The organism is Sphingomonas sp. ABOLG (assembly GCF_003950435.1).
Classification (GTDB): Bacteria; Pseudomonadota; Alphaproteobacteria; order Sphingomonadales; family Sphingomonadaceae; genus Sphingomonas; species Sphingomonas panaciterrae.
Genome location: NZ_QQWW01000005.1, coordinates 225,316 through 282,986, shown reverse-complemented (window position 1 = coordinate 282,986; position 57,671 = coordinate 225,316). Strand labels below are relative to the sequence as shown.

Sequence of the window (57,671 nt, the reverse complement as noted above, 5' to 3'; positions counted from 1 at the left end):
CAACGAGACGGGCGAATCGCCGCTCATCGACCTGACCGGCAACCGCCTGCCGCTGGCATCCAAGTACAATGTCAGCGTGAAGCTGGCGCAGTGGTTCGAAATGGGCCGCGGCCGGTTCGACTGGCAGGCGCTGCTGAGTTATCGTTCGTCCTACTTCCTGTCGCAGTTCAACGAGAAGGACATCGTCTTCCTCGACGGCGAGCGGCAGAATGCACTGCAGGCCGGCTTCCCCGATCGCCAGGTGGGCTTCACCACGCTGAACCTCGGCGTCGGCTACACGATCGGCAATTACCGGCTGGAGGCGTGGGCGACCAACTTCACCGATCAGCAGGCGTCGACCAAGGCGCTGGTCGGATCGGCGCTCAACATCCGCTTCCTGAACGACGCCCAGAGCTATGGCGTCCGGGCACGCGTGAACTTCTGATCCGTCACGGGTCCGCAGGCGCCGTCGCAGTAGCGGCGGTGTCTGCGGACACCGACGATCCTCAGGCGCCCCCGGTGCAGACCTCGGCGTTCAGGCGCCGCACCCGCCACAGGAAGCCGGCGGTATAGCAGGCGGCGAGCCCCGCCATGACGCAGAACGGCCCCCATGCCTCCGCCAGCGTTGCCCCCATCTGGTTGAAGCGAATGAACAGGTGCGTCGCAGGCGTCGCTGGCGACAGCCATGCGCCCGTCGCCAACCATTGCGGCATGGCATAGAGCGGCCAGGCGAAGCCGCCCAGGAACAACAGCGGCAAGGACGTGGGCAGGAGCACCTTCAGCGCGTCGTCGCCGGCGCGAAACAGGCTGCCCAGCACCATGCCGAGTCCCGCCACCGCCACCGCGAACGGCGGGATCGCCAGCAGCAGCCCCGGCATGTTGCCGCCGCGCGGCACCCCTTGCGCCCAATAGACGAAGCCGAAGTAGAAACCCGTCGTCAGGACACCGACGAGCACGGCGGCGGCCAGCATGCCAAGCGCCTCCGCCCGGCGCATGACCGTCCAGCCGCGCTGGCGGCGATCCGCCACCAGCCGCGCGGACGCGGCGAGCAACGTCTGTTGCAGGATGATGTTGGCGACCGCCGGGAAGACGTAATCGCGATAGCCGCCGGTGGTGAAGATCGGCTGCACCAGCACCTCAGGCGCGCGCTGCCGCGCGATCGCCGGCACCGTTTGCGCCAGTTCGTCCAGCGCATCGAGCGCCACCTGGCCCAGCGTCTCCCCGATCGCCTCGGCGCGGACGAAGTACGCACCGTTCAGCCATAAGGCGATGCCCGTCCCCCCGCCGCGCGACAGGACGCGCTGTTGCAGGTGCGGCGCGAGGTACACGACGCCATCGGCCTTGCGCGCGCGCACCAGTTCGCGCGCTTCGCCCAGATTGCCCGTTTCCACCACGACGAAGACCGCGCGTGTATCCGAAAGGTGCCGCACCAGCGCGCGCGACATGGGCGAACGATCGGCGTCCACCACCACCAGCGCGATGTCGGTCGCCGTCTGCTGTTGATAAGGCGCGGGATAATAAACGGCGTAGAACAGCACGGAGACGACCGCGAGCATCAGCAACTCGCGCGTGCGGATGATCGTCAGCAGCGTCTGCTCGAGCGCCCGGAGGAAGCTCATACCGGGCGCTTCGATCGCACGATCAGCACCATGCCGACGACGCCGCCGATCAGCGGATAGAGCAGCAGCGCGATCATTGGCGTCAGGTCGGCGCGCGCGGTGACGCCGATCAGCTGGTCCATCTGCAACAAGATGTAGTGGGTGAGCGGCAGCACCTTGCTCCAGTCCTGCGCATACCACAGCCCGCCGCTGAGCGGCAGCGTCGCGCCGGAATAGGCGAGCGCCGATCCGGCGACGATGACCGCACCGGAAAAGGACGTGCCCACCTCGCGCGTGACCGCGATGAACAACAGGCCGATCGCCGCCGTGGCGATGAACAGCAGAACCAGCCCGATCACGACCAGCGCCACGCTGCCCTCGACGCGATAGCCACGCGCCAGCGTCATCCACAGCAGCCACGCCACGCCCCACGTTATGCCGGCCAGGACGTGCACCGCCAGCCGTCCCGACAGCGCCGTCACGGGCGCCGGCGTGTCACGGACATAGGCGCCGAATGACTTGTCGCGCAGCAACAGCCCGAGCGAGCCGATGCAGGAAATGGCGATCACCAGATGGAGGATGCTGGGCCCGATCAGCATCCCGAGGAACCATTCGAGGCTGAGCGTCGGGTTGCCGAGCAGCGTGATCTGGATCGTCGGCAGCGTGCGCCCGGCAACAGACGCCCCTGCCACGCCCAGGTCGCGTGGCGCCTGGGCCAACAGCGTCGCCGTGGTGACGAGCCGCAGATAGGTGGAGGCGACCGATCCTGTCGACAGGAACACCGCCTCGTAGAACACCGTCACCGGCGGATCGGTGGCCCCACGGGTGCCGACGCCTTTTGGAATGACCATGAAGGCGACAGCCTGTTCGCGGCGAACCATGGCCAGCGCTTCGGCGCGCTGCGGCGTCTGCGCCACCACCTCCAGATACGGTGTCGCATCAATGTTGCGCGTGATCGCGCGGGCGAGCGGGCCGCCGTCCTGATCGACGATGACGACGGGCAGGTTGCTCAGCGTGCCGCCCCACATCATGGCCGCCATCGCCGCCAGCATCACCAGCGGAAACAGCGTGAGCAGGAAAAGGTCGAGCGGGGTACGGAGGATTCGCGCGGCTTCCTGCCGAAAGGATGCCGCGAACGCGCTCATTGCGGCCAGTCGAACAGGACGCTCATCCCCGGCCGCAGCCCCGTGGCGCGCTGCGTCGGCTCCAGCTTCACGGCAAAGGCGTGAACGTCATAGCCGCTCGACTGCCGCGTCGCACGGAACGTGGCGTAGCTGCCCTGTGGCGCGATGTTGGTGACGCGAAAATCGATGGTCTTGCCCAGCGCGGGCACGGTGCCGCGCAGCACGCGGCCCTGCTTCATGCCCCTGAAATCATCCTCCTGGACGTTGACCGTCACCCACGGGCGATCGATCGCGATCAGCTGGATCGCGGGCAGGATCGGGCTGACGATCTCGCCCGGCTGCACCAGCCGCCGCGATACCTCGCCATCAATTGGCGAAATCAGCCGCGTCTCACGCTCAGCCGCATCGGCTGCGAACACCAGCGCCTCGGCGGACCGCACCTGCGCGGCGGCGACCTGCTTGTTCTCCTCCCGCGTGCCGGCGGCGACCTTTTCATATTGCAGCCGCGCCGCCTCCGCGATGCGCGCGCTCGACACCATCGCGGCGCGTGCCTCGTCACGCCGCTGCGCCGCGACCACCCCCTGTTCATAGAGGCTGTCGACCCGCCGGCTGGTCGTCGCGGCGAGGTTCGCGGTGGCGCGCGCCGCTTCCCAATTCGCGCGCATGGCGGCGATGTCCTGCTCGCGCGCGCCCTTGTCGGCGATTTCCTGCAGCGCGCGTGCGCTTTCCAGCGCGGCGGCGGCCTGTTGCGATCCCGTTTCCACTTCCGGCGCATTGAGGATCGCGAGTACCTCGCCGCGGCGCACTCGATCGCCCTCCGACACCATGATCCGCGTGAGCCGCGACAGCGCCTTGGTCGCGACGTTCACCTCCTCCGCCTCCACCTCGCCCTGCAGCGGCGGCAGGGCCGGACGGCTCGCGAGCCACAGGCCGATTGCGACGGCGATGGCGACGATCACCACGCCGCCCCACAGCAGCCAGCGCGTGCGATGTGACGGCGGCGGCGCGTCCTCCGCGGTCGCGGGAGCAGCAACCGTCTGCGCGCTCATCGCCGCGCCACGATCGGGATGCGCACGTTCGCGCCCGCCAGATACTGCGGAAAGGCGTCGAGCTTGCCGGACGCGGTCAGCAGCGCCGCGAGCGCCAGTTCATATTCATATGCGGTCGCCACGCGCTGCGTTCGTGCCGCCGCCAGCGCGGCTTCCGCCCCGGTCACTGCCGTCACTGTCCCCTCGCCCTCGCGGAAGCTGATCTGCTGAACGCGCAGATTCTCCGCTGCTGCCGCCAGGCTGCTGTCCAGCGAGACGAAGGAACGCCGCGCGCTTTCGACCAGGTTCCACGCCCGCAGCGTGGCGACACGGCTCGTCTGTCGCGCGCCCCGCGCGGTTTCCGCCGCCGCCGCCTCCTGCTCCCGCGCCGCCGCGACCGACTGCGATCGCCCGATATTGGACAACAGGGTGTACCGCACGCCGACGCCGACGATCCAGTCCGGCTCGACCGGCAAGGCATTGGAACGGTTGAGGTTATATTCGCCAAAGGCAAAGGCCTGCGGCCGCTGGCGCGCCTTCGCCAGATCCACCCCGGCCCGCGCCACCGCGGTCGCCGCATCGGCCTCGCGCGTCTGCGGCAGATCGTCCTCGCCGCCCAGGAACGTACTTGGCGGCGGCAGCGGCGCGGTCTGCACGAACAGCGGTGTCGTGGGGGTCACGCCCTCCTCCTCGAGCAGGCTGGCAAGGTCGCTGCGGGCGCTGTCATGCGCCAGCACCGCGCGCTCATATTGCCGCTCCGCCGCGTCACGCGCGACCTGCGCCTCCAGACGGCGGGCGCGGGGAACGAAGCCCGCCAGCTCCAGCTTGATCGCGTCGGACAGCAGATCATCGAGCGCCGCGAGCGACTCGCGCGTCGAATCCTCCAGCGAGGCGGCGGCAAGCTGGCCGAAATAGGCGCGGATCAGATTGACCCGCACCAGATCGCGCGCCGATCGGGTGCGCGCCTCGCCCAGCGCGGTTCCCGCCGCCGCCCCGCGCTTGATCGCGGCGATCGCGCCACCGGTGTAGATCGGCAGGATGCCCTGGACCGTGGGGCGGAACACGCTCTGGCGAAAGCGATACGACACGTCGCTCGGCAGTGCGGCGAACAGCCCCGGCAGCGCCTGGGAGATTCGCCCCACGATATCGGAGGCGATGGCCTGGAATTCAGGTGCGACGGAGCCGGGGATCGAATCAAGGAAGCTGTTGGAGCTGTCCAGCGCGTCGCGGCGCGGGCCGGTGAGGTCGAGCGACAGCGTCTTTTGATATTCGACATATTGCGCCGACACGGTGACGATCGGGCGGTTCAGCGTCGACAGCGATTCTTCGGTGAGGCGCGCCGCGCTCTGGGCGTGCTTCGCGGCTGAGAGCGCCGGATCCACGCGGTCAGTCCGCTCCAGCGCGGCGGTGAAGCTCATCGCCACCGGATCAGCCGTCGCTGCACTCGCACTCCCCAGCGCGGAAACGGCCAACAGCGCAATCCGCCAGCCGCTGCAGCGCACACCAAGGGCTGCCTGCCTGCCGTGCGCAGGCGAAACCGGATCCCAGCGACGGGGGCCCCCTCTCCACATGGCGTGAGCGTACGCCCCTTGCCTGGCCAACGCCAGTTGGTCCGCGCGTCATCGGCATGAGGGGAAGTACGAAGGAGAAGGTGGCGGAGAGGGTGGGATTCGAACCCACGGTACCCGTAAAGGCACAACGGTTTTCGAGACCGTCCCAATCGACCACTCTGGCACCTCTCCGCGAGGCAACCGGGCGTGCCAGATGGCGGGCCCGGTGGATCGAGGGCGCGCCTCTAACGCGCTTGTTTGCATTGCGCAAGCGGCTGCTTGTGCAGCGCGCAACAACCACTAGATTGGCATCATGCCTTCTGCCCCCAGTTCCCTGTCGATCCCATCGCGATCGGCCAGTTCCGCAGCGGCGAGCGATGCGCCCGCGCTGCCCGCGGTGGCCCATGCGCGATTCTCCATCGGTGACATCGTGCGGCATCGCATGCTCGATTTCCGCGGCGTCGTGTTCGATGTCGATCCGGTCTTCGCCAATACCGAGGAATGGTATCAGTCGATCCCCGAGGGGATCCGGCCGCGCAAGGACCAGCCGTTCTACCATCTGCTCGCGGAAAACGCCGAATCGACCTATGTCGCTTACGTCAGCCAGCAGAACCTGGTGCACGACGAAAGCGACGAGCCGGTCGACCATCCGGCGATCGCTGGCCTCTTCACGGGGCTGAGCGACGGGCGCTATCTGCTGCGGCGCGAGCATCGTCACTGATCGCGACGCAACGGTAATCGACGTCAGCGGCCGCGCGCGGCGTTGACAAACGGGCGCGACTCTCCTAGCTGCGCCCTTCCTCCTGGCCCGGCAATCCGGACCGGGCACAAGCATTTGGATAGAGTCAGGCCATGTTCGCAGTCGTGCGCACGGGCGGCAAGCAGTATCGCGTTGCCGCCGGAGACAAGATCGTCGTCGAGAAGCTGGAGGGCGATGCCGGCGCCTCCGTCACGCTGAGCGACGTGCTGCTGGCCGGCGAAGGTTCGGAGCTGAAGCCGACCGACGGGCTCACCGTCGCTGCCGAGATCATCGCGCAGGCGAAGGGTGAGAAGGTCATCGTTTTCAAGAAGCGCCGCCGTCACAACTACCGCCGTCGCAACGGCCACCGCCAGAACCACACGATCCTGAAGATCGTGTCGATCGGCGCGTCGGCCTGATCGCGAAGCGTAAGGAGCAAGCACCATGGCACATAAGAAAGCAGGCGGCTCGTCGCGTAACGGTCGTGATTCGGCCGGTCGTCGTCTTGGCGTGAAGAAGTTCGGCGGTCAGGAAGCGATCGCAGGCAACATCCTCGTGCGTCAGCGCGGGACGAAGTTCTACCCGGGCCGCAACGTCGGCATCGGCAAGGACCACACCCTTTTCGCGCTCGTCGATGGCCGCGTGGTATTCCACGACGGCAAGCTCGGCCGTAAATTCTGTTCGGTCGACATGATTGCCGAGGCGGCAGAGTAACATCGGGCGACCATCCGGGTTGCCCACCAGGGCGATCCGGAGCCTCCATCAGGGAGGCCAGCCACCAGACAAGGGAGCCGGGTCCGCCCAGGCTCCCTTTTTTATTGCTCCCTCAATCCACCGCGTCTGTCGCCGGCCCGTCATCGGTCCCGGCTAACGGCGCGTCAGGCGAGGAGGGCGCAGATGTTCGCGCGGACGAAGAGATTGACGTTACGGCCGGGATGGCCGGAAGAAGCCGAGAGGCTGCAGCAGACGATCGCCCATGAAGAGGTGGCGATGAAGCTGGCGCGGCTGCCCTGGCCCTATACCCACGCCGATGCAGAGGCATTTTTGTCGATGCCGCGCGGGGAGGCCGAGGCGCGATTACTGATCCTGAGCCACGACCATGATTATCCCCGCATGATCGGCGGCATCGGCCTGACCGACCAGGGCGTCGGCGTGGCCGAGCTTGGCTATTGGCTGACGCCGTCGGCCTGGGGCCGCGGCTATGCGACGGAGGCGGCGCGCGCCGTTGTCGACATGGCGCGCCATGCCCTGCCCGTCCGCCGGATCGAGGCGCGCCACCATCTCGACAATCTGCCCTCGCGCCGGGTGCTCGAGAAGCTGGGTTTCCGCGAGATCCGGCGCGAGGCCAGCTTCTCGCTGGCGCAGGGCCGGGCCGTGGACAGCGCCGTGCTGGCGCTCGACATGGGCGAGGAAGAAGAGGTCCCGGCGCGAATGGCAATCGCCGCCTGATCGCCCCTCGCCGCCCTCCTTTCTCCTGCTTGCCTGCAATGCACGGCCGGACGACGTACGCCCTCCAGCACGCCGTCCGGCTGCGTAAAGCAAGCCATTGCAAAACATTGCTGATGCGCCGACAGCCGGCTTGATGTCCGTGACCCCGCTTCGCCGCCGCATGACCCCCGAGGAATCGCGCAGCGCCGCGCTGTCGGCCGCGCGCGAGCTTCTGGTCGAGGTCGGGCCGCAGGCCGTCACGCTGAAGGCGGTGGGCGCGCGGATCGGCCGCACCCACGCCAATCTCCTCCACCATTTCGGATCGGCCGAAGGGCTGCAGAAGGCGTTGATCGAGGATCTGGCGGCGCGGATCGCCGGCACGATCAAGGCCGCAGTGCTCCGCTCACGCGAGGCGGAGGATCCCGCGGAGGTCGTCGACCTCACCTTTGACGCCTTTGGACGCAACGGCGCCGGCGCGCTCGCAAGCTGGATGATCCTCACCGGCAATGAAAACGCGCTCGACCCGATTCTCACCGCGATCCACGATCTGGTCGAGGATCTGGCGCAGGACCATCACGGCGGGGCGCCGATCCGCGAGGAAACGCTTCAGCTCGTGCTGATGGCGCTGGGCGACGCGTTGCTCGGGGCGCCGATGGCCAAGGCGCTCGGCCTGTCGCGCGATACCGCGCGCAAGCTGGCGCGAGGCATGTTGCTGGCGGACCGGGGCCGATAAGCCGGGAGCCCGGGGAATCGGGTTCGGGGCTACAGGATCAGCAGCCCGATTCCCGCGCCCGCCTGAATCGCGACGATCAGCAGCAGCCGGGTGGAAAACGGCTCCTTGCGCGTCTTGTGGCGAAACAGGTGGCGCGCGGCGAGCGCGCCCGGCGACCCGCCGATCAACGCCAGCTGCAGCAGGCTCGCCTCCGATATCCGCCGCTCGCCCGCAATGGCGCGGCGCTTGTCCGACCAGAAAGCGGCAAAGGTCGCGGCGTTAATCAGCAGCGCGGCGAACAGCAGAGTCGTGACCATCTGCCCTCCCTGCCCCATCGTCGGTTAAGCAATCACCCGGTGATGCCACGGCCGACAGCGGTCCTTGTCGCTTTGCGCCGGCGAATTCGCTAAGCGGCTCGCCATGCATTTCCTCGATCAAGCAAAGATCTTCGTCCGCTCGGGCGCCGGTGGCCCCGGCGCGGTCAGCTTTCGCCGTGAAAAGTTCATCGAATATGGCGGCCCTGACGGGGGCAATGGCGGCAAGGGCGGCGACATCGTGTTCGAAGCCGTCGCCGGCCTCAATACGCTGATCGACTTTCGCTATACCCAGCATTTCCGGGCCGAGCGCGGCCATGGCGGCTCGGGATCGAATCGCACCGGCGCGGGCGGCGAGGATCTGGTCATCAAGGTGCCGGTCGGCACGCAGGTGCTGGCGGACGATGAGGAGCGCACCCTGCTCCTCGACCTGACCGAGGTCGGCCAGCGCGAGGTATTCCTGCGCGGCGGCGACGGCGGGCGCGGCAACGCCAGCTACAAGACCTCGACCAATCGCGCGCCGCGCCAGCATGGCACCGGCTGGCCCAATGAAGAGGCCTGGGTGTGGCTGCGGCTGAAGCTGCTCGCCGACGCGGGGCTCGTCGGCCTGCCCAATGCCGGCAAGTCGACCTTCATCAATGCGGTGACCAATGCACAGGCCAAGGTCGGCGCCTATGCCTTTACCACCACCCGCCCGCAGCTGGGCGTGGTGCGGCACAAGGGTCAGGAATTCGTCATCGCCGATATTCCCGGCCTCATCGCCGGGGCGGCGGAAGGCGCCGGCATCGGCGACCGCTTCCTCGGCCATATCGAGCGGTGCCGCGTGCTGCTGCACCTGATCGACGCCAATGATGTCGACGTGGGCGAAAGCTACCGCATCGTGCGCGAAGAGCTGGAGGCCTATGGCGCCGGGCTCGACGAGAAGCCGGTGGTGATCGCGCTGAACAAGATCGACACGCTCGACGAGGAACTGATCGCGGCGCTGTCGGCCGAGCTGGAGGAAGCGAGCGGGGCCGAGGTGATCCCGCTGTCGGGCGCCAGCGGCACCGGCGTCGACTGGGTGCTGGACAAGTTGCTCGAGAAGATCGGCCCCGATCACGCCCGCGTGTCCGAGGACGACGAGGGCGAGGAACCGGTGGAGTGGTCTCCGGTCTGATCCCAGGCCGCCGCGCCCGCCGGTTCGCCCCGGCGATCGCGGCCTTGGCGGTGGCGGCGCTCGCCCCGGTGGCGCCGCGGATCGCTCTGCTCGGCGCACTACTTCTGTCGATCTGGTGGGTCGCCCGCCGCGACAACCACGTCGGCACCTGGGGGGTCCTCTACGTCCTGTTGCTGATGATCGTGGCGGTGCTGACCCTACTCGTCACCGCGCTCACGCTGCTTCACCGCCTGCACGGCGGCTGATCGCGCGCCTTGGCAATCCTGCGACGCGGGCTTACCTCGCCGCGATGCCCGTCCGCTCCCTGTTCCCGACCCTCTTCTACGAAGAGACGATCGACGATGCCGCGCTGCTCGAGGAGCTGGAGGCATCGGTCCGCGCCTTTGCCATGGACGATACCGCCGGCAAGCGCTGGTCGAAGGAGCATGGCTATCGCGGCTATACCTCCTACGCCTCGCTCGACGATCTGCCGCAGCGCGACCCTGCCTTCGCCGATCTGAAGCGTCACCTCGATCGTCACGTCGCGCGCTTCGCGGCCGAGTGCGGCTTCCAGCTTGGCGGGCGCAAGCTGAAGCTCGACAGCCTGTGGGTGAACCTGCTGAAGCCCGGCGGCGCGCATTCGGGGCACATCCACCCGCACAGCGTCGTCTCCGGCACCTTCTACGTCAGCGTGCCGCCCGGCGCCGGGGTGCTCCGGCTGGAGGATCCCCGCCTGGGCCTGATGATGGCAGCGCCGCCGCGCGAGGGCAGTTTCGTCCATGCCGAGCCGCGCCCCGGCACGATTTTCCTGTGGGAAAGCTGGCTCAGGCATGAAGTGATGCCCAGCAGCGCCAAGCAGGATCGCATCAGCGTCAGCTTCAACTATCGCTGGTAGGCCTGCGGTGAGGGTGGCTTCCGCCGCGCCGCCGCATTAAGGCCGCCGCAACACCTAATCTCAAGGATCTATCATGGGTTTCCGCTGCGGCATCGTGGGCCTGCCCAACGTGGGCAAGTCCACCCTCTTCAACGCGCTGACCGAGACGGCCGCGGCGCAGGCGGCCAATTACCCGTTCTGCACGATCGAGCCGAACGTCGGCAATGTCGGCGTTCCCGACCCGCGCCTCCAGAAGCTGGCCGAGATCGCCAAGTCCGCCAAGGTGATCGAGACTCAGCTCGCGTTCGTCGACATCGCCGGCCTGGTGCGTGGCGCGTCCAAGGGTGAGGGGCTGGGCAACCAGTTCCTCGGCAACATCCGCGAGGTCGACGCAATCGTCCATGTCCTGCGCTGCTTCGAGGATGGCGACGTCACCCACGTCGAGGGGAAGGTCGATCCGATCGCCGACGCCGAGACGGTCGAGACCGAGCTGATGCTGTCGGACCTCGAAAGTCTCGAAAAACGCGTGCCCAACCTTATCAAGAAGGGCCAGCAGGGCGACAAGGAGGCCAAGATCGGCGCCAGCGTGCTGGGCCAGGCGCTCGAGCTGCTGCGCGACGGCAAGCCTGCCCGCCTCACCCAGCCCAAGGATGCGGAAGAAGAGCGAGTCTTCTCGCAGGCGCAGCTGATCACCGCCAAGCCGGTGCTCTACGTCTGCAACGTCGATGAGGCGCATGCCGCCGACGGCAACGAGCTGTCCGCGCGCGTCTTTGCCAAGGCCGCGGCCGAGGGCGCCGAGGCTGTCGTCGTGTCCGCCGCGATCGAGGCAGAGATCGCCACCATGCCGGTCGAGGACCGCGGGGAGTTCCTGTCCGAGCTGGGGCTGGAGGAAACCGGCCTCGCCCGCGTGATCCGCGCCGGGTACAAGCTGCTCCACCTCCTCACCTTCTTCACCGTCGGCCCGAAGGAAGCGCGCGCCTGGACGATCCCGGCGGGATCAAAGGCGCCGCAGGCCGCCGGCGCGATCCACAGCGATTTCGAACGCGGTTTCATCCGCGCCGAAACGATCGCCTTTGACGATTATGTCGCCTGTGGCGGCGAGGCCGGCGCGCGCGAGGCGGGCAAGCTGCGACAAGAGGGCAAGGAATATGTCGTCCAGGACGGCGACGTGATGCTCTTCCGCTTCAACGTCTGACGCCCACCCGAACAAGAAACCGCCGGCAGCCCTGAGGCTCCCGGCGGTTTTTTCATGCCTGCTGGTGCGCCGCTGCGCCGGGTGGAAGGCTCAGGCCTCCAGATCGCGCATCAGCGCGCGCACTGCGCCGTCGACGTCGGCATCGGTGTCGCGCAGTTCCTCGATCCGCCGCACCGCGTGGATCACGGTGGAATGGTCGCGGCCACCGAACTTGCGGCCGATCTCGGGCAGCGAGCGCGTGGTGAGCCGCTTGGCGAGGTACATGGCGATCTGTCGCGGCCGCGCCACGGCACGCGCGCGGCGGGCCGAGATGAGGTCCAGCGGCTTCAGGTCGAAATGCTGCGACACGCGCTTCTGGATTTCGTCGATCGTCACGCGCCGCATGCTGCCGCGCAGCACGTCGCCCAGCGTCGCGATCGCAAAGTCGAGGTCCAGCGTCTCGCCGGTCAGCTGCGCATAAGCGATGACCCGGTTCAGCGCGCCTTCCAGCTCGCGGATGTTGTTGGTGATGCGACCCGCCAGCATGTCGAGCACGTCGGCGGGCACGCGCACATCGGCCATGTCGGCGACCTTGCGGTCGAGCAGGGTGCGGCGCAGTTCCAGCGACGGCGGCTTGATGTCGGCGACCAGGCCCATCGCCATGCGGCCGATGATCCGCTGCTCGATCCCTTCCAGCGCCTGCGGCGAGCGATCCGCCGAGATGACGAGCCGCTTGCCCGCGCCCATGATCTCGTTGACGGTGTGGAAGAATTCCTCCTGCGTCGCGTCCTTGCCAGCGATGAACTGCAGGTCGTCGATCAGCAGCAGGTCGGCCGAGCGCAGCCGCATCTTGAACGCAAAGGTGTCGCGGGCGCGAAGGGCGGCGACGAAGTCGAACATGAAGCGTTCGGCCGACATCGCGATCACCCGCGCGCCGGGGACCGCCGCCATGAAGGCGTGGCCGATGGCATGCATCAGGTGGGTCTTGCCCTGCCCCGTGCCGGCATGAAGGAACAACGGGCTGAAGCGGACCGCGCCGGGCTTTGCCAGCTGCTTGGCGGCGTTGAACGCCACCTTGTTCGACGCGTCCACGACGAAGCGGTCAAAGGTGTAGCGCGGCTCCAGCGCGGGGCGCTCGACATCGCTGGCCGGCGCGGCGGGCGCAGCCACGACGACGGGCGCTGCGACGGGCACCGCGGTCAGCGACACCACGGCGGCGCCGGCGCGCGCAGGCGCCGTCTCGATCTCGACCGAGCGGATGTCGGGCAGGATTGCGCGAAACTCGCGGAACAGCCGCTCCGCATAATGGCTACGCACCCAGTTGGTGGCAAAGGCCGACGGCAGGGTCAGGCGAACGCGATCGGGATCGCCCGCCTCGTCGAGCTGCATCGGCTTCAGCCACTGGTCGAACAGGCGGACGCCGGCGGACTCGCGCAGGTTGGCGCGCACCCGCGCCCATGCCCTTGCCAGGTCACTGCCTTCGTCAGTTGTTCGATGTTGTGACAACGGCACGCGCACCCTTCCTCGGGCCGCGACACGGGTCGCAGCCACAGATCGACAAAGCAAAAATGTCCCCCGATGTGGCCCCCGCCACGGTCGGCTACGACGATGGTCAAATGAGCGCCGCAGGCAGACAGCCGCGGCGACTGACAATGGTTTAGGAACAGCCGCGTGAGTCGATCAAGTCCGGCTCGTGCCGCATTTTTGAAATATACCTCCTTGACTCGATCCGGCCCGCCCAAATCCGTCGAAAAACGCACAAGTTGCTGTTTTTGCGATGAAAAACCGAAACGACGCAAAATCCGCGACGCGCGAATCGCGAGATTTCCTAGCCTTTCGAAACGGACCCGTTTCGTTCCAGCAGCGGGGTCGCCGCGTACAAAATGGGTCCGCCGACGAAGGCCCGATCCTTGCTTGTGGCCGGGCGGTCATCCAGGCCTACGTAGTCACCCCAGGGTCACCAGCGCCTTCACGAATCCGCCCGGCTTGTCGCGAGTCGCGGCCAGCGCCTCATCGAGCTGATCGAGCGTGTACCGCCCGGTGTAGAGCGGCGTCGGATCAAGGCGCCCGCTTGCCACCAGATCGATCGCCTCGCGCAATCCGCGCAGCTGGACCGCCGGGTCACGCTCATGCGCGTTGACGACGTCGATCCCCTTCCAGTTCCAGTTCTGGACGTTCACTTGCCGCGGTCCGTCCTGGTGATAGCCGGCGATCACCAGCCGCCCGCCGAATCCGACGAGCTCGCCCGCCAGGTCGAGCGGCCATTGCTTGCCCACCGCCTCGATGACGCGCGGGCAGAAGGTGCCGCCGGTCAGTTGCCCGATCTGGCCGATGATCTTGTAGTGATCGATCATCGGCACGGTCACCTCGGCGCCGAAGCGGCGCGCAAGCTCCAGCGATTCGTCGCGGCGCGAGATCGCGATCACCCGCGCCCCTGCTTCGCTCGCCAGCCGGGTCAGGACCGCACCAAGGAACCCGATGCCGATGATCGCCACCCACTGCCCCGCCTCGATCTGCGACCGGCGGAAGATGTTGACCGCGCAGGCGATCGGCTCGCCGGGGAAAGGCTGCCCGTCGAGCGCCGACGGCAGTGGCACCACCTTCTCGACCGGCGCCACGTCATAAGCGGCAAAGGCGCGTTCGGAGAGCATCGCGACCCGCGTGCCGATCGCAATGTCGGCGCCGCTGCCCACCGCATCGACGACGCCCCACGCCTCATGGCCAAGGCCACCCGGCGCGCCCGGCCAGCTCGACCATTCCTGCCCCTCCCACGGCTCGACATTGGACGCGCACACGCCGCACCCCTCGATCCGCACGCGCACCTCGCCCGCGCCCGGCTGCGGCACGGGCACCTGCTCGACGCTGATCTTGCCGGGCGCCTGGAGCACCGCTGCCTGCATCATTTCCGTCACGATCCATTCCGCCTTTCGTTCGACCCTACGTGATCGATGTTGGTGTTCTTCGCCAGCCGACGCGCACATGACCCGCACGCTGCGCGAGAATATCGAGCGGCTGAACGCGCGGGCCGAGCAACAGGCGAGGAACGCGCCCCTGGGCGACCGGCTGGCCGACGCGATCACGCGCTTTGCCGGGTCGATGCGCTTCGTCGTGCTCCACGCCATCTTCTTTGGCAGCTGGATCGTCTGGAACCTCGGCTGGATCCCTGGCCTTGCGCCGTTCGACCCGACCTTTGTCGTGCTGGCGGTGGAGGCATCGGTCGAAGCGATCTTCCTGTCCACCTTCGTGCTCATCTCGCAGAACCGGATGGCGGCGGTGGCCGATCGGCGCCGTGACCTCGACCTCCACGTCTCCTTGCTCGCGGAACATGAACTGACCCGGCTGGCCGGAATGGTGGAGCGGATCGCGGTCAAGGTGGGCGCGGAAAGCGATCCCGAGATCGAGGAGATCAAGCGCGACATCTCGCCCGAGCAGGTGCTCGACTTCCTCGACAAGAAGGACAGCGACTAACGCCCGTCATCCGGCGTGGACGTTGAGCGCAAGCAGATGCCCGCCCCAGTCGCCCACCACCAGGCTGGTGATCGACCCCGGATCGACATCGAACGCCAGCATCCGGTCGAGCGATAGTCCCAGATAATGCGCGACGACGCCGCGGATGATGTCGGCATGCGAGACGCAGACGATCGCCCCCAGCCAGTCGGCCTGCGCCAATCCTGCGAGGTGCGTCACCGCGCGCGCCACGGCATCGGCCATCCGCTCGCCGCCCGGTGTCTGCCCCACGGCGCGCTGTTCATTCCAGCGCGCCCACTGCGGATCATCGGCCAGATCGGCAATCGCCTGCCCTGTCCAATCGCCGAAATCGAGCTCGTCCAGGGCATCCGCGACGAACGGCTGTCCCAGGCCGAAATGCTCCGCGATGACCGCCGCCGTCTCCATCGTGCGCCGCTGGGGGCTGGTCTCCACCCGCACCACGTCGGTCAGCCGCCGCGCCGCCCAGGCGGCCTGCTCGCGTCCGACCGGCGCAAGGCCGAGCGGACTGCCACGCCCGGTGAGCACGCGCCCTGCTTCGACATGGGCGCCGTGCCGCACCAGATGGATCGTCGCTGCCACCGCCCCCGTTTCAACCTTTGTTGAAGATGCGACCTGAACGGGCCGCGCCGGCCCCTGTTCCGCGCAAACCGATTAACCTGCGTCAACAAGTAGTTGAGGAAGCGAAATTAACGGGAACCAAGGGTAGATGAAGATGTTCAAGCTCCGGTGGGACCGCTCCTAAGCGGGCGAAAACTCAAAACAAAAATACAAAGCGGGGACCAATGAGCGAACATGTTCTCATCACGGGCGGCGCCGGTTTCATCGGCCGCTTCGTCACCGAAGAATTGCTCCGCCGCGGTCACCGTGTTCGTATCCTCGACAATCTGCTGCCGCAAGTCCACGGCGATGGCGGCCGCCCCGCAAACCTGTCGCCCGAAGCGGAACTGATCGTCGCGGATGTGCGCGATGGCGATGCGGTGGCGAAGGCGCTCGACGGGATCGACAGTGTCGTCCACCTCGCGGCCGAAGTCGGCGTTGGCCAGTCGATGTACGAGGTGGAACGCTACACCTCGGTCAATGACGTCGGCACGGCTGTGCTCTTCGAGCGGCTGATCGACAATCCCGTCCGCCGCGTCGTCACCGCCTCCTCGATGAGCATCTATGGCGAGGGGCTGTATCGCGACGCGGACGGCCATCTGGTGGAGGATGCCGCGCGCGGCATGATCCGCGATGGCCAGCGGCAATGGGATCCGACCGACGCGCACGGGCGCCCGCTCACCCCCGTCGCGACGCCCGAGACGAAGCGCCCGGCGCTCTCCTCGATCTACGCGCTCAACAAATATGTGCAGGAGCGCACCACCCACATCATGGGCGCGCCCTACGGCATCGAAAGCGTCTGCCTGCGGCTGTTCAACGTCTATGGCCCCGGCCAAGCGCTCTCCAACCCCTATACGGGCGTGCTCGCGATCTTCGCCTCGCGCCTGCTCAACAAGCAGCGCCCGATGGTGTTCGAGGATGGCGAGCAGCGCCGCGACTTCGTCCATGTCGGCGATGTGGCGCGCGCCTTTGCCGAGGCGCTGTTCCTGCCAGAGGCGGTAGGCGGCACGTTCAACGTCGGGTCAGGCAAGGACCGCTCCGTCACCGAAGTGGCCGAGGCGCTGGGCCGCGCTATGGGTCAGAATGACGCATCGCCGGAAATCGTCGGCAAGGCACGCGTCGGCGACATCCGCCACTGTTTCTGCGACACGTCGCTGGCGGAGCAGCAGCTCGGCTTCCGCGCCACCGCCGACTTCGAGACCGAGCTCGCCGTGCTGGCCGACTGGGTGGCGCAGCAGACCGCTGAGGACCGCGTCAGCCATGCGCGTGCCGAGCTCGAGAAGCGCGGGCTGGTCGCATGACCGCGGCTTCCCAGGGAGCGGACGGGCGCCCGATCCTGGTGACCGGCGGCGCGGGCTTCATCGGCAGCAATATCGCGCACCGGCTGGCCGGCGAAGGCCACCGCGTCATCGTCTATGACGCGCTCGTGCGCGAGGGCGTGAAGCGCAACCTCGAATGGCTGACGGCGAACCATGGCGAGCGGATCGACGTGCGGATCGCCGACATCCGCGACGAGGCGGCGATGACCGAGGCGGTTCAGGCGTCGCAGACGGTGTTCCACATGGCGGCGCAGGTCGCGGTGACCACCAGCCTCACCGATCCGCGCGCCGATTTCGCGATCAACATCGCGGGCACGTTGAACGTGCTGGAGGCCGCGCGCCTCGCGCCGCAGCCGCCGGCGGTGATCTTCGCCTCGACCAACAAGGTCTATGGCGATCTGGCCGACCTTGCCTTTGACGAAACCGCCAACGGCTACCAGCCGGTCGATCCGCTGGTGAACGCTTACGGCATTGGCGAGAAGCGCCCGCTCGATTTCCACACGCCCTATGGCTGCTCCAAGGGCGCGGCGGACCAATATGTCCTCGATTACGCGCGCAGCTACGGCATCCCCGCCGCCGTCCTGCGGATGAGCTGCATCTACGGCGAACGCCAGATGGGCACCGAGGATCAGGGATGGGTCGCGCACTTCCTGATCCGCGCGCTCGAGGGGCGCACGATCGACATCTATGGCGACGGCCATCAGGTTCGCGACATCCTGGAGGTGGGCGACGCAGTCGACGCCTATGTCGCGCTCTGGCAGCAGATCGACCGCCACACCGGCCAAGTCTTCAACCTGGGCGGCGGGCCCGACAATGCCGTCAGCCTGCGCAACGTGCTGGCGGAGATCGAGGCGGTTGTCGGCTACCCGGTCGACCTGCGCTTTGGTGATTGGCGCGCGGGCGACCAGCGTTATTTCGTCGCCGATCGCCGCGCGGTCGATGCCGCACTCGGCCTCGCGCGGCCCGCCGACTGGCGCACCGGCCTGCGCCGCCTTGCCAGCTGGCTCTCGGCCGAGCGCGGTCTTGCGCTGGGAAGCTCCCCTTCGCTCAAGGTGGCGGTGTGACTCACCGTCCGCGCCGTATCCTGATGACGGTCGATGCGGTGGGCGGCGTCTGGCGCTACGCCGTCGATCTCGCCGGCGCACTGGGCGACACTGGCATTGAGACGGTGCTTGCCGTGCTTGGCCCCGCGCCCTCGGAAACGCAGCGGGCGGAGGTCGCGGCGCTCCGCCGGGTCACCCTCGTGGAAACGGGGGAACCACTCGACTGGCTGACCGATGATGCCGTTGCCGTCCGCCACGCCGCGGCGACGATCGCGGCGCTGGCGATCCGCCACCGCGTCGATCTGCTCCATGTGAACCAGCCAGCCCTGATCCCCGGCCTCACCGGTGACCTTCCGGTCGTGGCGGTGGCGCATGGCTGCGTCTCGACCTGGTGGGAAGCCGCCCGCCCCGGCACGCCGCTCGACCCCGCCTTCGCCTGGCATCGCGCGCTCGTTGCCGACGGGCTGCGCCGCGCCGATTGCGTGGTCGCGCCGAGCGAGAGCTACGCCCACACGATCGCGCGCCATTACGGCCTTACCGCCGCGCCGATCGCCGTCCACAACGGCCGCACGCCGCCGTTGGTCGCGCCGGTCGCCACGCGGCATATCGCCTTCACCGCCGGCCGCCTGTGGGACGAGGTGAAGCGCACGCCGCTGCTTGATGCCGCCGCCGGCCGGCTCGCTGTCCCACTCTATGCCGCCGGTCCCACCCGCGCGCCGCATGGTGCCTCGGTCCCGGTCGAACATCTCCACCTGCTCGGCGAACTGACGCCGGACGGCATCGGCGCAATGCTGGCGGCACAGCCCGTCTTCGTCTCTGCCGCTTCGTTCGAACCGTTCGGGCTGGCGGTGCTGGAGGCGGCGCAGGCCGGCTGCCCGCTGATCCTGTCGGACATCGACACCTTCCGCGAGCTGTGGGACGGCGCGGCGCACTTCGTCGCCGGCGATGATCCCGCCGCCTGGGCCGATGCCATTGCCGAGGTAATGGGTGACGATGCCGAGCGCGCCCGCCTCGCCGATGCCGCGCTCGCCCGCGGCGCGCATTTCACCGTCGGCGCGACCGCAAAGGCGATGCGCGCCCTCTACACTGACGCACGAAGAGCCGCGGCCACCGGCGAGAACCCGGCCGGCACCAGCGAAAGGGTCGCCGCATGAAGATCATCTATTTCACCCACAGCTTGGCGTCCTGCTGGAACCACGGCAACGCCCATTTCCTGCGCGGGGTGCTGAGCGAGCTGGTCGCGCGCGGGCATGACGTGGTCGCCTATGAGCCAGAGGGCGCGTGGAGCCTCGCCAACCTCCTGGCCGACCATGGCGAGGCGGGGCTTGCGGCGTGGCGCGAACGCTATCCCGAGCTGAGCACGACCACCTACGATCCCGCGACCCCGGCCGACCAGCTTACCGACGGCGCCGATCTCGTCATCGTGCATGAGTGGAACGACCATGGCCTCGTCGCCGCGCTGGGCGATCAGCGCAAGCGCGGCGCGCACCACACCCTGCTGTTCCACGACACGCACCACCGCGCGGTGAGCGAGCCCGAGGCGATGCGCGCCTATGACCTCAGCGGCTATGACGGCGTCCTCGCGTTCGGCGAGACGCTGAGCGAGATCTACCGCGACTGGGGCTGGGGCAAGCGCGTCTGGACCTGGCATGAGGCGGCCGACCTGCGCCGCTTCCACCCGCCCGAGGTGGAGGGCGAGCGTTCCGGCCTCGTCTGGATCGGCAATTGGGGCGATGGCGAGCGTACCGAGGAACTGGAACGCTTCCTGTTCGCCCCGGCGCAGGGCGCGAAGCTGCCGCTCGACATCTATGGCGTGCGCTACCCGGCGGAGGCGCTGACCACGCTGGACCGCTACGGCGTGCGCTATCACGGCTGGGCGCCCAATGCGGCCGCGCCCGATATCTTCGCCCGGCATCTCGCCACCGTGCACGTGCCGCGGCGCTATTATGCCACCATCCTGCCCGGCATCCCCACGATCCGCGTGTTCGAAGCGCTGGCCTGCGGCATCCCGCTGGTGTCGGCACCGTGGGACGATGCGGAGGGGCTGTTCACCCCGTGGCGCGACTATCTCGTCGCCCGCGACGGCGCGGAAATGACTCGGCACCTCACCGCGCTGCGCGACGATGCTGGCCTGCGCCGCTCACTCGCCAGGCACGGCCTCGCCACGATCAAGGCACGCCACACCTGCGCGCATCGCGTCGACCAGCTGCTCGCCATCGTCGCCAGCCTGCGCTCGCCCGAACAGACGAAGGACGCCGCATGAAGATCGCCTTTTACGGCTCAAGCCTCCTGTCCTCCTATTGGAACGGCGCCGCGACCTATTATCGCGGCATCCTGAAGGCACTGGCGGCGCACGGTCACCAGATCACCTTCTATGAACCCGACGCCTTCGACCGGCAGTCGAACCGCGACATCGAACCGCCCGAATATGCGACCTCGATCGTCTATCCCGCGACGCAGGAGGGCCTGCGATCGGTCCTGGCCGAAGCGCACAAGGCCGATGTGGTGGTGAAGGCCAGCGGCGTCGGCGTGTTCGATGCGGAGCTGATCGCCGGCATCATCGACCATGCGCGCGCCGACGCGCTCAAGATCTTCTGGGATGTCGACGCCGCCGCAACGCTGGACGAGATCCGCGCCGATCCCGCCCACCCCGTCCGCGCCGCGCTGCCGCAGCTCGACATGGTGCTGACCTACGGCGGCGGCCCGCCGGTGGTCGAGGCGTATGAGGCGCTGGGCGCGGCGCGCTGCATCCCCGTCTACAACGCCGTCGATCCCGACACGCACCACCCGGTCGCGCCCGATGATCGCTTCGCCTGCGACCTCGCCTTCCTCGGCAACCGCCTGCCCGATCGCGAGGCGCGGGTGGAGCAATTCTTCCTCGCCGCCGCCGCCGCGCTGCCCGAACAAAGCTTCCTGATCGGTGGCAGCGGCTGGCACGACAAGCACATGCCGGCGAACGTCCGCCACCTCGGCCATGTCGGCACGGCGGACCACAACGCCTTCAACTGCACGCCCCGCGCGGTGCTCAACATCGCGCGCGATTCGATGGCGGCAGTCGGCTTCTCCCCCGCCACCCGCGTGTTCGAGGCGGCCGGTGCCGGCGCCTGCCTCATCACCGACTATTGGGAGGGGATCGAACAATTCCTGATCCCGGGCGAGGAAGTGCTGGTCGCCCGCACCGGACAGGACGTCGCCGATCTGCTGGCGGACCTCACCACCGAGCGCGCCCGCGCGATCGGCGAGGCGGCGCGCCGCCGCGTCCTGGCCGAACACACCTATGAGCTGCGCGCGCGGCAGGTCGACGATCTGCTGCGTGCCCATGCCGCCGCGGCGAAGGTGGCGGCATGAAGCTCGTCGTCCTTGGCCTCAGCCTCGGCTCCTCCTGGGGCAATGGCCACGCCACCACCTGGCGTGCGTTGCTGTCGGGGTTCGCCGAACGCGGCCACGACATCCAGTTCCTCGAGCGCACCGTGCCCTGGTATTCCGGCGACCGCCGCGACCTGACCGATCCCGATTTCTGCCGGCTCGATTATTATGCCGACCTCGCCGACCTCGCGACGTGGCGCGACGCGATTGCCGGGGCGGACGCGGTCATTGTCGGTTCCTACGTGCCGGAGGGCGTTTCGATCGCCCGCTACGTGCAGGCGACGGCCCGGGGCGTCACCGCCTTCTACGACATCGACACCCCCGTCACGCTGGCGAAGCTCGACCGCGGCGACCATGAATATCTCTCGCCCGAGGTGATCCCCGGCTTCGACCTGTACCTGTCCTTCACCGGCGGCCCGACGCTGGAGCGGATCGAGCGCCAATATGGCGCCAGGGCCGCCCGCGCGCTCTATTGCACCGTCGACGCGACCCGTTACCAGCCGCAGGACACGCCCAAGCGCTGGGCGCTCTCCTACCTCGGCACCTATAGCGACGATCGCCAGCCGACGCTGGAACGGCTGCTGATCGAACCGGCGCGCCGCCGCCCCGACCTTCAGTTCGCCGTCGCCGGGCCGCAATATCCCGACACGATCGACTGGCCGGCCAACGTCACCCGCATCGATCACCTGCCGCCGGCCGACCACCCGGCCTTCTACAGCCAGTCGCGCATGACGCTGAACGTCACGCGCGCGGACATGATCGCCGCCGGCTGGTCGCCCTCGGTCCGGCTGTTCGAGGCAGGCGCCTGTGGCACGCCGATCCTGTCCGATCGGTGGGAGGGCATCGACGATCTCTTCGTGCCCGGGCGTGAGATCATGCTCGCCGACACCACCGAACAGGCGCTCGCCGCGCTGGAACAGGATGCCGCCGCGCTCGGCCATGCTGCGCGTGATCGCGTGCTCGCCGCGCACACCGCGTCGCACCGCGCCGCCCAGCTCGAAGCCTACATCAACGACGCCACCCGCCCCCAACCCAGCCGGAGCAAGCCCCGCATGGACACCAACGACGCGCCCGTCACTCTGGTCGCCGGCGGTGCCGGCTTCATCGGCTCGCACCTGTGCCAGGCGCTGCTCGCGCGCGGCGAGCATGTCGTCTGCCTCGACAACCTTCAGACGTCGCGCGCGACCAACGTCGATGATCTGATCGGCCACCCGCGCTTCACCTTCGTCAAGGCGGACGTGATCGAGAAGCTGCCCGCGACGGTCACCGCGCTGACCCGGCGGATCACGCGCGTCTACAATCTCGCCTGCGCCGCCTCGCCGCCGCATTACCAAGCCGATCCCGAGCATACGATGCTGACCTGCGTCGTCGGCACCGATCACTTGCTGCGGCTGGCCGAGCAATCGGGCGCCCGCTTCCTCCTCACCTCCACCAGCGAGGTCTATGGCGATCCGGAGGTTCACCCCCAGCGCGAGGATTATCGCGGCGCGGTCAGCTGCACCGGCCCGCGCGCCTGCTATGACGAGGGCAAACGCGCTGCCGAAGCGATGGCGCTCGATTTCGCGCGGCTCGGCCGGGCGGACGTTCGCGTCGCGCGCATCTTCAACACCTATGGCCCGCGGATGCACCCCGACGATGGCCGCGTCGTCTCCAATTTCATCTGCCAGGCGCTCACCGGCGATACGATCACGGTATATGGCGACGGCAGCCAGACGCGCAGCTTCTGCTACGTCAGCGATCTGGTCGACGGGCTGATCCGCCTGATGGACAGCGAGACGGTCGGGTCGGAGCCGGTCAACCTGGGCAATCCGAATGAGATGACCGTATCCGACCTCGTGACGCGGATCGTGGCGCTGACTGGCACCACCGCGCAGGTCGACTATCATCCGCTGCCCGTCGACGATCCCCGCCGGCGCAAGCCGGACATCACCCGCGCCCAGACGATGCTGGGCTGGGCGCCGCTCGTCCCGCTGGAGGAAGGGCTGTCGCGCACCTGCACCTGGTTTGCCCAGGAGCTGCGCCAGGCGGATCGAATGCCGCTGCTGTCGGTTGCCGCCGAATAAGGAGAACAGCCATGGACAAGCGCGCAACGACTGAAACCAAGCGGCCCAACCTGTCGACCGAGCATCAGGACGAGGGGGACGCGATGCGGCCCTCCGACACGCTCGACAAGGGGCAGCCCAACGAACATACGATCAAGCGCAAGACATCGCTCACCCGCAACGAATAGCGCTGGGTCGCCGGGCGGACCAACATAGGTGAGGACAATCACCCGCCGCCCGGCCTTTTCCAGCCGAAAACAACGTTTTATCGTTGCTTTTCAATGCTTGCCCATTTCGATTGCGGAAACGACCGGGTGGTCATAGGTCTTTCGCGACAATGACCACCAATCCCACCCCACACCTGCTGGCGATGGAGACCGAACGCCGGTCCCAGCTGCTGCTGAACGCGGTGAAGGATTACGCCATATACCTGCTCGACACCGCAGGTTCCGTGGTCAGCTGGAACCCCGGGGCGGAGCGGTTCAAGGGCTACACCGCCGATGAGATCATCGGTGAGCATTTCTCGCGTTTCTACACGCCGGAGGACCGCGCCACCGGGCTTCCGATGCGCGCGCTTGAGACCGCGGCGGCGGAGGGAAAGTTCGAATCCGAAGGCTGGCGGCTGCGCAAGGACGGCACCCGCTTCTGGGCCAATGTCGTCATTGATCCGGTCCATGACGAAGACGGTACGCTGATCGGCTTTGCCAAGGTCACGCGCGACATCAGCGACAAGAAGGAGGCGGAACGCGCGCTGTTCCGCAGCGAGCAGCAATTCCGCCTGCTGGTGCAGGGCGTGCGCGATTACGCCATCTACATGCTCGATCCCGACGGCAATGTGTCGAGCTGGAACGCCGGGGCGCAGGCGATCAAGGGCTATACCGCCGAAGAGATCATCGGCACCCATTTCTCCCGCTTCTACATCCCGGCCGATCGCGACCGCGGCGAACCGGCCAAGGCGCTGCACACCGCGCTGATCCACGGCACCTTCGAGAAAGAGGCGCTGCGCCTGCGCAAGGACGGCACGACCTTCTGGGCGCATGTCGTCATCGATCCGATCTACGACGATGCCGGCGCACTCACCGGCTTCACCAAGATCACGCGCGACGTGACCGAGCGGCGCCGCGCGCAGGAGGAACTCGACACCGCGCGCGAGGCGCTGGCGCACAGCCAGAAGATGGAGGCGATCGGCCGGCTGACCGGCGGCGTGGCGCATGATTTCAACAATCTGCTCACCGTCATCCGCTCCTCGGCCGACCTGCTGCAACTCCCCAACCAGAGCGAGGAAAAACGGCAGCGCTATATCGCCGCCATCGCCGAGACGGCGGATCGCGCGGCGCAGCTCACCGGCCATCTGCTCGCCTTCGCCCGGCGCCAGCCGCTCGAACCCGAGACGTTCGCGGTCGGTGATCGCGTGCTCGGCCTCGAACGGCTGATCATCACCACCGTCGGCTCGCCGGTCCGGGTCGAGGTGGAGGTGGCGGACGACGCCGGCTGCGTCACCGCCGATCCCAACCAGTTCGAATCCGCGGTGCTCAACATCGCGATCAACGCGCGCGACGCGATGCCTGACGGCGGTGTGCTGCGGATCACCGCGCGCAACGTCACGCACGTTCCTTCCGTTCGCCGCCACGCCGCGGTCGATGGCGATTTCGTCGCCGTCGACATCAGCGACAGCGGCACCGGCATGGATGCCGAAACGCAGGGCCGCATTTTCGAGCCCTTCTTCACCACCAAGGCGGTCGGCCGCGGCACTGGGCTTGGCCTCAGCCAGGCCTATGGCTTCGCCAAACAATCGGGCGGCGAGATCAGCGTGCGCAGCACGCCCGGACACGGCAGCACCTTCACCATCTACCTGCCCCGCGCCGCCGCCGCGCCGACCGCGGAGCCGCTCACACCGGCGGTGCTTCGCCACGCGCTGCCGACGCAGCGGGTGCTGATGGTCGAGGATAATGAGGTGGTCGGCCGCTTCGCCCGCACCCTCCTGGAGGAACTGGGCCAGACGACGACCTGGGCGACCAACGGCGAATCCGCGCTTCGGCTGCTGGAGGAATCGAACGGCGGTTTCGATCTCGTCTTTACCGACGTGGTGATGCCCGGGATCAGCGGGATCGACCTTGCCAAGGAAGTGGAACGCCGCTGGCCGCATTGCCGCGTCGTGCTGACCAGCGGCTACAGCCACGTTCTGGCCGAGGAGGGGAACCACGGCTTCCCGCTGCTGCGCAAACCCTATTCGCTCGACAAGCTGATGAGCGTGCTGGGCGTCGCCCCGGCGGCAAAGCTCGCTTCCTGACCAGCGCGTCCGCCGCGCCTCACCCCCCGGCGTCGCGAATCGTTTCCATCACCACGAAGGTCGATGTGCTCGAGACATTGGGCAGCGTCGAGATACGCTCGCCCAGCACCGCGCGATAGCTGCGCATGTCGGCGGTGCGGACCTTCAGCAGATAATCGAAGTGGCTGGCGATCATATGGCATTCCTCCACCTCGGGAATAGCCAGCACGCCCTGCCGGAATTCCTCCAGCGCCGCCTCGCGCGTGTCGGACAGCTTCACCTCGGTAAAGGCGACATGCCCCTGACCCAGCCGCGCCGGGTCGATCACCGCCCGAAAGCCGCGGATGATCCCGCGATCGGTCAGCCGCTTCAGCCGCACCTGGCACGGCGTCTTGGACAGCCCGACGCGCTTCGCCAGCTCGGTGACCGACAGCCGCCCGTCGGCGCGCAGGATCTGGATGATCTTTCGGTCGAACGGGTCGAGTTCTTCCGGATCAAAGGGCGAAACGTCCATCCACAGCCTCAATGACAAGCCAAAGCGTCTGAGACAGGCCATATCATAAGTCGGATCGCCCGGACGAGCCTCACTATATAGCGGCCATCAACTTTCCGGACTGAGACCATGGCCGATCTCCCCCCGCTGTTCGCCGATTTTTCCCCGCCGGTCCGCGCCGCGACGCCGCTGCGCGCCGCGATCACCGCCGCCACCCGCCTCCCCGAGCCGGAGGCGCTGGCCCCCCTCCTCGACGAAGCGACGCTGCCGGAGGAGACAAAGGCCAGGGCGCTCGCGACCGCGACCAAGCTGATCACGGCACTGCGTGCGAAGCACAAGGGCACCGGCGTCGAGGGTCTGGTGCAGGAATATGCCCTTTCCAGCCAGGAGGGCGTGGCCTTGATGTGCCTCGCCGAGGCGCTGCTGCGCATCCCGGATGACGACACGCGCGACGCGCTGATCCGCGACAAGATCGCTGGCGGCGATTGGCGCAGCCACATCGGCGACGGCCGCTCGCTATTCGTCAACGCCGCCACCTGGGGCCTGGTGGTGACGGGCAAGCTTACCAACAGCGTCAACGACCGCGGCCTCGCCGCCGCGCTTACCCGCCTGATCGCGCGGGCCGGAGAACCCGTCATCCGCCGCGGCGTCGACATGGCGATGCGCATGATGGGCGAACAGTTCGTCACTGGCGAGACGATCGACGAGGCGCTGAAGCGCGCCCGCCCGCTGGAGGCGCGCGGCTTCGGCTACAGCTACGACATGCTGGGCGAGGCCGCGACCACCGCCGCCGATGCCGACCGCTATTACCGCGACTATGAAACGGCGGTGCATGCCATCGGCAAGGCGTCCGCCGGCCGCGGCATCTACGCCGGCCCCGGAATCTCGATCAAGCTGTCCGCCCTCCACCCCCGCTACGCCCGCGCCCAGGCCGACCGCGTCATGGGCGAGCTGCTGCCCAGGGTCCGCGCGCTCGCGCTGATCGCCAAGGGCTATGACATCGGCTTCAACATCGACGCGGAGGAGGCCGACCGCCTCGAACTCTCGCTCGACCTTCTCGAAAGCCTCGCGCTAGACCCCGCGCTGGCGGGGTGGAACGGCCTCGGCTTCGTCATCCAGGCCTATGGCAAGCGCGGCCCCTTCGTCATCGACTGGATTGTCGACCTCGCCCGCCGCGCCGACCGCCGCATCATGGTCCGTCTGGTCAAGGGCGCTTATTGGGATGCCGAGATCAAGCGCGCGCAGGTCGACGGCCAGTCGGACTTCCCCGTCTACACGCGCAAGATCCACACCGACATCTCGTACCTCGCCTGCGCCCGCCGCCTGCTCGCGAACCGCGACGCGGTGTTCCCGCAATTCGCCACCCACAATGCGCAGACGCTGGCGACCGTCCACGCCATGGCCGGCCCCGACTTCACCATCGGCGATTACGAATTCCAGTGCCTCCACGGCATGGGCGAGCCGCTGTATGACGAGGTGGTCGGCGCGGATAAGCTCAACCGCCCCTGCCGCATCTACGCCCCGGTCGGCACGCACGAGACATTGCTCGCCTATCTCGTCCGCCGCCTGTTGGAGAACGGCGCCAACAGCTCGTTCGTGAACCGCATCGCCGATCCCGAAGTCTCCATCGCCGATCTCGTCGCCGATCCGGTCGCGATCGTCCGCGCGGCCGACACGCCGGGGCAGAAGCACGCCGCGATCGCGCTCCCGGCCGATCTCTACCCCCGCCGCCGCAATTCGGACGGCCTCGACCTCACCGACGAGCGCACGCTCGCCGCATTGGCCGCGACGTTGCAGGCCGGCGCCCACAGCAACTGGCGCGCCGCCCCCAATGATGGGCAGGGCACCCCCCGCCCCGTGCTGAACCCCGCCGACCACCGCGACACCGTCGGCACCGTCGTCGAGGCAAGCCCCGAGCAGGCATCGGCCGCCGCGCGCACCGCAGCCGCCGCCGCCCAGTCATGGGCCGCCACCTCCCCGGCCGACCGCGCCGCCATCCTCGATCGCGCCGCCGACACGATGCAGGCGCGCATGGCCGAGCTGATCGGCCTGACCGTGCGCGAGGCCGGCAAGTCCGTCCCCAACGCCATCGGCGAGGTGCGCGAGGCGATCGACTTCCTGCGCTATTATGCCGATCAGGCGCGGCGCGGCTTCGGCCCCGCGCACCAGCCGCTCGGCACCGTCACCTGCATCAGCCCGTGGAATTTCCCGCTGGCGATCTTCACCGGGCAGGTCGCCGCCGCGCTCGTCGCGGGCAACGCCGTGCTGGCGAAGCCGGCCGAGGAAACCCCGCTGATCGCCGCGCAGGGCGTCGCGATCCTCCACGCGGCCGGCGTCCCCGCCGACGCGCTTCAGCTCGTCCCCGGTGACGGATCGATCGGCGCCGCCCTCGTCGCCGCGCCCGAGACGGCCGCAGTGATGTTCACCGGCTCGACCGAGGTCGCCCGCCTCATCCAGCGCGAACTCGCCACCCGCGTCTCAGCGGATGGCGCGCCGATCCCGCTCATCGCCGAGACGGGCGGCCAGAACGCCATGATCGTCGACAGCTCCGCGCTCGCCGAACAGGTGGTGGCGGACGTCATCGCCTCCGCCTTCGACAGCGCCGGCCAGCGTTGCTCGGCGCTGCGCATCCTGTGCCTGCAGGAGGAGGTCGCCGACCGGATCCTCACCATGCTGCGCGGCGCGCTGCAGGAGCTGCGCATCGGCCGTACCGATCGGCTGGCGGTCGACATCGGCCCGGTCATCACCGCCGAGGCGCAAGGCAACATCACCCGTCACATCGCCGCGATGCGCGACCGCGGCCACAAGGTCGATTCGCTCCCGCTCGGGGAGGCGACCACGCACGGCACCTTCGTCGCCCCGACGATCATCGAGCTACCCGATATTGCCGAGCTTCAGCGCGAGGTATTCGGCCCGGTTCTCCACGTCATCCGCTACAAGCGCAGCGGGCTCGACGCGCTGATCGACCGAATCAACGCCACCGGCTATGGCCTGACCTTCGGCCTCCACACCCGCCTCGACGAGACGATCGCCCATGTCACCGCGCGGGTGAAGGCGGGCAATCTCTACATCAACCGCAACGTCATCGGCGCCATCGTCGGCGTCCAGCCCTTCGGCGGCCGCGGCCTGTCGGGCACCGGGCCCAAGGCGGGCGGCCCGCTCTATCTCGGCCGGCTGGTGCGCGGCGCGATCGAGGCGCCCGCCGGCACGTCGACGGCAGCCGATGCCGCCACCCGCGACCTCGCGCTCTGGCTGGAACAGCGCGGCGACGAACCCGCCGCCACCCGCGCCCGCGACATTGCCGCCGCCTCCCCGCTCGGCCTTGAGGCGGAGCTCGACGGCCCGGTGGGGGAGCGCAACCTCTACGCCCTCCACCCGCGCGGCCGGATCCTGCTGCTGCCTGAAACCAGCGCCGGGCTGATGGCGCAGCTCGCCGCCGCGCTCGCTACCGGCAACGACCTCGTGGTCGACGCCGCTTTCCGGGCCGATCTGCCGGCCCCGATCGCCGCCCGCGTCCGCTGGACCAGCGACTGGTCCAACGACGGCCCCTATGCCGGCGCGCTGATCGAGGGCGACGCCGCGCGCGTGCGCGACCTGCAACAGCGAATCGCCGCGCTCGACGGTCCCATCGTGCTGACGCAGGCGAACGACTATCGCCTCGAATGGCTGGTCGAGGAGGTGTCCACCTCGATCAACACCACCGCGGCCGGCGGCAACGCCAGCCTGATGGCGATGACCTGAGCCGCGGCATCAACCACACGCATGGCGGGGCCGCGCGGGACTGGATTTTCCCGCGCGACCCCGCTATGCGCGCGCTCTTCCAGGTAAATCGCTGGAACGCTTGCGGGAGGGTGCGGCAACGCGCCCGCGACGACCGCTAAACTTAAAGAGAGTGACATGGCGAAGAAAATCACAGGCTATATCAAGCTGCAGGTGCCTGCCGGCGCTGCAAACCCGTCGCCGCCGATCGGCCCGGCGCTGGGTCAGCGCGGCGTGAACATCATGGAATTCTGCAAGGCGTTCAACGCGCAGACCGCTGACATGGAAAAGGGTTCGCCCCTCCCCACCGTCATCACCGTCTACGCCGACCGCTCGTTCAGCTTCGAGACGAAGACGCCGCCGGCGACCTTCCTCATCAAGAAGGCGCTGAACCTGAAGTCGGGCTCGAAGGAGCCGGGCAAGACCAGCGCGGGAACCATCAAGCGCTCGCAGCTCGCCGAGATCGCACAGGCCAAGATGAAGGACCTGAACGCGAACGACATCGACGCAGCAACGAAGATCATCGAAGGCTCCGCTCGCGCGATGGGCCTCCAGGTTGTGGAGGGTTAATCCCATGGCGAAGCTCACGAAGAAGCAGAAGGCGATCACGATCGACCGCGAGAAGCTGCACGGCGTCGACGAGGCGATCAGCCTCGCCAAGTCGGGTGCGACCTCCAAGTTCGACGAGACGATCGAAGTCGCGCTGAACCTCGGCGTCGATCCGCGTCACGCTGACCAGATGGTCCGCGGCGTCGTCACGCTGCCCAAGGGCACCGGCAAGACCGTTCGCGTCGGCGTGTTCGCCCGCGGCGCAAAGGCTGAAGAGGCACTGGCTGCCGGCGCCGACGTCGTCGGTGCGGAAGACCTGATGGAAACCATCCAGGGCGGCAAGATCGACTTCGATCGCTGCATCGCGACCCCGGACATGATGGGCATCGTCGGCCGTCTCGGTAAGGTTCTGGGTCCCAAGGGCCTGATGCCGAACCCGAAGCTCGGCACCGTGACGATGAACGTCGCCGAGGCGGTGAAGGCTGCCAAGGGCGGCCAGGTCGAATATCGCGTCGAAAAGGCCGGTATCATCCACTCGGGCATCGGCAAGGCAAGCTTCCCGGCCGAGGACCTGCGCGCGAACTTCGACGCGCTGGTCGACGCGGTGGTCAAGGCCAAGCCGGCCGGCGCCAAGGGCAAGTACGTCCGCAAGGTCGCGATCTCCAGCACCATGGGTGCGGGCATCAAGATCGACGTGGCGGAAGTCGCTTCGGCCTGATCCGACGTTTCAGTTAGCGTAACGAAGAAGGCCGGGGGGCAACCTCCGGCCTTTTTTGTTGCCCGCTGCCGCCGGCGGCATGGCCCGCGTGAACCCATCCGTTGCCGAGGCGTTACGAACCGCATGAGCGAGGGCACCATCGCTGCGCCCTGGTGGAAGCGCGGCGTCATCTATCAGGTCTATCCACGCTCCTTCGCGGACAGCGATGGCGACGGCATCGGCGACCTTGCCGGGATCGAGGCGCATCTCGATCATATCGCCTCGCTCGGCGTCGACGCGATCTGGCTCTCGCCGATCTTTCCCTCGCCAATGACCGACTTCGGCTATGACGTCGCCGATTACACCGGCGTAGAGCCAATGTTCGGCGACCTCGCCGCCTTCGACCGCCTGCTCGCCGCGGTCCATGCGCGCGGGCTGAAGCTGCTGCTCGATTTCGTCCCCAACCATTCCTCGACCCAGCACCCCTGGTTCGTCGAAAGCCGCGCCAGCCGTGATAATCCGAAACGGGACTGGTACATCTGGCGCGATCCCGCGCCGGGCGGCGGCCCGCCCAACAACTGGATCAGCGACATGGGCGGCCCGGCGTGGGAGCTCGATCCCAAGACCGGCCAATATTATCTCCACACCTTCCTGAAGGAGCAGGCCGACCTCAACTGGCGCAATCCTGAGGTCGTGGCGGCGATGACCGACGTGCTGCGCTTCTGGCTCGACCGCGGCGTAGACGGCTTCCGCATCGACGTGTTGTGGCACATCGTGAAGGCGCAAGGCCTGCCGGACAATCCGCCCAACCCCGACTGGCGCGAAGGGATGGCGGAGAAGCTGCGCCTCATTCAGCTGAACTCGACCGACCAGCCCGAGGCTTATGACTTGGCCCGCCAGTTCCGGGAGCTTGCCGACAGCTATGGCGAGACCTTGCTGGTGGGGGAGATCTTCCTGCCGCTCGATCGCCTGATGCGCTGGTACGGCCCGGCGGATCAGCCCTACGTACAATTGCCCTTCAATTTCGAGCTGATCGAAAACCCCTGGGATCGCGACACGCTGGCCGCGCTGATCGCCAGCTATGATGCCGCCATTCCCGAACATGGCTGGCCCAATTGGGTGATCGGCAGCCACGATGCGCCGCGCATCGCTGCGCGCGTCGGGGAGCGCCAAGCCCGTGTCGCCGCCATGCTGCTGCTCACGCTGCGCGGCACCCCGACACTCTATCAGGGCGATGAAATCGGCATCGGAAAGGTCGATATCCCGCCCGACCGGATCCGCGACCCGCAGGACCTGCGCCAGCCCGGCATGGGTCTCGGCCGCGACCGCTCGCGCACGCCGATGGCCTGGGATGGCTCGCCCAACGCCGGCTTTTCCACCGCCGAGCCGTGGCTGCCGCTCCACCCCGACTGGCGCACCCGCAATGTCGCGGCGCAGGAGGCGGACCCCGCCTCGATGCTCTGGCTCTACCGCCGCCTCCTCGCCGCGCGCCGCGCCAGCCCCGCGCTGTCACTGGGCAGCATGACGCTGCACGCCGCGCCGCCCGACGTGCTCGCCTATGAGCGCCGCCATGGCGACGAGCGGCTGCTGGTCGTCCTCAATCTCGGCAGCACAGCGCGCGACGTGGCGCTGCCCGATGCCACCCGCCCCGGCCGGATCATCGTCGCCACCGGCACGCGGGCAACCTTCGACGGCACGATCGATGCCGATGAAGCCTATGTCGTGGAGCTACTCGCCTGATGCGCATTGCCATGTTGTCGTCGATCTCCTGGCCGACGCCGCCGACCGGCTATGGCCCGTGGGAATTGGTGACCAGCCTCTTGACCGAGGCACTGGTCGCGCGCGGCGTCGACGTCACGCTTTTCGCCACGCAGAATTCGCGCACCGCCGGCAAATTGGAAGGCGTCGCCCCGCGCGGCTATTCGGAGCCACCGCACCTCGACGCCAAGGTGTGGGAGGCGATGCACATCGCGCATTGCATCGAGCGCGCGGGCGATTTCGACCTCATCCACAACCAGGCCGATTTCATGCCGCTCGCCTGGTCGCGCCTGATCGACACGCCGATGCTGACGACGATCCACGGCTTTTCCTCCGAACGGATCGTGCCGGTGTACCAGCGCTATGACGATCACGTGCATTACGTCTCGATCAGCGACGCGGATCGCCACCCCTCATTGCGCTATGCCGCGACGATCCATCACGGCATCCCCTTGGGCGATTTTCCCTTTGACCATGCTGGTGGCCAGGACCTGCTCTTTTTCGGCCGAATTCATCCGGATAAAGGCCCCCACGCCGCCATTGCCGCGGCAAAGGCGGCCGGCAGGCGGCTGGTCATGGCGGGCCTCGTGCAGGACCAGGGGTATCACGAACGCGACGTCGCGCCGCACATCGACAACGACCGCGTCGTCTTCCGCGGCGTCGTCGGCGGCGAAGAACGCACCCGCGCCTTGGGCCAGGCCAGCGCCCTCCTCCACCTCATCGGCTTCGACGAACCCTTCGGCCTCTCGGTGGTGGAGGCGATGGCCTGCGGCACCCCCGTCATCGCCTACAATCGCGGCTCGATGCCCGAGCTGATCGAACATGGCGTCACCGGATTCCTCGTCGACACGCTGGACGAGGCGGTCGCCGCGATCGAGCGCGTGGGGGAGATCGACCGCGCCACCTGCCGCGCCCGCGTCGCCGAACGGTTCAGCGTCGAGCGCATGGCGGACGATTACATCGGGCTATATCAACAGCTTATCGGCTGATCGCATTTCTCACCGCAGGACGTGACAAGGCTTCTCCCGCCCGCGACAATGCGCGCAAAGGAGAGCGTACCCCATGCCGCATTACGGCGACTTGCAGACCCAGATCTATGGCGCCGGCCTTTCCGGCATCGTCCCCACCTACCCGGTCGATTTCGCGACGCTGGAAAAACGCGCGCAGTCCGCGCTGCCGCCGCATGTGCTGACCTATGTCCAGGGCGGCTGTGGCGACGAATATACCCAGGACGAGAACGCCCGCGCCTTCCGCCACTGGGGCATGGTGCCGCGGATGATGGTCGACGCGACGCACCGCGACCTGTCGGTCGATCTGTTCGGGCTGAAGCTGCCTTCGCCTTTGTTCATGGCCCCGATCGGCGTCACCGGCATGATGACGCAGGACCAGCATGGCGATGTGGCCGCGGCGCAGGCCTCGGCGATGACCGGCGTTCCGCTGACCGCCTCAACCCTCTCGAACGATCCGCTGGAGGACGTGAAGGCCGCCTGCGGCGAGACCCCGGCGTTCTTCCAGCTCTACACGCCGCGCGACAAGGAACTGGCCGAAAGCCTCGTCTCCCGCGCGGAAAACGCCGGCTACAAGGCGATCGTCGTCACGCTCGACACCTGGGTGACTGGCTGGCGGCCGCGCGATCTCAACCCGTCCAACTTCCCGCAGCTGCGCGGCCATGTGCTGCAGAATTACTTCGTCGACCCTCGCTTCCGCCAGATGCTGGGCGGCAGGGCACCGGAGGAGGATCTGCGCACCGCGATCGGCACCTGGGGCGCGACGTTCGGCAAGGTGCTGACGTGGGACGACATGGCTTGGCTGAAATCGATCACCAAGCTGCCGATCGTGCTGAAGGGGATCTGCCATCCGGACGACGCGCGCCGTGCGATCGATACCGGCGCGGATGGCATCTACGTTTCCAACCACGGCGGACGGCAGGCGAACGGCGGGATCGCGGCGATCGACATGCTGCCGGAAGTGGCTGACGCGGTGGCGGGGCGCGTGCCGGTGCTGTTCGATTCGGGTATCCGGTCGGGCACCGACGTGGTGAAGGCCATCGCCTTGGGCGCGGATGCGGTGGGCGTTGGCCGGCCCTATTCCTACGGCCTGGCACTGGGCGGTGCGCCGGGCTGCGCGCACGTACTGAAATGCATCCTCGCCGAGGCGGACCTGCTGATGGCGGTCAACGGCTGGCCGACGCTGAAGGCGGTGCGTGAGGCGGGGGCAATCCGCACCGATCGCTAGCAACGGGAAAGGCGTCATCCTCGGCAGCGCGAGGATGACGCCCTCCTGAAGATCAGATCCCGACCAGCCCGCCATCCTCGCGGGTGATCACGATCGTCGCCGAACGCGGGCGGCTGGCGCTGGCCGAAGTGCCACTCTGCGAGGCCGGCCAGTTCGACGTGATATTGTCCGGCCCGCCATTCTCGCCGGGGTGCTGGATGTTGACGAACAGGGCCTTGCCGTCGGGCGTGGAGGTGATGCCGGTGATCTCGCACTCCTTAGGACCGACCAGGAACCGCTTGAGCGTCGCGCCCGGCGCCTTGCCTACCCGCGTCGTCGCCGTGCTGGTGCCCGCCGGCGTCGCATTGTTCACGGTCTTCGTGCCGCCATCACCCACGCGCCCCGGAATGGCGGCGAGCATCTGGTTGTTGGTCACGTCGGTAAAGGCGCCATCGTCGGTCTGCAGCCACATCACCGGGCTTGCCCCCTGACCTGCGACGTTCGACGGCAGGCTGAACCACAGGCCATCAGGCGAAGAGAAGTCGTTGCTGTCGTCCAGCCCCGACAGATTGATATTGTCCTTGTTGAGGTCGCTGCCGGCACCAAAGGCATAGACGTCCCAGGTGAAGGCCGCCGCCTCGGTCGTGTCGCCATTTTCGCGCAGGCGGATGACATGGCCGTTGACGTTCCCCGCACTGTTGTTGCGCCCGTCAGTGCGCGGATCGACATAGGCGCGCGGGTTGGTGGCATCGGTGCGCGCCGGGCTGCGCGAGGAATTGTTGGTGAGCGTGCAATACATCTCGCCGTTCGCCGGGTTCACCGCGGTCCATTCCGGTCGGTCCATCGGTGTCGCGCCCAACAGGTCCGCGGCAAGGCGCGTGTTGATCAGCACGTCTGCCTGATCCGCGAACGGATAGGTCGCATTGCCGCTGGTCAGCGGCCCGCTGCCGAACGTGAGCGGCAGCCACTGCCCGCTGCCGTCGGCGTTGAACTTCGCGACATAGAGCGTGCCGGCGTCGAGATATTTGTCGCCCACCGCGAGGCGATCGGCGGCATTGGCGTCGCTGGCTGCCCAGGGGGTGCTCGACACGAACTTGTAGATATATTCGTTCTGGGCGTCGTCCCCCATGTAGAAGGCCGGCCGTACGCCGGCGACCATCCGGCTCGGCTCCACGCCTTCGTGGTTCATGCGGCCGAGCGCGGTGCGTTTACGCGGCGTGGACTGGGGATTGTACGGGTCGATCTCGACGATCCAGCCATATTGGAATGGCTCGTGGCGGAAATCGGCCGTGCCATCGGCCGCCGCGTCCGCGGTCGCCGTCGCATTCCATTTGCGGAAGATCGTGCTGCTCGCGTCTGCCGGGGTCACCGTCGTCCAACCGTAATTGCCCGCCCGCCCCTCACTGATGCCATAGCGCGCCAGGCTGACATTCTCCTTCGCGCGCCCCGCGCCGCTGCGCACCGCGGCGTCCCCGCGGTCCCGCCGGAAATAGCCGGCCCAATTCTCCTCCGCGGTGGCATAGGTGCCCCACGGCATCATCCCGTTGGCGCAATTGTTGATCGTGCCGCGCCCCTGCGTCCCGTCCTTTGAATAAGCGGTGCGCAGCAGCGGGTTGCCGCGCGCGGGGCCATTGAAGGTCATCGGGGTATTCGGCGTGATGCGGCGGTTCAGCGCCGATGACTGGACATAGCTCCAGGCCGACGCGCCGCGCGTCACCTCGATCACCGACACGCCATGCGCCTCGATCTCCTTGATCGCTTCCGCCTCGGGCCGCACGCCGCCGGTGATCGTCTGCCCCCGCGGGTGAAGATAGCCTTCGGTGATATTCTCGTGATTGAGCACCAGCAGCCCGCGCGTGCTGCCCGCCGCATCGCGCGTCGCGCCTGTCGCAGCGAGCCCGAAGAAGCTCATGCCATCATGATGATCGCCCGCGCGCGCCGCGAAGTTCGTGTCGGTCCCGTCATTGGCATAGGCCGACGTGCTGGCGTTGATCGGGTCGCCCAGCCGGTAGAGCACGGTCACCAGATAACCGGCGGGCACCGTCACCAGATCGTTGCGATTCTTCGCCACCGCGACGAAATCCAGCGTCGCGGGCGTCACCGTGATCGTGGTGTCAGCGGTGGCGCTATCGCCGAGGCCGCTCGTTCCGGTGAAGCGGAACACCAGCGGCGTCGACGCGCTCACGGCCGGAGCGATGAAGGTCACGCTCGCGCTATTGGCGTTGTTCAGCGTGACCTGCGGCCCGCTCACCTGCGTCCAGCGCACCGATTGCGCCGCGCTGCTGGCGGTACCCCGAAGCGTGACCGTCTTGCCCGCGCTCACGCTCGCGGCCTGGCCGGACGAGACCGTGATCGGCTCTACCGTCACCAGATCGCCGTCGTCGTCGCACCCGGCCAGCAGGACACCGCCGAACACGGCCGTGGTCATCGCGGTCAGGCCGCCGCGCAACGTCTGCCGCCGCGAATAGCGTCGCGCGATCAGATCGCTGAGATGCTGGTTGGCGCTGCCGTTCGTGTCGATGTCACCGTCGTCATAGACGAAACGCGATTCGTTCATCTTCTTCCCCCCAGAGGCGTGATCGTTTCCGCACCTCTGCCGGGGATGGATGACGCGGCCGTGGCGTCACGGCGTCCGATCGGTTGCACTTCTGTGGTAGTTTGACGACACTTGACCCGCGCGCGGATTCCGCTAGGGAGCGCGACTTGTCATGGCCCCGGCCGTGACGCCGTCCGAGACAGCGGGTGGGCCCTGGCGCCCTTAATTCCCCGCCGAGACGGGGACAGGATTTTGCCGCAGCGCGCCCGCGTGCTTCGGTTTGCCGCACCGCTTACGGGATCATTCCCGCGCCGTGCGACTGCTTCCCATTCCCCTTCGCTGGACAACCGTATGCGGTATCTGCCGCATGCGGATCGTAACCGGCCGCAGCCTTCGGGACGCGGCCAAAGTGTGGAGAATGGCATGGATCGTGCTGAAAAGGCCCAAGCCGTCGCCGAACTCAAGCAGACCTTCTCCGAGGTCGGCGTGGTGGTCGTCACCCGCAACCTCGGCCTCACCGTCGCCCAGTCGACGCAGCTGAGGACGAAGATGCGCGAGGCCGGTGCCGTCTACAAGGTCTCGAAGAACAAGCTTGCCAAGATCGCGCTCGATGGCACCGACTATGACGGCCTTGGTGAATATTTCACCGGCCCGGTCGGTCTCGCGACCTCGGTCGACCCCGTTGCGGCTGCCAAGGTGGCCGTGGACTTCGCCAAGACGACCGACAAGTTCGAGATCGTCGGCGGCGGCATGGGTGCGACCAAGCTCGACGTGGAGGGCGTGAAGGCGCTCGCTACGATGCCGTCGCTCGACGAGCTCCGGGCGAAGATCGTCGGTCTCATCGTGGCCCCGGCCACCAAGATCGCGACCATCACCCAGGCGCCCGCCGCGCAGATCGCGCGCGTGCTTGCAGCTTACTCGGAAAAGGAAGCCGCCTGATCCTTCAGGCAGCATCGTTTCATCTGAACGTTTCAAAGGAAGTATATCATGGCAGACCTGAACGCGCTGGTTGACCAGCTGTCCGAACTGACCGTCCTCGAGGCGGCTGAGCTCTCGAAGCTCCTCGAAGAGAAGTGGGGCGTCTCGGCCGCAGCAGCGGTTGCAGCAGCTCCGGCAGCTGGTGGCGGCGCAGCTGCTCCGGCCGCTGAAGAGAAGACCGAGTTCGACGTGATCCTCACCGGCGACGGTGGCAAGAAGATCAACGTCATCAAGGAAGTCCGCGCGATCACCGGCCTGGGCCTGACCGAAGCGAAGACCCTCGTTGAGGGCGCGCCGAAGCCGGTCAAGGAAGGCGTGTCGAAGGACGAAGCCGAGAAGATCAAGAAGCAGCTGGAAGAAGCCGGCGCGACCGTCGAGCTCAAGTAAGCAGCGGCGCGGGGCGGGCCTTCTGGTCCGCACCGCGTTCGGCCCTCGGGCCACGATTGCGAGGAAAGGCGGCTTTTCTAAGGGGAGCCGCCTTTTCTTTTGCGTGATGCCCGGAGGCAGAGAGCGAGGCCCGGCGCTGGATCAGCGCACGCGCGTCGGCCTCTTGGGCTCAGGCACCGGCGCGCCCGCTCGTGTGCCAGCCGCCAGCATCTGAACAGAGTGCTTTCCGCAGCCCGTCAGCGGCGCGCGACAATCCCTTGAGCGAGCCTGCCACCTGTCGGCAGCAGCGACGTCGACCGCCTCAGCGGCCAGTGCGCGGGCGTACGCCGATCGTGTCGAACATGCGCGACGGCTGGTCGAGCCAGAACGGCCCCAGCTTCGCCTGCCCGGCACGCTCGATTCCCAATGCGTGCACTGACGTCGTCTGTCCGCCGCTGTGAACGGCGCGGATCGCGACCACCGGCACAAACATCGGCCGATCCCCCGCCTGCAACACGGTGATCGCATCGCGCGGCATCGCGGCGACCGCACGGACGCGTCGTGATTCGCCCGGCATCAGGTCGAACGGCGGCACCGCCGGGCGACCGACCGGCTCGGCGAACATGGCGGCAAGCACCGCATCCTGCCCCGGCTGCGCGCTCGTCAGCCGAATCTCCACCGCCACGCCGCGCGCGGGCACGTCCGACGCGTTGCGCACCGTCACCGTCACATCGGCGGTCGCAGTCACCATGTTCAGCCCCGCACGGCTGACGGTCGGCACGTCGAGATCAAGCCGTGCGGCCGGCGAAGGCGCGACCGGCGCGGCGGGCGCCACGTCATCACGCGCGCGATCAAGGAAGCGCGGCTTGCCCGTGGGCGCAGCAGCAGCGCCGGCGGGCGCGACTGGCCGAACCGGCTCCACCGGCCGGGCGGGCTCCACCGCTGGAGCCGCCCGATCCGCCGGCACCCGATCGCGCACGCGCGCCCTGCGACGCCACAAATAAAGTCCCGCGGCAGCGAGCAACCCAAGGCCGATCGCCACCGGCCAGAACCAGGACGTCGGCTCAGACTCCGCCTCCGGCGCCTCACCATCAACGTCGACTGACTCTTCTGGCGTCGGCTCAACCGTCAGGTCGGGAGCTTCATCTGCCTCGCTGCCCGCAACAGGTGCAGCATCCGCGCCGACCGCGGGCGTTTCAACAAGCGTCGGCTGCTCATCGAGCACCGGCGCCGGCACCGGAGTCGGCGTAGCCAGCGGACTCGGCGCGGCGCGCGGCGACTCGGCGGGTTGCGGCGTGGCCGTCGCCCGCGGCGTCGGGGTGGCGCGCGGCGTCGGCGTCACGGTCGGCGTAGGGCGCGGCGCGGGTGGGCGAATGATCGGCGCCGCAGCGTTGGTCGCCGGCGCCTCGTCGGCCGGCCCGACCGGCGCGCTGGTCGGCGTCGGCGTCGGCTGCGAGGGCGGCAGGCTGAAGTTGCCGAGATCGGGGGTGCTCGGCGGCACGTCCTGCGCCAGCGCCGCACCACCGGCAAACGCAATCCACGCGCCCGCCACCAGCGCCGCGCGCCGCCCCTTCTTCGTCCCTGCCATCGTCATCGCGTTATCGTCTGAACCCTGAACACGGGGCAACGGAATCGCTGCCGCGCCGCCGCCTGTACGGCGGACCGGCCGCACCACCAAACGCCGCGTGGCAGGGTGTGGCAGCCTCTTCAGCATTTACCGCCCGATATCAGGCCTCCGACCCATTGCGGTCCCCAGGTCCGGTTGACGGAGGGCGACCCCTCACCTATATCCGGCCGGCTACCACAGCTTCGGGAAATGACATGGCGTCGCGCACTATGTCGAACGGATTGGAGCAGGTGGGTTCATAAGACGCTGCAAGGCTGCCGTTGGTTCCGGATCCGGAACATGACGCGCGGCCTTTTGGCGTCTTGTCCTGCGCCCGGACGAATTAGACCAAGGCAGACAGCTACATGGCAACCAAGGCGATCGAAGGCGGCACCGCAAAGCGCCGCATCCGCAAGGTTTTCGGCAACATCCACGAAGTGGTGCAGATGCCGAACCTGATCGAGGTGCAGCGCGAAAGCTACGAACAGTTCCTGCGGTCCGACCCGTCGATCGGCTATGTCTCGGGCCTCGAGAAGACGCTGCGCAGCGTCTTCCCGATCCGCGACTTCGCCGGCACCGCGGAACTCGACTTCGTGAACTACGAGCTTGAGCCGCCGAAGTTCGACGTCGAGGAATGCCGCCAGCGCGGCATCACCTATGCCGCGCCGATGCGCGTGACGCTTCGCCTGATCGTGTTCGAGGTGGATCCCGAAACGGAAACCCGCTCGGTGCTCGATATCAAGGAGCAGGACGTCTACATGGGCGACATGCCGCTGATGACGGAGAACGGCACGTTCTTCATCAACGGCACGGAGCGCGTGATCGTCAGCCAGATGCACCGCTCGCCGGGCGTCCTCTTCGATCATGACCGCGGCAAGACCCACGCGTCGGGCAAGTATCTCTTCGCTGCCCGCGTGATCCCGTATCGCGGTTCGTGGCTCGATTTCGAGTTCGACGCCAAGGACATCGTCAACGTCCGTATCGACCGTAAGCGCAAGCTGCCGGTCACGGCGCTGCTCTACGCGCTCGGCCTCAACAGCGAGGAAATCCTCAACCACTTCTACAACCGCGTCACGTATGTGCGCGGCGAGGGTGGCTGGCGCATTCCGTTCGCGGCCGAGAACTGGCGCGGCGTGAAGCCGACGTTCGACCTGGTCGACGCGAATTCGGGCGAAGTGGTGTTCCCGATGGGCACCAAGGTCACCCCGCGCGCCGCCAACAAGGCGGCGAAGGACGGCCTCACCGACCTCCTCATCCCGACCGAGGAAATCTACGGCCGTTATTCGGCCTATGACCTCATCAACGAGGGCACGGGCGAAATCTACGTCGAGGCGGGTGACGAAATCGGCCCCGACAATCTGGAGAAGCTGGACCGTGCGGGCATCGACCGTATCGAGCTGCTCGACATCGACCATGTCACGACCGGTCCGTGGATCCGCAACACGCTGAAGGCCGACAAGGCCGAAGAGCGCGAGCAGGCGCTGTCGGACATCTATCGCGTGATGCGCCCTGGCGAGCCGCCGACGCTGGAAACGGCAGAGGCGCTGTTCGCCGGCCTGTTCTTCGATCCGGACCGCTACGACCTGTCGGCCGTGGGCCGCGTGAAGCTGAACATGCGCCTTGACCTCGATGCCGAGGACACGGTGACGACGCTGCGCACAGAAGACATTCTGGCGGTCGTGAAGACCCTGGTCGATCTGAAGGACGGCAAGGGCGAGATCGACGACATCGACAACCTCGGCAACCGCCGCGTGCGTTCGGTGGGCGAGCTGCTCGAGAACCAGTATCGCGTCGGCCTGCTGCGCATGGAGCGCGCGGTGAAGGAGCGCATGAGCTCGGTCGACGTGTCGACCGTCATGCCGAACGACCTCATCAACGCGAAGCCGGCGGTCGCCGCGGTGCGTGAATTCTTCGGCTCGTCGCAGCTGTCGCAGTTCATGGACCAGACCAACCCGCTGTCCGAAGTGACGCACAAGCGCCGTGTCTCGGCGCTCGGGCCGGGCGGTCTGACGCGTGAGCGCGCGGGCTTCGAGGTTCGCGACGTTCACCCGACGCACTATGGCCGTATCTGCCCGATCGAGACGCCGGAAGGCCCGAACATCGGTCTGATCAACTCGCTGTCGACCTTCGCACGCGTCAACAAATACGGCTTCATCGAGACGCCGTACCGCCGCGTGGTGGACGGCAAGGTGACCGGCGAGGTCGTGTACCTCTCCGCCATGGAAGAGCAGAAGCACACCGTTGCGCAGGCGAACGCCGAGCTCGACGCCGAAGGCCGCTTCACCGAGGAACTGATCTCCGCCCGTCAGGCCGGCGAATTCCTCATGGCGCTGCCCGAGACGATCACGCTGATGGACGTGTCGCCCAAGCAGCTCGTGTCGGTCGCCGCCTCGCTCATTCCGTTCCTGGAAAACGACGACGCCAACCGCGCGCTCATGGGTTCGAACATGCAGCGTCAGGCCGTGCCGCTGGTGAAGGCGGAAGCGCCCTTCGTCGGCACCGGCATGGAAGAGACCGTTGCGCGCGATTCGGGCGCTGCGATCTCGGCCCGTCGCGCCGGCATCGTCGACCAGGTCGACGCCAGCCGTATCGTGATCCGCGCCACGGGTGAGGTCGATGCCGGCAAGTCGGGCGTCGACATCTACTCGCTGATGAAGTTCCAGCGTTCCAACCAGTCGACCTGCATCAACCAGCGTCCGCTGGTGAAGGTGGGCGACGTGGTCAACGCGGGCGACATCCTCGCCGACGGTCCGTCGACCGAGTTCGGTGAGCTCGCCCTCGGCCGCAACGCGCTCGTCGCGTTCATGCCGTGGAACGGCTACAACTACGAGGACTCGATCCTCATCTCCGAGCGGATCGTGAAGGACGACGTGTTCACGTCGATCCACATCGACGAGTTCGAGGTGATGGCCCGCGACACGAAGCTCGGGCCCGAGGACATCACGCGCGACATCCCGAATGTCGGCGAGGAAGCCCTGCGCAACCTCGACGAGGCGGGCATCGTGTACGTCGGTGCCGAGGTCGAGCCGGGCGACATCCTCGTCGGCAAGATCACGCCGAAGGGCGAAAGCCCGATGACGCCGGAAGAGAAGCTCCTCCGCGCCATCTTCGGTGAAAAGGCCAGCGACGTGCGCGACACCTCGCTTCGTCTGCCGCCGGGCGTTGCCGGTACGATTGTCGACGTTCGCGTCTTCAACCGTCACGGCATCGACAAGGACGAGCGCGCGATGGCGATCGAGCGCGAGGAGATCGAGCGCCTGAAGAAGGACTCGGACGACGAGCGCACGATTCTCAACCGCGCCACCTGGTCGCGCCTGCGCGAGATGCTGATCGGCCAGACCGCGACCGCGGTGCCGAAGGGCGGCCCCAAGAAGGGTGCCGTGATCGATCAGGACACGCTCGACAGCGTCGACCGCCACGAATGGTGGAAGTTCGCGGTCGCCGACGACAAGGTCCAGTCGGATCTCGAGGCGGTGAAGGCGCAATATGACGAGGCCGCCAAGCTGATCCGGGAGAAGTTCGAGGATCGGCGCGAGAAGCTGGAGCGTGGCGACGAGCTGCCGCCGGGCGTGCTGAAGATGGTCAAGGTGTTCGTTGCGGTGAAGCGCAAGCTGCAGCCGGGCGACAAGATGGCCGGCCGTCACGGCAACAAGGGTGTCATCAGCCGCATCCTGCCGGTGGAGGACATGCCGTTCCTCGCCGACGGGACGCCGGTCGATCTCGTGCTGAACCCGCTGGGCGTGCCGTCGCGCATGAACGTCGGTCAGATCTTCGAGACGCACCTTGGCTGGGCCGCCCGCGGCCTGGGCCAGCAGATCGCGCAGCAGCTGGAGGAATGGCGTGAGGCCAATCCGGATGCCACCCCGGGCGCCATGCCCGAGGCGGTGAAGGACCGGCTGAAGACGATCTACGGCGACCATTATGTCGACGAGATCGAGGCACGTGACGCGCAGGGCATCATCGAGCTGGCGACCAACCTGAAGCCGGGCGTTCCGATGGGCACTCCGGTGTTCGACGGTGCGGTGGAGCAGGACGTCGCCAACATGCTCGAGCTGGCGGGTCTCGATCCGTCGGGTCAGTCGGATCTGTTCGACGGGCGCACCGGCGATCAGTTCGACCGCAAGGTGACGGTGGGCATCATCTACATGCTCAAGCTCCACCACCTCGTCGACGACAAGATCCACGCACGTTCGATCGGGCCGTACAGCCTCGTCACCCAGCAGCCGCTGGGCGGTAAGGCCCAGTTCGGTGGCCAGCGCTTCGGCGAAATGGAGGTGTGGGCGCTGCAGGCTTATGGCGCGGCGTACACGCTCCAGGAGATGCTGACGGTGAAGTCCGACGACGTGGTCGGCCGCACCAAGGTCTATGAGGCGATCGTCAAGGGCGACGACACGTTCGAGGCCGGCATTCCGGAGAGCTTCAACGTGCTCGTCAAGGAAATGCGTTCGCTGGGCCTCAACGTCGAGCTGAAGAGCATGGAAGACGCGGACGACGGCGATCTGGCCGAGGCGGCTGAGTAACAGCACCGCTCCGACGATCGACCATCCCTCCCCTAGCCCCTCCCGCCCGCGCGGGAGGGGGAAGAGGTAGAAAAATGAACGAACTTACCAATTTCGCGAACCCGGTCGCCAAGCCGGAGACCTTCGACCAGATCCAGATCGGCATTGCGTCCCCGGACCGCATCCGCTCCTGGTCGTTCGGCGAGATCAAGAAGCCCGAGACGATCAACTATCGCACGTTCAAGCCCGAGCGTGACGGCCTGTTCTGCGCGCGCATCTTCGGTCCGATCAAGGACTACGAATGCCTGTGCGGCAAGTACAAGCGCATGAAGTACAAGGGCATCGTCTGCGAGAAGTGCGGCGTCGAGGTCACCGTCTCGAAGGTTCGCCGCGAGCGCATGGGCCATATCGAGCTCGCCGCCCCAGTCGCGCACATCTGGTTCCTGAAGTCGCTGCCGTCGCGCATCGGCCTGCTGCTCGACATGCAGCTGAAGCAGCTCGAGCGCGTGCTGTACTTCGAAGCCTATATCGTCATCGAGCCGGGCCTCACCCCGCTCGAAAAGTATCAGCTCCTCACCGAGGATGAGCTGCTCGAGGCGCAGGACGAATATGGCGAGGACGCCTTCTCTGCCGGCATCGGCGCAGAGGCCGTGCGCATCATGCTCGAGAGCCTGGATCTCGAAGGCGAGAAGACCGCGCTGCTCGAAGAGCTGGCGACGACCAAGTCGGAGCTGAAGCCCAAGAAGATCATCAAGCGGCTGAAGGTCGTCGAGAGCTTCCTGGAATCGGGCAACCGTCCGGAGTGGATGATCCTCGAGGTCGTGCCGGTCATCCCGCCCGAACTGCGCCCGCTGGTGCCGCTCGATGGTGGCCGCTTCGCGACGTCGGATCTCAACGATCTGTATCGCCGCGTGATCAACCGTAACAACCGTCTGAAGCGGCTGATGGAGCTGCGTGCGCCGGACATCATCGTTCGCAACGAAAAGCGCATGCTGCAGGAAGCGGTCGACGCGCTGTTCGACAACGGCCGCCGCGGCCGCACGATCACGGGCGCCAACAAGCGTCCGCTGAAGTCGCTGTCCGACATGCTCAAGGGCAAGCAGGGCCGCTTCCGTCAGAACCTGCTCGGCAAGCGCGTCGACTATTCGGGCCGTTCGGTCATCGTGACCGGTCCGGAGCTCAAGCTGCACCAGTGCGGCCTGCCGAAGAAGATGGCGCTCGAGCTGTTCAAGCCGTTCATCTACGCACGTCTCGACGCCAAGGGTCTGTCGATGACCCTGAAGCAGGCGAAGAAGTGGGTCGAGAAGGAGCGCAAGGAAGTCTGGGACATCCTAGACGAGGTGATCCGCGAGCACCCGGTTCTGCTGAACCGCGCGCCGACGCTTCACCGCCTCGGCATTCAGGCGTTCGAGCCCGTGCTGATCGAGGGCAAGGCGATCCAGCTTCACCCGCTGGTCTGCTCGGCCTTCAACGCCGACTTCGACGGTGACCAGATGGCCGTCCACGTCCCGCTGAGCCTTGAGGCGCAGCTGGAAGCGCGCGTCCTGATGATGTCGACCAACAACATCCTCTCGCCCGCAAACGGCAAGCCGATCATCGTGCCGTCGCAGGACATGGTGCTCGGTCTCTACTATCTCTCGATGGAGAAGCAGAACGAGCCGGGCGAAGGCATGCTGCTGGCCGACATGGAGGAAGTGCACCAGGCGTTGTTCAACGGCGCGGTGACGCTGCACACCAAGATCGTCAGCCGCGTTCCGCAGACCGACGAGGACGGCAACCAGTACCTCAAGCGCTACGAGACCACGCCGGGCCGTATGCTGCTCGGCGAGTGCCTGCCGAAGAGCCACAAGGTACCGTTCGAAACCGTCAACCGCCTGCTGACCAAGAAGGACGTCACCGACGTCATCGACGAAGTGTATCGTCACACCGGCCAGAAGGAGACGGTGCTGTTCGCCGACGCCATCATGGCACTCGGCTTCCGCCACGCCTTCCGCGCCGGCATCTCGTTCGGCAAGGACGACATGATCATCGCGCCGGACAAGACCAAGCTGGTCGACGAGACGCGTGAGCAGGTGAAGGACTTCGAGCAGCAGTATCAGGACGGCCTGATCACGCAGCAGGAGAAGTACAACAAGGTGATCGACGCCTGGAGCCGTTGCGGTGACCAGGTGGCGAACTCGATGATGAACGAGATCAAGGCCGTTCGCATCGACGAGGAGACCGGCCGTGAGAAGCCGATCAACTCGATCTACATGATGGCGCACTCCGGTGCGCGTGGTTCGCAGGCGCAGATCAAGCAGCTCGCGGGCATGCGCGGCCTGATGGCCAAGCCGTCGGGCGAGATCATCGAAACGCCGATCATCTCGAACTTCAAGGAGGGCCTGACCGTCCTTGAATACTTCAACTCCACCCACGGCGCCCGTAAGGGCCTCGCGGATACGGCGTTGAAGACGGCGAACTCGGGCTACCTCACCCGCCGTCTCGTCGACGTGTCGCAGGATTGCGTCATCGTCGAGGACGATTGCGGCACCGAGCGCGCGCTTGAGATGAAGGCGATCGTTCAGGGCGGCTCGGTCATCGCGTCGCTCGGCGAGCGTATCCTTGGTCGTACGACCGCGGAGGACATCGTCGAGGCGAAGACCGGCGAGGTCGTGATCCCGATCGGCACCCTGCTCGACGAGCCGATGGTGGCGAAGATCGAGGCGACCGGTGTGCAGGCCGTCAAGATCCGCTCGCCGCTGGTCTGCGAAAGCAAGATCGGCGTCTGCGGCAAGTGCTACGGGCGTGATCTCGCCCGCGGTACGCCGGTGAACATCGGCGAGGCCGTCGGCGTCATCGCGGCACAGTCGATCGGTGAGCCGGGCACGCAGCTGACGATGCGTACCTTCCACATCGGCGGCGCGGCGCAGCTCAACGAGCAGTCGAACCTCGAGGCGCCGGTCGACGGCACGATCGAGTATCGCGACCTGCGCATCATCGTCGACCAGCGTGGTCGCCGCGTGGTGCTCAGCCGCTCGGGTGAAGTCGCGATCGTCGACATGGATGGCCGCGAGCTGGCGGTGCACAAGATCCCGTACGGCGCGAATGTGCTGTGCGACGATGGGCACATCATCAGCGCCGGCGATCGCATCGCGGAATGGGATCCGTTCACCATGCCGGTGATCACGGAAACCGGCGGCACGGTGAAGTATCAGGACCTCATCGAGGGCAAGACGCTGACCGAGCAGGTCGACGAGGCAACGGGCATCGCCCAGCGCGTCGTGATCGAATATCGTGCAGCTGGCCGTTCGAAGGAGGATCTGCGTCCGCGCATCACCCTGCTCGACGAAGGCTCGGGTGAATCCGCCCGCTACATGCTGGCGCCGGGTGCGGTGCTGTCGGTCGACGACAACTCGGTCGTCTATGCCGGCGACGTGGTTGCCCGTGTCGCTCGCGAGTCCGCCAAGACCCGCGATATCACCGGCGGTCTGCCGCGCGTTGCCGAGCTGTTCGAAGCGCGCAAGCCGAAGGAAAATGCGATCATCGCGAAGGTCTCGGGCCGCGTGGTGTTCGGCAAGGACTATAAGGCGAAGCGCAAGATCGGCATCCAGCCCGAGGACGGCGGCGAGGTGGTGGAATACCTCATCCCGAAGTCGAAGGTGATCGACGTTCAGGAAGGCGACTACGTCAAGCGTGGCGACAACCTGATCGGCGGCAGCCCGGATCCGCATGATATTCTCGAGGTGCTCGGCATCGAGCCGCTCGCGGAATATCTCGTGTCGGAAATCCAGGAAGTCTATCGACTGCAGGGCGTGAAGATCAACGACAAGCACATCGAGACGATCGTTCGTCAGATGCTGCAGAAGGTCGAGATCACCGAAGCCGGCGACACCACCCTGCTCCCTGGCGAGCAGGTGGACCGTGCGGAGATGGACGAGGTCAACGCGAAGCTCGGCAAGAACGAGGCACCGGCCCAGGGCAAGCCCATCCTCCTCGGCATCACCAAGGCGTCGCTGCAGACCCGGTCGTTCATCTCGGCCGCGTCGTTCCAGGAGACCACCCGCGTCCTCACCGAGGCGGCGGTCCAGGGCAAGCAGGACACGCTGATGGGCCTGAAGGAAAACGTCATCGTCGGCCGGCTCATCCCGGCAGGCACTGGCGCGGGCATGAACCGCCTGCGCGTGGCGGCTTCCTCGCGCGACGCCGCGCTTCGCGCCCAGCAGAAGAAGCTGGCCGATGCGATGATCGTCGCGCCGTCCAGCGCGGAAGAACTGCGTGCGGCCGAAAACGCCCGCAGCCCGCGTGAGGACGTCGGCACCGGTGACGATCCGCTCGCCACCGTCGTCCCCTCGGGCGACGGCAGCGACGAGGCTGCCGGCGAGTATCTGAACGACTGATCGTTCGGGTCAGCCTGACACAATCAGCCCCGCCGGAGCGATCCGGCGGGGCTTTTTGTTTGAAAATACCCACAGCGGCGTCGACGTGCCGCGCCGGCGTCAACCGGGTACCGCAGCCGACCCGGCGAGCAGCCCGCCATCAATGCTGATCTCGGTCCCGGTGACATAGGTCGCCGCGTCCGACGCCAGCGTCACTGCCAGCGCGGCGACCTCGTCCGCCCTGCCGAAGCGCCGGAGCGGCGTATCGGCGACCAGCGCCGCCATGCGCGCCTCGCGCTCCGGCCCCTCCCCCAGCATTTGTTCCCACATCGTCGTCAGGATCGCGGCGGGGTGGATCGAATTACACCGGATCCGCCACCCCTGCTGGGCGCAATAAAGCGCCACCGTCTTGCTGTGATTGCGGATCGCCGCCTTGGAGGAGGCGTAGGCCGCAGCGCCCGGTATCCCAACCATGCCGGATCGCGACGAGATGTTGATGATCGATCCAGTCCCTGCGCCCTTCATCGCGCCGATCGCATAACGACAGCCAAGGAACGTGCCGTCCAGGTTCACCTGATGCACCGCCCGCCAATCGGAGAGGCTGGCATGTTCCGGATCGTGCGGCCCCGCATTGCTCTCAAATCCGGTCACGCCGGCATTGTTGACCACGACGTCGGCGACGGGAACCAGCTGCGCGAGCCGGTCCCAATCCTCCTCCTCGCGCACGTCGAGCGGCTCGAAACGGCAGCCGATCTCTGCCGCGGTCGCAGCGCCCGCCACCGCGTCCACATCAGTGACGAAGACGCGCGCGCCCTCATCATGGAAGCCCGCGGCAATCGCACGCCCGATCCCACGCGCCGCGCCAGTGACGACGCACGTCTTGTTCTTCAATCTTTGCATGAATGTTCTCGAAACAGAGTCCGGACGGCGGATCGCTCCACCAATCGATGTCTTTTGCCGCCTCAGCGGTGACGCTGGATCATCTCGAAAACTCCTGAACCTTGCCTGCTTCTACAGGAGAGCGCCGCGTGGAGCAATTTTCTCGCGCGCTCCACCTCCGTGAGCCCCGACGAGCCCCATCAGACAAACTGCTGGGCGAACAGGAAACAATTGGTGCTACGCTGGCACCTTCTCTCCGCTTTTTTGCGGGCCACGCCGGAGACGCTCCATGGGCATCAGCAAGGCACTCGCAGTCACCTTGGCGGCACAGCTTTCGAACCCAATGCTCCCGGCCGGCGCCATTCCCAGTCCTCGGTCGCTCCCGATTTCATCCACGCAGCCCGAACCTTCCCGGGCCTGTGCGGTCCCGCGCGGCTGGGAGGGGGTCGCTAAGCGCGAACCTCGATTTGTCATCTTTGGTGAAGTGCATGGAACGCAGCAGGCGCCCGCCTTCATCGGCGATCTCTCTTGCGCGCTGGCGGCGCAAGGCAAGAGGATCCTGGTCGCCGTCGAACACCCCTCCGATCTCAGCGCCGCCTACCAACATGCCTGGCGGCTGCCAGAAGCGGCGTTCGTACAGGCAGTGAGCAAGGCTGGCTGGGCGCAGATGGACGACGGAACCGGCAGCGAAGCGATGATGGCCCTACTGGTGCGCCTGTATCAGCTCGCGCGGCGCGGCGCAGCGATAGACGTAACGCCCTTCAACGGCATGAAGGACGAGGCGCAGGCGCAGCAATTCTCGCACCTGCCGGGTCAGGGGCCGCACGATGCGGCGCAGGCGGACAATATCCTGCGCGCCGCATCGTCCCGCCCCTATGATTATGTGCTCGTGCTGGTGGGTAACGTACATGCGCGCAAGCGGCCCGTGCACCATTCCGGCGTCACGTTCGACCCGATGGCGCGGCATCTGGCGCGGCATGGTCGTCTTGTGACCCTTGATATGGAGACGGCCGGCGGCACGGCATGGAGCTGCCAGATCAAGCCAGACTTCAAGCCTCAGCCGGGCACGCCCGTCACGTCAGACGCGGTCGTGTGCGGGCCTCACGCTGTCGGCAGGACCGAACAGCCCGACGGCCCGCCCTTTATCGCCCTGACCGATCCGCCCCCCGCTCACCACGCCGCCGATTACGACGGGACCTTCTGGCTGGGTCGTGTCCGCAGCTCTCCGCCGGCGGTCACACCCGACTAGAGCGCAGGCGCTGCCCCCGCGCGCGCCTTTGCGGTTGCCATTCATCGCGCAGCAGGCCCCAGATCACGCTGTCGCGCACGCCGATATGCGTGTGCCATTCCGCGCGCAGCAATCCCTCGCGCTGGAAACCGAGGTCCATCAAGAGCGCGATCGATCGCTGATTGTCGGGATCGGTATCGGCGAACACGCGCCGCGCGCCCTCGGCAAACAACAGGTCGATCAACGTGCCCACCGCCTCGCGACCATAGCCCTTGCCCGCGGCCGACGGTGCCAGGAGATAGCCGATCTCCATCACGCCGCGCCGCCGCTCCCCCGCGGCCAGCGTGCCGATCGCGCGGTCGCTCGCCTTCTCCACGATCACCCATTGCCGCCACTGGTCGTCGACGTGCGGGGTCACATAGGCGATCGTGTCCGCGACGCTCTCATGCGGCGGGCTCGACCAGAAGCGCATCACCCGCTGGTCGCGATAGGCTTCGTACAGCGCCGGCGCGTCGTCATGCGTCGGGGCCCGCATCAGCAGCCGCTCGCTTTCAAACGGGTCCGCCCTCATGCCGACGATCAACCCGCCAGCGCCTCGACCAGCGCCTGCACCTTTTGCTGGCGCCATTGCGGCAGCGGCGCGACCAGCCAATAGCCCAGCCGCGACGGCCGCGGCTCACCGACCAGCGCCACCTTGCCCGCGGCGATATCATGCGCGGCGAGCAGCTCGGGCACCGTCGCCCGGCCCAGCCCGCGTGCCGCGGCGTCCAGCGCCAGCCCCGCATCCCCGACGCGCACCAGCGCCCCGGCCTCATCCATGCCGTCACCCGGCCAGGCGATGATCGCCGCCGCGCCGCCGCCCGGCCGCTCGACCGTTACCATGCCCTCGCTCTCGATCGCCTCGCCTTCGTGAAGGCCCGGACCCTCACCCCAAGTGATGGCAAGGTCGAGGTTCGCCTCCGTGAAATCTGGCGCGCTGTCGGCGGTCACCAGCACGAAGCGCAAGTCGCTGTCGCGCTGCGCGATCGTCGCCAGCCGCGGCAGCAGCCACTTCTCCGTCAGGTCGCGCGGCGCGGCGATGGTCAGCGACTTGGACGATTGCCCCGCCTGCATCGCCCGCACCGCTTCCTCGAATTGCAGGAAGCCCTGTCGCAACGCCGACAGGCCGGCCTCGCCCTCCGGCGTCAGCTCCAGCCCCTTGGTCGTGCGGCGGAACAGCACCACGCCCAGCGTATCCTCCAGCGCGCGGACCTGCTGGCCCACCGCCGCTGGCGTTACCGCCAGTTCGTCGGCCGCGCGGGTGAACGACAGATGGCGTGCCGCGGCATCCAGCACGCGCAGCCCGTTCAGCGGAAGATGCGTACGCTTCACGCCGCGCTCCCCCTGGCAAGCGGCGATCGGTCAGAATGACAAGCGTGACGGGTCACCATGCCACGTGCCATGCCCCGCTCCCGCCCGCATCGCAAGCGACGCTGCTCAGCCACGCTCTCCACCGGTCACCGCGGGCGCGATCAGCGCGAACTTCGGGATGGCGACGTCGAACGTCATGCCGGCGGCATCGACCATGCGATAACTGCCCTGCATCGACCCGGCCGGCGTGGCCAGCGGGCAGCCCGAGACATAATCGTAGCTTCCGCCCGGCAGGATCAGCGGCTGCTCGCCCACCACGCCCTCGCCCTCGACCGAATGGCGCGCCCCGCGCCCGTCGATGATGATCCAATGGCGGGTCAGCAGCTGCACTGCCTGCGGCCCATCATTCTCGATGCGGATATGATAGGCCCAGAACCAGCGGCCCCGCTCGGGCTCCGACTGTTCGGGTAGATAGCTGACCGACACGCGCACGGTCACTCCCCGCGTCGTTTGCGACGAAGGGAAGAATGCCTTCACAAGCCGATCGTCCGCAACGCCTGGTCGAGATCGTCGATCAGGTCGGCCGGATCCTCCAACCCGACATTCAGCCGCAGCATGCCCTCGCCGATCCCCATCTCCTCGCGCTTCTCCGGCGTGACCGAGGCATGGGTGGTGGAGGCGGGATGGGTCATCAGCGACCGGGAATCGCCGATATTGTTGGAAATGTCGATCAGCTGCAGCGCATCGAGCAGGCCGTGCGCCATCGCACGTCCTCCCTCCACCTCGAAGGCGAAGATCGGCCCGCTTGCCTCCATCTGCGACATGGCCAGCTCGTGCTGCGGATGGCTGGGCAGGCCGGGGTGAAGGATCCGCGCGACGCGCCCTTCCAGGAACGCGCCGACCTTCAGCGCATTCTCCGACTGGCGACGGATGCGCAGGTCCAGCGTCTCCAGCCCCTTCAGCACGACCCACGCGTTGAACGGCGACAGCGTCGGCCCGGTATTGCGCGTGAACGGCAGCAGCGTGTTGTCGATGAAATCCTTGGTGCCGCACACCGCGCCGGCTAGAACGCGGCCCTGCCCGTCCATCATCTTGGTGGCGGAATAAGCCGTCACGTCGGCGCCGTATTCCATCGGCCGCTGCAGGGCGGGCGTGGCAAAGGCATTGTCGACCACGCTGGTGATGCCGCGCTCGCGCGCGATAGTGCACACCGCGCGCAGGTCGACGACGTCCATCGTCGGGTTGGCCGGCGTTTCGAAGAAGAACACCTTGGTTTCCGGCCGCACCGCATCGATGAATTGCTGCGGATCGCGCGCGTCGACCACCGTGGTCGCGATCCCGAACTTGGGCAGCAGGTTGTCGACCAGCCAGCGGCACGATCCGAACGCCGCGCGCCCGGCCACCACATGGTCGCCGGCCTGCAACTGGCTCAGCAGCACCGCGGTCATCGCCGCCATGCCGCTGGCCATCGTGCGACACGCCTCGGCCCCTTCCAGCAGCGCGATGCGATGCTCCAGCATCTCCACCGTCGGGTTCTGCAGCCGGGAATAGGTCATCCCCTCCTGCTCACCGGCGAACCGCGCCGCGGCATCTCCGGCACAGTCATAGGCATAGCCGGAGGTGACGAAGATCGCCTCGGACGTTTCGCCAAATTCGGATCGAACGGTGCCCCCGCGAATGGCACGGGTCGCAGGGCGCCAGGTGTCGGTGATCGTGCGGTCTTGTCCGGTGCGGCGCTTCATCCGGCCGCTTTCGGCCAATTGCCGCGGGCTTTCAAGCACGACGCTCGCTCGTCTTGCCGCGCGGGGCCCGCGCGCCGCATTGGCGCTTTGCCCACATCCGGCTAAGCCCGGGCCATGCTGCGCCGCCCCCTGCCGCTCGCGATCGTGGTTTTCCTGGTCGCGGAGGCATTGTTCCTCATCGGCCTGACGGTGCCGCACCAGTTCGTGTTCGACGAGGTGCATTACGTGCCCGCAGCCCGCACGCTGCTGACGCTGGACGGCCCGGTCAACATCGAACACCCGCTGCTCGGCAAATGGCTGATCGCGCAGGGCATCCGCCTGTTCGGCGACGATGCCCTCGGCTGGCGATTCATGTCGACACTTGCGGGCGCCGTCACCGTGACCGCAATTTTCGCGATCGTGTGGCAGATCACCCGTCGCCGCCGCCCCAGCCTCGTCGCGGCGGCGCTGACCGTGTTGAACTTCACGGTGTTCGTGCAGGCGCGTATCGCGATGCTCGACGGCTTCATGCTCGCCTTCCTCGCCGCCGGCATCGCCATGGCGGCCGCCGCGCTGCGCAATGGCGGGCTGGCCCGCTGGGCCGTGGCCGCGGCGCTGCTTGGCGCGGCCACCGCCTGCAAATGGCTCGCCGCGCCCTATGTCGCTTTTGCCGCGCTTGCCTTCGTGCTGCTGAAGCGGGAGGATCCGCGCCGCTTCCCGGGCCTGTCGACGCCGGTCGCGCTCGGCGTGCTCGCGCTGGTCTCGGCCGTGACCTACCTCGCCACTTTCGCGCCGGCCTTCTTCTATCGCGACGCACCGCTGACGCTCGCAACGCTGCTGCCGTTTCAGCTGGAGATGTTCGACCGGCAGACGCAGGTGCTGCCCGCCCACACCTATCAGTCGAACTGGTGGACATGGCCGCTACTGATCCGCCCGATCTGGTATCTCTATGAGCCGGCGGAGGGCGCACAGCGCGGCATCCTCCTGCTCGGCAATCCCGTCATCATGTGGACCGGGCTGATCGCGGTGGTCGCCTGCTGGTGGGGCTGGGTACGCTCCGGCTCGGCCCGCCTGCTCGCCGCCGCCGCCCTGTGGACCGGCAGCCTTGCCGTCTGGGCGGTGATCCCCAAGTCGCTCGGCTTCTATTATTATTACTATCCGTCCAGCGTCTTCATCGTCATCGCCATCGTGGTCGCGCTCGATCACTGGCGCGCACGGACCCGCGGGTGGGACACGGCGCTGCTCGCCGCGTCATTGGCGCTCGCCATCTATTTCTATCCGGTGCTCGCTGCGCTGCCGCTGCCCGCCGCCGACGCCTTCCGCTACTGGACGTGGTTTCCGACCTGGGTCTGATTTGGCCTCAATAGCGGCCCCAGACGAAACGCGAGGAGAGCGCGTAATTCCACACCGCGCCCACCAGCACCCCGGCCAGCGCTGACGCTGCCCAGGCGCCGTAATGGAAATCGTACAGGAACGCCGCGACGCCGACGTTGGCGACCGCGCCGACCGAGCAGACGACGCAGAACGACACCCACCCGTCCAGCAACTGCCGCGCGCCCCTCAGCCGCCGGTCGCGATAGGTCAGGGCATTGTTGAGGAAGAAATTGAACGTCATCGCCGCGCCGGTGGCGGCAATCTGACCGATCAGGAACGACGCGCCCGCCACCAGGTGGAGCAGCGCCAGAACGCCCATGTGGATGCCGACGCCGATCACCCCGATGGCGGAGAACATCGCAAACCGCACCGGCACCAGCCGGCCGAAGCGGCGATCGTACAGCGCGATCAGATATTCGAGCGCCACGACATGATCGAGCTTCGATTCCCCCTCGGTCCGAACGCGAAAGACATAGGGCAGCTCGCGAAACCGCAGCGGCCGGCCGCCGGCGGTCATGATGTCGAGCAGGATCTTGAACCCAATCCCCGCCAGATGCGGTGCCCGCGCGCGCACGACGTCGGTGCGCACCATGAAGAACCCGCTCATCGGGTCGGTCAGTCCCACATCCAGCACACGCTGCGACAGCCGCGTGGCGAGCGCCGACTTGCTCAGCCGGTCGCGATCCCAGTCGCCCGTCCCGCCGCCCTCGACGAAGCGCGACCCCACCACGATGTCGAGCGCCGCGTCCGATCGAAGCGCCGCCAGCATGTCCGGCAGGATGGTCTCGTCATGCTGCAGGTCGCCGTCGATCACCGCCACCGCGGGGGCGGCGGTCGCGCACATCCCCTCGATACAGGCAGTGGCAAGGCCCCGCCGCCCGATCCGCTGGATCACGCGCACGCGGCGGTCGATCCGCGCAATCTCGCGCGCGGCCTCGGCCGTCCCGTCCGGGCTGTCGTCGTCGACGAAGATCGCTTCCCAGTTGATCCCGGTCAGCGCCTGGTCCAGCCGCGCGATCAGGACCGGAACATTGGCTTTCTCGTTGAACGTCGGGATGACGATGGCGAGGTCGAGCAGGTCGCTCACCCCCGGTTACAATGCCGCCAGCACCGCGTCGCCCATCTCCCGGGTGGAACAGGTGCCGCCAAGGTCCGCCGTGCGATGCGTCACCAGCGCGCGCGCCACCGCCGCCTCGATCCGGTCGGCCGCCTCCGGCAGCTCCAGCGAATGGCGCAGCATCATCGCCGCGGACAGGATCGTCGCGCACGGATTGGCCTTGCCCTGCCCGGCGATGTCGGGCGCCGACCCGTGGATCGGCTCGTACAGCCCCTTGCCCGTGTCATCGAGCGAGGCGGACGGCAGCAGCCCGATCGATCCGACGCACATCGATGCCTGGTCGGACAGGATGTCGCCGAAGAGGTTGCCGGTCACGATGACGTCGAACTGCCCCGGATCGCGCACCAGCTGCATCGCGGCATTGTCGACATACATGTGGGTCAGCGTGACGTCGGCATATTCCCGCGCCACC

Annotated in this window: 49 protein-coding genes and 1 tRNA gene (2 of these 50 only partly in view); 31 read left to right on the top strand and 19 right to left on the bottom strand. The window is 67.4% G+C overall.

Going from position 1 to position 57,671, the window contains the following annotated elements:
* Positions 1-424: the end of a TonB-dependent receptor gene (locus tag CA236_RS08510; protein WP_125945270.1), read on the top strand. It extends 2,216 nt beyond the left edge of the window; 424 of the gene's 2,640 nt are visible here — the last part of the coding sequence; the start codon falls outside the window, past its left edge; the stop codon is at positions 422-424.
* 61 nt (positions 425-485) lie between these two features.
* Here CA236_RS08510 and CA236_RS08505 read toward each other — a convergent pair whose 3' ends face one another.
* The 5 genes from CA236_RS08505 to CA236_RS08485 all read right to left on the bottom strand — a co-directional run bounded on the left by CA236_RS08505 (position 486) and on the right by CA236_RS08485 (position 5,471).
* Positions 486-1,598: an ABC transporter permease gene (locus tag CA236_RS08505; RefSeq protein ID WP_125945269.1), complete on the bottom strand. Its 1,113-nt coding sequence runs from the start codon at positions 1,596-1,598 to the stop codon at positions 486-488.
* Positions 1,595-2,722, bottom strand: coding sequence for an ABC transporter permease (locus CA236_RS08500; protein WP_125945268.1), 1,128 nt, complete (start codon positions 2,720-2,722; stop codon positions 1,595-1,597). The genes CA236_RS08505 and CA236_RS08500 overlap by 4 nt, the downstream gene beginning before the upstream one ends.
* Positions 2,719-3,750 (bottom strand): HlyD family secretion protein, encoded by a 1,032-nt coding sequence (locus tag CA236_RS08495; protein ID WP_125945267.1) that lies wholly within the window; start codon positions 3,748-3,750, stop codon positions 2,719-2,721. Before CA236_RS08495 ends, CA236_RS08500 begins: the two co-directional genes overlap by 4 nt.
* Entirely contained in the window at positions 3,747-5,201 is a 1,455-nt protein-coding gene (locus CA236_RS08490) for a TolC family protein (RefSeq protein ID WP_241212579.1), read from the bottom strand. The genes CA236_RS08495 and CA236_RS08490 overlap by 4 nt, the downstream gene beginning before the upstream one ends.
* Positions 5,202-5,381: 180 nt before the next feature.
* Positions 5,382-5,471, bottom strand: a tRNA-Ser gene (locus CA236_RS08485).
* A 121-nt stretch (positions 5,472-5,592) separates the two neighbouring features.
* On the opposite strand from CA236_RS08485, the gene hspQ reads away from it, so the two are divergent.
* From hspQ to CA236_RS08460, 5 genes are all read left to right on the top strand, one after another.
* Complete coding sequence (gene hspQ / locus CA236_RS08480) at positions 5,593-6,000, top strand: heat shock protein HspQ (RefSeq protein WP_125945265.1); 408 nt, start codon at positions 5,593-5,595, stop codon at positions 5,998-6,000.
* Positions 6,001-6,131: 131 nt separating this feature from the next.
* A complete protein-coding gene (gene rplU / locus CA236_RS08475) occupies positions 6,132-6,437 on the top strand; it encodes a 50S ribosomal protein L21 (protein ID WP_046406359.1) in 306 nt (101 codons plus the stop codon).
* 25 nt (positions 6,438-6,462) lie between these two features.
* Entirely contained in the window at positions 6,463-6,732 is a 270-nt protein-coding gene (gene rpmA / locus CA236_RS08470) for a 50S ribosomal protein L27 (protein ID WP_046406357.1), read from the top strand.
* Between the two features lie 183 nt (positions 6,733-6,915).
* Positions 6,916-7,467 carry a GNAT family N-acetyltransferase gene (locus tag CA236_RS08465; RefSeq protein WP_241212578.1) on the top strand — a complete coding sequence of 184 codons (552 nt, stop codon included), beginning with the start codon at positions 6,916-6,918 and terminating at the stop codon, positions 7,465-7,467.
* 133 nt (positions 7,468-7,600) lie between these two features.
* On the top strand, positions 7,601-8,179 hold the full coding sequence (locus CA236_RS08460; RefSeq protein ID WP_125945264.1) for a helix-turn-helix domain-containing protein: 579 nt from the start codon (positions 7,601-7,603) through the stop codon (positions 8,177-8,179).
* A 29-nt stretch (positions 8,180-8,208) separates the two neighbouring features.
* On the opposite strand, the gene CA236_RS08455 is transcribed toward CA236_RS08460, so the two are convergent.
* Positions 8,209-8,475 (bottom strand): DUF1294 domain-containing protein, encoded by a 267-nt coding sequence (locus tag CA236_RS08455; RefSeq protein ID WP_046406637.1) that lies wholly within the window; start codon positions 8,473-8,475, stop codon positions 8,209-8,211.
* Between the two features lie 103 nt (positions 8,476-8,578).
* Here CA236_RS08455 and obgE point away from each other — a divergent pair, with 103 nt between their 5' ends.
* From obgE to ychF, 4 genes are all read left to right on the top strand, one after another.
* Complete coding sequence (obgE, locus tag CA236_RS08450) at positions 8,579-9,628, top strand: GTPase ObgE (RefSeq protein WP_046406648.1); 1,050 nt, start codon at positions 8,579-8,581, stop codon at positions 9,626-9,628.
* Positions 9,613-9,873: a hypothetical protein gene (locus CA236_RS08445; protein ID WP_125945262.1), complete on the top strand. Its 261-nt coding sequence runs from the start codon at positions 9,613-9,615 to the stop codon at positions 9,871-9,873. The genes obgE and CA236_RS08445 overlap by 16 nt, the downstream gene beginning before the upstream one ends.
* A 44-nt stretch (positions 9,874-9,917) precedes the next feature.
* Positions 9,918-10,502, top strand: coding sequence for a TIGR02466 family protein (locus CA236_RS08440; RefSeq protein ID WP_125945261.1), 585 nt, complete (start codon positions 9,918-9,920; stop codon positions 10,500-10,502).
* A gap of 73 nt (positions 10,503-10,575) precedes the next feature.
* Positions 10,576-11,676 carry a redox-regulated ATPase YchF gene (ychF, locus tag CA236_RS08435; protein WP_046406642.1) on the top strand — a complete coding sequence of 367 codons (1,101 nt, stop codon included), beginning with the start codon at positions 10,576-10,578 and terminating at the stop codon, positions 11,674-11,676.
* Between the two features lie 90 nt (positions 11,677-11,766).
* Here ychF and dnaA read toward each other — a convergent pair whose 3' ends face one another.
* On the bottom strand, positions 11,767-13,104 hold the full coding sequence (gene dnaA, locus CA236_RS08430) for a chromosomal replication initiator protein DnaA (protein WP_241212577.1): 1,338 nt from the start codon (positions 13,102-13,104) through the stop codon (positions 11,767-11,769).
* Positions 13,105-13,601: 497 nt separating this feature from the next.
* Positions 13,602-14,558 (bottom strand): zinc-binding dehydrogenase, encoded by a 957-nt coding sequence (locus CA236_RS08425; RefSeq protein ID WP_197075265.1) that lies wholly within the window; start codon positions 14,556-14,558, stop codon positions 13,602-13,604.
* Between the two features lie 76 nt (positions 14,559-14,634).
* Between CA236_RS08425 and CA236_RS08420 the strand changes: the two genes are divergently transcribed.
* Positions 14,635-15,123 carry a DUF1003 domain-containing protein gene (locus tag CA236_RS08420; RefSeq protein WP_125945259.1) on the top strand — a complete coding sequence of 163 codons (489 nt, stop codon included), beginning with the start codon at positions 14,635-14,637 and terminating at the stop codon, positions 15,121-15,123.
* Between the two features lie 6 nt (positions 15,124-15,129).
* Here the strand turns inward: CA236_RS08420 and CA236_RS08415 are convergent, their stop codons facing one another.
* Complete coding sequence (locus tag CA236_RS08415) at positions 15,130-15,723, bottom strand: histidine phosphatase family protein (RefSeq protein WP_125945258.1); 594 nt, start codon at positions 15,721-15,723, stop codon at positions 15,130-15,132.
* Positions 15,724-15,926: 203 nt separating this feature from the next.
* On the opposite strand from CA236_RS08415, the gene CA236_RS08410 reads away from it, so the two are divergent.
* The 8 genes from CA236_RS08410 to CA236_RS08375 all read left to right on the top strand — a co-directional run bounded on the left by CA236_RS08410 (position 15,927) and on the right by CA236_RS08375 (position 25,801).
* Positions 15,927-17,042 carry an NAD-dependent epimerase/dehydratase family protein gene (locus CA236_RS08410; RefSeq protein ID WP_125945257.1) on the top strand — a complete coding sequence of 372 codons (1,116 nt, stop codon included), beginning with the start codon at positions 15,927-15,929 and terminating at the stop codon, positions 17,040-17,042.
* Complete coding sequence (locus CA236_RS08405) at positions 17,039-18,124, top strand: SDR family NAD(P)-dependent oxidoreductase (RefSeq protein WP_125945256.1); 1,086 nt, start codon at positions 17,039-17,041, stop codon at positions 18,122-18,124. Before CA236_RS08410 ends, CA236_RS08405 begins: the two co-directional genes overlap by 4 nt.
* Positions 18,121-19,257 (top strand): glycosyltransferase family 4 protein, encoded by a 1,137-nt coding sequence (locus CA236_RS08400; protein WP_231621812.1) that lies wholly within the window; start codon positions 18,121-18,123, stop codon positions 19,255-19,257. Before CA236_RS08405 ends, CA236_RS08400 begins: the two co-directional genes overlap by 4 nt.
* Positions 19,254-20,366, top strand: coding sequence for a glycosyltransferase (locus tag CA236_RS08395; protein WP_125945255.1), 1,113 nt, complete (start codon positions 19,254-19,256; stop codon positions 20,364-20,366). Before CA236_RS08400 ends, CA236_RS08395 begins: the two co-directional genes overlap by 4 nt.
* Positions 20,363-21,451: a glycosyltransferase gene (locus tag CA236_RS08390; protein WP_125945254.1), complete on the top strand. Its 1,089-nt coding sequence runs from the start codon at positions 20,363-20,365 to the stop codon at positions 21,449-21,451. The genes CA236_RS08395 and CA236_RS08390 overlap by 4 nt, the downstream gene beginning before the upstream one ends.
* Positions 21,448-23,532, top strand: coding sequence for an NAD-dependent epimerase/dehydratase family protein (locus CA236_RS19325; protein WP_314472285.1), 2,085 nt, complete (start codon positions 21,448-21,450; stop codon positions 23,530-23,532). Before CA236_RS08390 ends, CA236_RS19325 begins: the two co-directional genes overlap by 4 nt.
* 11 nt (positions 23,533-23,543) lie before the next feature.
* Entirely contained in the window at positions 23,544-23,699 is a 156-nt protein-coding gene (locus tag CA236_RS18745) for a hypothetical protein (RefSeq protein WP_164518895.1), read from the top strand.
* 149 nt (positions 23,700-23,848) lie between these two features.
* The gene (locus tag CA236_RS08375; RefSeq protein WP_206430532.1) at positions 23,849-25,801 is read left to right on the top strand and encodes a PAS domain-containing sensor histidine kinase; all 1,953 of its coding nucleotides are present in this window, start codon (positions 23,849-23,851) and stop codon (positions 25,799-25,801) included.
* 19 nt (positions 25,802-25,820) lie between these two features.
* Here the strand turns inward: CA236_RS08375 and CA236_RS08370 are convergent, their stop codons facing one another.
* The gene (locus CA236_RS08370) at positions 25,821-26,294 is read right to left on the bottom strand and encodes an Lrp/AsnC family transcriptional regulator (RefSeq protein WP_125945253.1); all 474 of its coding nucleotides are present in this window, start codon (positions 26,292-26,294) and stop codon (positions 25,821-25,823) included.
* Between the two features lie 108 nt (positions 26,295-26,402).
* On the opposite strand from CA236_RS08370, the gene putA reads away from it, so the two are divergent.
* The 6 genes from putA (at position 26,403) to CA236_RS08340 (ending at position 35,271) form a co-directional block, all read left to right on the top strand.
* Positions 26,403-30,014, top strand: coding sequence for a trifunctional transcriptional regulator/proline dehydrogenase/L-glutamate gamma-semialdehyde dehydrogenase (gene putA / locus CA236_RS08365; protein WP_125945252.1), 3,612 nt, complete (start codon positions 26,403-26,405; stop codon positions 30,012-30,014).
* A 156-nt stretch (positions 30,015-30,170) separates the two neighbouring features.
* On the top strand, positions 30,171-30,602 hold the full coding sequence (rplK, locus tag CA236_RS08360) for a 50S ribosomal protein L11 (RefSeq protein ID WP_046406429.1): 432 nt from the start codon (positions 30,171-30,173) through the stop codon (positions 30,600-30,602).
* A gap of 4 nt (positions 30,603-30,606) precedes the next feature.
* Positions 30,607-31,299: a 50S ribosomal protein L1 gene (rplA, locus tag CA236_RS08355; protein ID WP_046406428.1), complete on the top strand. Its 693-nt coding sequence runs from the start codon at positions 30,607-30,609 to the stop codon at positions 31,297-31,299.
* A gap of 123 nt (positions 31,300-31,422) precedes the next feature.
* On the top strand, positions 31,423-33,018 hold the full coding sequence (locus tag CA236_RS08350; RefSeq protein WP_125945251.1) for an alpha-amylase family glycosyl hydrolase: 1,596 nt from the start codon (positions 31,423-31,425) through the stop codon (positions 33,016-33,018).
* Complete coding sequence (locus CA236_RS08345; protein ID WP_125945250.1) at positions 33,018-34,025, top strand: glycosyltransferase family 4 protein; 1,008 nt, start codon at positions 33,018-33,020, stop codon at positions 34,023-34,025. The genes CA236_RS08350 and CA236_RS08345 overlap by 1 nt, the downstream gene beginning before the upstream one ends.
* Positions 34,026-34,098: 73 nt before the next feature.
* A complete protein-coding gene (locus CA236_RS08340) occupies positions 34,099-35,271 on the top strand; it encodes an alpha-hydroxy-acid oxidizing protein (RefSeq protein ID WP_125945249.1) in 1,173 nt (390 codons plus the stop codon).
* A 52-nt stretch (positions 35,272-35,323) separates the two neighbouring features.
* On the opposite strand, the gene CA236_RS08335 is transcribed toward CA236_RS08340, so the two are convergent.
* Positions 35,324-37,807: a PhoX family phosphatase gene (locus CA236_RS08335; protein WP_125945248.1), complete on the bottom strand. Its 2,484-nt coding sequence runs from the start codon at positions 37,805-37,807 to the stop codon at positions 35,324-35,326.
* Positions 37,808-38,209: 402 nt separating this feature from the next.
* Between CA236_RS08335 and rplJ the strand changes: the two genes are divergently transcribed.
* Both rplJ and rplL read left to right on the top strand, forming a co-directional pair.
* Positions 38,210-38,725: a 50S ribosomal protein L10 gene (gene rplJ / locus CA236_RS08330; protein ID WP_046406553.1), complete on the top strand. Its 516-nt coding sequence runs from the start codon at positions 38,210-38,212 to the stop codon at positions 38,723-38,725.
* Positions 38,726-38,773: 48 nt separating this feature from the next.
* The gene (gene rplL / locus CA236_RS08325) at positions 38,774-39,151 is read left to right on the top strand and encodes a 50S ribosomal protein L7/L12 (protein WP_046406551.1); all 378 of its coding nucleotides are present in this window, start codon (positions 38,774-38,776) and stop codon (positions 39,149-39,151) included.
* A gap of 301 nt (positions 39,152-39,452) precedes the next feature.
* Here rplL and CA236_RS08320 read toward each other — a convergent pair whose 3' ends face one another.
* Positions 39,453-40,718 carry an LPXTG cell wall anchor domain-containing protein gene (locus tag CA236_RS08320; protein WP_164518894.1) on the bottom strand — a complete coding sequence of 422 codons (1,266 nt, stop codon included), beginning with the start codon at positions 40,716-40,718 and terminating at the stop codon, positions 39,453-39,455.
* A gap of 383 nt (positions 40,719-41,101) precedes the next feature.
* On the opposite strand from CA236_RS08320, the gene rpoB reads away from it, so the two are divergent.
* Together rpoB and rpoC are read left to right on the top strand one after the other, a co-directional pair.
* Positions 41,102-45,256, top strand: a complete 4,155-nt coding sequence (gene rpoB, locus CA236_RS08315; protein WP_125945246.1) for a DNA-directed RNA polymerase subunit beta — start codon at positions 41,102-41,104, stop codon at positions 45,254-45,256.
* 74 nt (positions 45,257-45,330) lie between these two features.
* On the top strand, positions 45,331-49,611 hold the full coding sequence (rpoC, locus tag CA236_RS08310; protein ID WP_046408316.1) for a DNA-directed RNA polymerase subunit beta': 4,281 nt from the start codon (positions 45,331-45,333) through the stop codon (positions 49,609-49,611).
* Between the two features lie 99 nt (positions 49,612-49,710).
* On the opposite strand, the gene CA236_RS08305 is transcribed toward rpoC, so the two are convergent.
* Complete coding sequence (locus tag CA236_RS08305) at positions 49,711-50,490, bottom strand: SDR family oxidoreductase (RefSeq protein WP_125945245.1); 780 nt, start codon at positions 50,488-50,490, stop codon at positions 49,711-49,713.
* A 268-nt stretch (positions 50,491-50,758) separates the two neighbouring features.
* Between CA236_RS08305 and CA236_RS08300 the strand changes: the two genes are divergently transcribed.
* Positions 50,759-51,718, top strand: coding sequence for a hypothetical protein (locus tag CA236_RS08300; protein ID WP_125945244.1), 960 nt, complete (start codon positions 50,759-50,761; stop codon positions 51,716-51,718).
* Here CA236_RS08300 and CA236_RS08295 read toward each other — a convergent pair.
* The 4 genes from CA236_RS08295 to CA236_RS08280 form a co-directional block, all read right to left on the bottom strand.
* Positions 51,705-52,268 (bottom strand): GNAT family protein, encoded by a 564-nt coding sequence (locus CA236_RS08295; protein ID WP_125945243.1) that lies wholly within the window; start codon positions 52,266-52,268, stop codon positions 51,705-51,707. The genes CA236_RS08300 and CA236_RS08295 overlap by 14 nt on opposite strands.
* Positions 52,269-52,276: 8 nt before the next feature.
* A complete protein-coding gene (locus CA236_RS08290) occupies positions 52,277-53,068 on the bottom strand; it encodes a LysR family transcriptional regulator (RefSeq protein ID WP_046408324.1) in 792 nt (263 codons plus the stop codon).
* Positions 53,069-53,173: 105 nt separating this feature from the next.
* A complete protein-coding gene (apaG, locus tag CA236_RS08285) occupies positions 53,174-53,584 on the bottom strand; it encodes a Co2+/Mg2+ efflux protein ApaG (protein ID WP_046408325.1) in 411 nt (136 codons plus the stop codon).
* Complete coding sequence (locus CA236_RS08280; RefSeq protein WP_125945242.1) at positions 53,581-54,789, bottom strand: aminotransferase class I/II-fold pyridoxal phosphate-dependent enzyme; 1,209 nt, start codon at positions 54,787-54,789, stop codon at positions 53,581-53,583. Before CA236_RS08280 ends, apaG begins: the two co-directional genes overlap by 4 nt.
* A gap of 114 nt (positions 54,790-54,903) precedes the next feature.
* On the opposite strand from CA236_RS08280, the gene CA236_RS08275 reads away from it, so the two are divergent.
* The gene (locus CA236_RS08275; RefSeq protein ID WP_125945241.1) at positions 54,904-56,121 is read left to right on the top strand and encodes a glycosyltransferase family 39 protein; all 1,218 of its coding nucleotides are present in this window, start codon (positions 54,904-54,906) and stop codon (positions 56,119-56,121) included.
* 7 nt (positions 56,122-56,128) lie between these two features.
* Here the strand turns inward: CA236_RS08275 and CA236_RS08270 are convergent, their stop codons facing one another.
* Together CA236_RS08270 and leuB are read right to left on the bottom strand one after the other, a co-directional pair.
* Positions 56,129-57,229: a glycosyltransferase family 2 protein gene (locus CA236_RS08270; RefSeq protein WP_125945240.1), complete on the bottom strand. Its 1,101-nt coding sequence runs from the start codon at positions 57,227-57,229 to the stop codon at positions 56,129-56,131.
* A gap of 6 nt (positions 57,230-57,235) precedes the next feature.
* Positions 57,236-57,671 carry the 3' end of a 3-isopropylmalate dehydrogenase gene (gene leuB, locus CA236_RS08265; protein ID WP_125945239.1) on the bottom strand. 605 nt of this gene lie beyond the right edge of the window, so 436 of the gene's 1,041 nt are visible here — the last part of the coding sequence; the start codon falls outside the window, past its right edge; it ends in the stop codon at positions 57,236-57,238.

What these genes read in the sequence shown, in the direction of transcription:
- CA236_RS08340 (WP_125945249.1), top strand. Translation starts at nt 34,099, where the DNA reads ATGCCGCATTACGGCGACTTGCAGACCCAGATCTATGGCGCCGGCCTT.
- CA236_RS08305 (WP_125945245.1), bottom strand. Translation starts at nt 50,490, where the DNA reads ATGCAAAGATTGAAGAACAAGACGTGCGTCGTCACTGGCGCGGCGCGT.
- CA236_RS08300 (WP_125945244.1), top strand. Translation starts at nt 50,759, where the DNA reads ATGGGCATCAGCAAGGCACTCGCAGTCACCTTGGCGGCACAGCTTTCG.
- CA236_RS18745 (WP_164518895.1), top strand. Translation starts at nt 23,544, where the DNA reads ATGGACAAGCGCGCAACGACTGAAACCAAGCGGCCCAACCTGTCGACC.
- rplJ (WP_046406553.1), top strand. Translation starts at nt 38,210, where the DNA reads ATGGATCGTGCTGAAAAGGCCCAAGCCGTCGCCGAACTCAAGCAGACC.
- ychF (WP_046406642.1), top strand. Translation starts at nt 10,576, where the DNA reads ATGGGTTTCCGCTGCGGCATCGTGGGCCTGCCCAACGTGGGCAAGTCC.
- obgE (WP_046406648.1), top strand. Translation starts at nt 8,579, where the DNA reads ATGCATTTCCTCGATCAAGCAAAGATCTTCGTCCGCTCGGGCGCCGGT.
- CA236_RS08440 (WP_125945261.1), top strand. Translation starts at nt 9,918, where the DNA reads ATGCCCGTCCGCTCCCTGTTCCCGACCCTCTTCTACGAAGAGACGATC.
- putA (WP_125945252.1), top strand. Translation starts at nt 26,403, where the DNA reads ATGGCCGATCTCCCCCCGCTGTTCGCCGATTTTTCCCCGCCGGTCCGC.
- rplK (WP_046406429.1), top strand. Translation starts at nt 30,171, where the DNA reads ATGGCGAAGAAAATCACAGGCTATATCAAGCTGCAGGTGCCTGCCGGC.
- CA236_RS08320 (WP_164518894.1), bottom strand. Translation starts at nt 40,718, where the DNA reads ATGGCAGGGACGAAGAAGGGGCGGCGCGCGGCGCTGGTGGCGGGCGCG.
- CA236_RS08465 (WP_241212578.1), top strand. Translation starts at nt 6,916, where the DNA reads ATGTTCGCGCGGACGAAGAGATTGACGTTACGGCCGGGATGGCCGGAA.
- CA236_RS08495 (WP_125945267.1), bottom strand. Translation starts at nt 3,750, where the DNA reads ATGAGCGCGCAGACGGTTGCTGCTCCCGCGACCGCGGAGGACGCGCCG.
- CA236_RS08345 (WP_125945250.1), top strand. Translation starts at nt 33,018, where the DNA reads ATGCGCATTGCCATGTTGTCGTCGATCTCCTGGCCGACGCCGCCGACC.
- CA236_RS08420 (WP_125945259.1), top strand. Translation starts at nt 14,635, where the DNA reads ATGACCCGCACGCTGCGCGAGAATATCGAGCGGCTGAACGCGCGGGCC.
- CA236_RS08295 (WP_125945243.1), bottom strand. Translation starts at nt 52,268, where the DNA reads ATGAGGGCGGACCCGTTTGAAAGCGAGCGGCTGCTGATGCGGGCCCCG.
- rplU (WP_046406359.1), top strand. Translation starts at nt 6,132, where the DNA reads ATGTTCGCAGTCGTGCGCACGGGCGGCAAGCAGTATCGCGTTGCCGCC.
- CA236_RS08455 (WP_046406637.1), bottom strand. Translation starts at nt 8,475, where the DNA reads ATGGTCACGACTCTGCTGTTCGCCGCGCTGCTGATTAACGCCGCGACC.
- CA236_RS08335 (WP_125945248.1), bottom strand. Translation starts at nt 37,807, where the DNA reads ATGAACGAATCGCGTTTCGTCTATGACGACGGTGACATCGACACGAAC.
- hspQ (WP_125945265.1), top strand. Translation starts at nt 5,593, where the DNA reads ATGCCTTCTGCCCCCAGTTCCCTGTCGATCCCATCGCGATCGGCCAGT.
- CA236_RS08280 (WP_125945242.1), bottom strand. Translation starts at nt 54,789, where the DNA reads ATGAAGCGCCGCACCGGACAAGACCGCACGATCACCGACACCTGGCGC.
- rpmA (WP_046406357.1), top strand. Translation starts at nt 6,463, where the DNA reads ATGGCACATAAGAAAGCAGGCGGCTCGTCGCGTAACGGTCGTGATTCG.
- CA236_RS08395 (WP_125945255.1), top strand. Translation starts at nt 19,254, where the DNA reads ATGAAGATCATCTATTTCACCCACAGCTTGGCGTCCTGCTGGAACCAC.
- CA236_RS08375 (WP_206430532.1), top strand. Translation starts at nt 23,849, where the DNA reads ATGACCACCAATCCCACCCCACACCTGCTGGCGATGGAGACCGAACGC.
- CA236_RS08505 (WP_125945269.1), bottom strand. Translation starts at nt 1,598, where the DNA reads ATGAGCTTCCTCCGGGCGCTCGAGCAGACGCTGCTGACGATCATCCGC.
- CA236_RS08405 (WP_125945256.1), top strand. Translation starts at nt 17,039, where the DNA reads ATGACCGCGGCTTCCCAGGGAGCGGACGGGCGCCCGATCCTGGTGACC.
- CA236_RS08500 (WP_125945268.1), bottom strand. Translation starts at nt 2,722, where the DNA reads ATGAGCGCGTTCGCGGCATCCTTTCGGCAGGAAGCCGCGCGAATCCTC.
- CA236_RS08390 (WP_125945254.1), top strand. Translation starts at nt 20,363, where the DNA reads ATGAAGATCGCCTTTTACGGCTCAAGCCTCCTGTCCTCCTATTGGAAC.
- rplA (WP_046406428.1), top strand. Translation starts at nt 30,607, where the DNA reads ATGGCGAAGCTCACGAAGAAGCAGAAGGCGATCACGATCGACCGCGAG.
- CA236_RS08425 (WP_197075265.1), bottom strand. Translation starts at nt 14,558, where the DNA reads ATGATGCAGGCAGCGGTGCTCCAGGCGCCCGGCAAGATCAGCGTCGAG.
- CA236_RS08460 (WP_125945264.1), top strand. Translation starts at nt 7,601, where the DNA reads ATGTCCGTGACCCCGCTTCGCCGCCGCATGACCCCCGAGGAATCGCGC.
- CA236_RS19325 (WP_314472285.1), top strand. Translation starts at nt 21,448, where the DNA reads ATGAAGCTCGTCGTCCTTGGCCTCAGCCTCGGCTCCTCCTGGGGCAAT.
- CA236_RS08410 (WP_125945257.1), top strand. Translation starts at nt 15,927, where the DNA reads ATGAGCGAACATGTTCTCATCACGGGCGGCGCCGGTTTCATCGGCCGC.
- rpoB (WP_125945246.1), top strand. Translation starts at nt 41,102, where the DNA reads ATGGCAACCAAGGCGATCGAAGGCGGCACCGCAAAGCGCCGCATCCGC.
- CA236_RS08370 (WP_125945253.1), bottom strand. Translation starts at nt 26,294, where the DNA reads ATGGACGTTTCGCCCTTTGATCCGGAAGAACTCGACCCGTTCGACCGA.
- CA236_RS08275 (WP_125945241.1), top strand. Translation starts at nt 54,904, where the DNA reads ATGCTGCGCCGCCCCCTGCCGCTCGCGATCGTGGTTTTCCTGGTCGCG.
- rpoC (WP_046408316.1), top strand. Translation starts at nt 45,331, where the DNA reads ATGAACGAACTTACCAATTTCGCGAACCCGGTCGCCAAGCCGGAGACC.
- rplL (WP_046406551.1), top strand. Translation starts at nt 38,774, where the DNA reads ATGGCAGACCTGAACGCGCTGGTTGACCAGCTGTCCGAACTGACCGTC.
- CA236_RS08350 (WP_125945251.1), top strand. Translation starts at nt 31,423, where the DNA reads ATGAGCGAGGGCACCATCGCTGCGCCCTGGTGGAAGCGCGGCGTCATC.